Below are 56890 nucleotides of genomic sequence, written 5' to 3' on the forward strand. Positions count from 1 at the left end.
AGTTCTCACCGACCGACTCAGCGAACTCGGCGCGGATGGTGCCCGGTGCCGCATCGGCGGGGTTGGTTGCGCCCATGACTTCGCGGTTCTTGGCGATGGCGTTTTCGCCTTCCAAAACCTGAACGACAACCGGTGCAGACGACATGAACTCGCACAGTTCGTCATAGAACGGACGCTCGGCATGAACTTCGTAGAACTTGCCGGCCTGTTCCTTGGTCATGTGGATGCGCTTCTGCGCGACGATGCGCAGGCCGGCTTCCTCGAACTTGGCGTTGATCTTGCCGGTCAGGTTGCGGCGGGTTGCATCGGGCTTGATGATCGAAAAAGTGCGTTCCAGTGCCATATCGGGCCTCTCCTTGGTCTGACGGCGCGGGCTGGGCCGCGCGAAATTCATCGCGCGCCGCCTAACACGGTATTTCGCCCGTGAAAAGTGGAATGATGGCGCGATCTCGCCTTTGGGCGTCAGATTGCGTCGGGAAGCGGGTCCCGTGCATCCACCCAACGGACATACAGAACGGCCAAAAGGCCCAGAAAGCTACTGCCTGCCATCATCGACAGCACCAGATACGGCCCGTTTTCAGGGCTGACCGCAGCTCCGGTGATCGAAGTAATGACCGCACCGAGCGCGACGATCAGAGCCCCGGAAAGGCCCGCCGCGCTGCCGGCCAGCTGGGGGCGAACCGACATGACCCCTGCAGACGCGTTGGCGTTCGTCAAACCGTTTCCAAAACCAACAAAGATAGCTGATCCGAAAAACACCCAGACCGACCCCATTCCCACTAAAAACAGCAGCAGCCCGCAGAACGGCCCGACTGAGGCGATGATGCGTCCGGCCAGAATCATCGTCGTCAGCCGAGTACGCGCGGCGATCCGACCCGTCACGAAATTGCCGACCATGAAACCTCCGGTGATGATGCCGATCCCCAGGCCCAGCTTCGCGGGGCTCAGATCGAACCAGGCGGCGGCCACCAGGGGCGCTCCGGTGATGAAACTGTAGAACCCCCCGATCGAGAATGCCGCGCACAACGCGTAGCCCCAGAACCGCCGGGCACGGAACAGGTGCGGGTATTCGCGCATCTGCGCGCCGAAAGTGGCGGACCAGTTGTGGTTGGTCTCGCCCATATCCGCCCAGAGCAGCGTCAGCAGCGCCGCCCCAGCAACCGTATAAAAGACGAACCCGGCCCGCCACCCGAACATCATGTCCAAAGTGCCGCCCAGCATCGGACCCAGCATCGGCGCCAAAGCCATTGCCATGGCGACATATCCCAGCTTGCTTGCGGCCTCGTTGGGCGGAAACTGGTCGCGGATCGACGCGGCAGACAGCACCGAGCCCCCAACCACGGCGGCCTGCATCAGACGGAACCCCAGAAAGGTCCAGATCGACTCGGCCAGAACACAGCCCAGTGACGCCGCCACAAAAACCGTCATGCAGGTCAAAAGAACCGGCCGGCGCCCGAACCGGTCGGACATTGGCCCAAGGATCAGTTGCAGTACGGCGGACACGGCCAGATAGGCCGCGATTGACAGGTTCACCAGCGCATAATCCGCCCGAAAATCGACCGCCATGTTCGCAAGGGACGGAAGGAACATGTTCAGCGACAGCACGGACAGACCGGTCGCTAGGACAAGGGTCACCAAAGAGGGTGGAGTTTGTGCCGCCCGCATCTCAACATCCGAATTTCGTTCATCTGCAAAAGCGCTAGCACAGCACATGTGGTTTGCACATGGCTTGCGTCTGGCGGTGCCAGTATCGCTCTGCTAAGAGCGGCCTATGCTACGGATCGAGAACATCACCTATTCGGTTGAGGGCCGCCCCCTGTTCGAGGGCGCCAGCGCCACCATTCCCGAAGGCCACAAGGTGGGTCTGGTCGGCCGCAACGGCACCGGCAAGACTACTCTGTTTCGCCTGATCCGGGGCGAGCTGGCGCTGGAATCGGGCGGCATCACCCTGCCCCGCCGCGCGCGGATCGGCGGTGTGTCGCAAGAGGTGCCCTCATCCAACGTGTCGCTGATCGACACGGTACTGGCCGCCGACACCGAGCGCAGCGCCCTGATGGCCGAGGCGCAGCAGGCCACCGACCCCGACCGGATTGCCGAGATTCAGACCCGGCTGGCTGATATCGACGCCTGGTCGGCCGAAGCCCGCGCGGCCACGATCCTCAAGGGGCTGGGCTTTGACGATGCCGATCAGCAGCGGCCCTGTTCCGATTTCTCGGGCGGCTGGCGGATGCGGGTCGCTTTGGCGGCGGTTCTTTTCTCGCAGCCCGACCTGCTTCTGCTGGACGAACCGACCAACTATCTAGACCTTGAAGGCGCGCTGTGGCTAGAAAGCTATCTGGCCAAATATCCGCATACGGTCATCGTCATCAGCCACGACCGGGGCCTGCTGAACCGGGCGGTGGGCTCGATCCTGCATCTGGAAGACCGCCAGCTGACCTATTACGCGGTGCCCTACGACAAGTTCGCCGAACGCCGCGCCGAACGTCTGGCGCAGGCCGAGGCCGAAAACGCCAAGGCCAAGGCCCGCATCGCCCATTTGCAGAGCTTCGTTGACCGGTTCCGCTACAAGGCGTCCAAGGCCGTTCAGGCGCAATCGCGGCTGAAGATGATCGAACGGATCCAGCTGATCTCGACCCCGCAAGAGGCCGCCTTGCGCGCCTTCTCGTTCCCCGAACCCGAGGAACTGTCGCCGCCGATCATCCAGATCGAGGGCGGCGTGACCGGCTATGGCGACACCGAGGTGCTGCGCCGTCTGAACCTGCGCATCGATCAGGACGACCGGATCGCGCTGTTGGGGAAGAATGGTCAGGGCAAATCGACCCTGTCCAAGCTGCTGTCGGACCGGCTGCCACTGATGGCGGGCAAGATGGCTCGCAGCAGCAAGCTGCGCATCGGGTATTTCGCCCAGCATCAGGTGGACGAGCTGCATGTGGACGAGACACCGCTGGATCACCTGCGGCGCCTGCGCCCGACCGAGACCCCGGCCCAGCTGCGCGCGCGGCTGGCGGGGTTCGGGCTGGGCGCGGATCAGGCCGAAACCGAGGTGGGCCGGCTTTCAGGCGGCCAGAAAGCGCGCCTGTCGCTGCTGATCGCGACGATCGACGCGCCGCACATGCTGATCCTCGACGAGCCGACCAATCATCTGGACATCGAAAGCCGCGAGGCCCTGGTCGAGGCGCTGACCGCCTATTCCGGTGCTGTGGTTCTGGTCAGCCACGACATGCACCTGCTGGGGCTGGTGGCCGATCGGCTGTGGTTGGTCTCGGACGGCACGGTCAAACCCTTTGACGGCGACCTGGAAGCCTATCGCCAGATGCTGCTGGCGCGCGACAAACCACCGGCCCGGGAAAAACCGGCCGCCAAACCCAAACGCGCCTCTCGCGATACCATTCTCGCGCTACGGGCCGACCTGCGGAAATGCGAGGAACGGCTGGAGAAATTGACGGACATGCACGAAAAGCTCTCGGCCAAATTGTCCGACCCGGCCTTGTACGAAGATGACCGGATCGCTGATCTGGAAACCTGGAACCGAAAATTCGCCGAGGTGGTCGAGGCCATGTCCCGCGCCGAGGCGCTGTGGGTCGCCGCCGCCGAGCGGCTGGAAAGCGCAGAGGCCGCCGCATGATCGAAATGGCATTCTTCATAACCGCGTTCACAACCCTGTTCGTTGTGATCGATCCCTTTGGCACCGCACCGATCTTCGTCGCGCTGACACAAGGAATGGACCCGGCCACCCGTCGCCGCGTCGTCTACCGCACGTGCCTGACCGCTTCGGGCATCCTTATCGCCTTCGCCGCTTTCGGAGAGGCGGTTCTCGGCTTTGTCGGCATCTCGATGGAGGCTTTCAAGGTCGCTGGCGGCGCATTGCTGTTTCTGACCGCGCTCGACATGCTGTTCGAGCGGCGCAACAAGCGGCGCGAGGACCGAGCGGAAGAAGAAGAGCACCCTGACCCCTCGGTCTTTCCGCTGGCCATTCCGCTGGTGGCCGGGCCCGGATCGATCGCAACGATCATCCTTCTGGCCGGTGAGCACCCCGGCATTCAGGGCATCGCTGCCGCTGTCGGCGTGATGCTTGCCGTGATGGCGGTTGTATTGCTGTTCTTCTTGTCCAGCGGCCTGATCGCGCGCATTCTGGGCAAGACCGGCCTGACCGTGCTGACCCGCCTTCTGGGCATGTTGCTGGCCGCGCTGTCGGTTCAGTTCATTCTTGACGGGCTCAAGGCCTTTGGGTTCGCGTCCTGAAACCCCATATTGACCTTATGAAAGAAGGTTTCGGGTGCCCGCATGGATGGTAACGATTTTGGACGGTTGGCCTATCTGGTTCTGCTGGGAGCCGCACTGCTGATGTGGTTCTTCACTCACAATCGGCAGTCGTTGGGGAAGACCCTGCAGATGGCCATGGCCTGGGTCTTCATCTTCATCGGGATCATTGCCGTTGTCGGCCTTTGGGGCGATATCCGCTCGACCGTTGGCGTATCTCCGCAGATGTCCGTGACCGGAGATGTGATCGAAGTGCCCCGTTCGTTCGACGGACATTATTACTTGCCGATGCTGGTGAATGGCAAACCGGTGACTTTCCTGGTTGATACCGGAGCCAGTCAGATCGTGCTGAGTCCGCAGGACGCGGAGCGCGTTGGGTTCGATACCGATCAGCTGACCTTTCACGGGCGTGCATCGACCGCAAATGGGGTGGTCCAGACTGCGCCTGTGCGCCTCGACAGTCTGGCGTTGGGGCCCATCACAGACCGAAATGTTCCGGCATGGATCAACGGAGGAGATCTTGACCAGTCCCTGCTGGGCATGGATTACCTGCACCGTTTTTCCAACATCCAGTTTTCTGACGGCCGGATGATCCTGTCGCGCTGAACGGCGGCTTTCGGGATTGAGAACAAAATGGGAACATGCTAGCATTCGGCCATGTCCACGCATCTTCTTGGCCGCAAACCGGCGCGCGCGGCGCCGGGGCTGACCCTGCATGATGAGATTTCGCTGCAACTGGCCCGCGTGCACGAGGCCTGCGGCCCCGCGCGGCGCAGCTTTGCCATGTGGCTGGCCGGTCAGGCGCAGGGGCCGGTCCTGTGGATCTCGCCCGCGTGGGAGGCCGATCAGCTGAACCCCGACGGCATGATGCCCTTTGCCGATCCCGCCCGGTTCCTGTTCGTCCGCCCCACCCGGGCCGAGGACCTGCTGTGGTGCATCGAAGAGGCGCTGCGCAGCGGGGCGGTGCCGCTGGTGATCGGCGACCTGCCGGGGGCACCGGGCCTGACGCCGGTGCGCCGGATGCATCTGGCCGCCGAACAGGGGGGCACGATGGGTCAGGCCCCGCTGGGCCTGCTGCTGACCCCCGGCGACGGCGGCGCGCAGGGCATCGAGACGCGCTGGCACATGGCCCCGGCGCACACGGGCCAGACCCGCCGCTGGACCCTGACCCGCCGCCGCGCCCGCGCCCTGCCCCCGGTCAGCTGGCACGCCACCCAGACCGCGCCGCGCGCCGGGCTGCACCTGCAACGGATCGGCGCCGAGGAAACCTGCGCCTGACCGACCGGCCCCGGGTCACGCAAGTTGTGACTGGTCAAACCGCATCCCGCCCCCTAGCGTGCCGGAATGACCCACCCGATCCACGACAGCCGCTATTCCTGGCTTCGCCTTCTGGTCACGCTGGCCATCGCGGCGGTGGCCAATGTGGGCATGTGGGCGGTGATCGTGGTGATGCCCGCAATCGAGACTCAGTTCGGCGCCAGCCGGGCCGAGGCCTCGATGCCCTACACGCTGGCCATGATCGGATTTGCGCTTGGCAACATGTGGCTGGGTCAGGTGGTGGACCGGCTGGGCGTGACCAAGGCGCTGATCGGTGCCGCAGGCCTCAGCGCGCTCAGCTATCTGCTGGCGACATGGGCGCCGACGATCACGATGCTGTCGGTGGCGCATCTGATGCTGGGTTTGGGCACCGCCGTCGGGTTCGGCCCGCTGATCGCCGACATCTCGCACTGGTTCCTGCGCCGACGCGGAATCGCCGTCGCGCTGGTGGCCAGCGGAAACTATCTATCCGGCGCGATCTGGCCCACGCTCCTGTCCGGTATCCTTGCCCGCGACGGGTGGCAGCAGGTCTATCTGACATTGGCGGTCATCACTCTGATCGTTGTCATCCCGCTGTCGCTGCTGCTGCGCCGGCAGGTCCCGGTCGAGGCGCATGGCACCGCCGCAGCTGCCGCGCAGATCAACGCGCGCAGCGTCGGCCTGTCGCCGCGGACCCTGCAGTATGTGCTGGGCCTCGCCGGAATCGGCTGCTGCGTCGCCATGTCGATGCCGCAGGTCCACATCGTCTCCTACTGCGTCGGGTTGGGCTATGGCCCGGCGGTCGGGGCCGAGATGCTGTCGCTCATGCTGATGGGCGGTGTCGTCAGCCGGATCATCTCGGGGCTGGTCGCGGACAAGCTGGGCGGCGTTCACACGTTGCTGATCGGGTCGATCCTGCAATGCATCGCCCTGTTCCTGTTCCTACCTTATGACGGATTGGTGTCGCTCTATGTCATCAGCCTGTTGTTCGGACTGGCGCAGGGCGGCATCGTGCCCAGCTATGCGCTGGTCGTCCGCGAATACATGCCCCCGCAAGAAGCCGGGGCACGGGTCGGTTTCGTGATGATGATGACGATCATGGGCATGGCACTGGGTGGCTGGATGTCCGGCTGGATCTATGACGTGACCGGGAAGTATGAACTGGCCTTCGTGAACGGAATCCTGTGGAACGGGCTGAACATCGCCATTATTGCAACATTGCTTATGCGCTCGCGGCCGCGCCACGGGCGGGTTCCGGCATGAGTCGCCTGACCCGCCGAACTCTGGTACTGGCGGGGCTGGCATCGCTGCCCTTGGTGCGGCACGCCGTGGCCGCCCCGGTTCCGTATATACTTGAAACACAAGGAACATTGATCGAATTCACATTCGGTCTGGCTGGCTCGGCTCAGACCGGCACCATGCCAATCCAGACCGCTGATGTTCTGGTGGACACGAAAAACCTGCGCAACAGCATGGTCGACGTCGTCCTGAACGTCGCCGAGGCACGCACGAGACTGCCGTTTGCACGCGGCCCGATGCTAAGCCGATCCGTGTTGGATGCCGCGCGGTTTCCATCAATCCACTTCGTCTCGACCGCTGTCAGCCTTAGCCCCGGCGGACGCATTTCCGACGGAGCGACCGTCACCGGCGAATTGACGGTGCGCGACGAGACCCGCCCGATCACCCTTGATGCCACCCTCTATCGCCCGCCGGGATCCGCAAAGGACGACCTGGACCGGTTGTTCATCCATTTGACCGGCGCGTTGAACCGGAACGATTTCGGCGCCACCGGCTATGCGGACCTGGTCGACGAAACTGTGGGATTGAACATACGAACCGAAATTCGCAGAAAACCCTGAAACTGGCGGAAAACGACACCACAAAGTCGAATAGCCGCGCGCATCGTCATACGCCATTCGGACATCTACTGGACCCATGCGTACCATCATCTCATTCGCCGCCCTTTTTCTTTCGGTCATTCTTTTGCAGCTTTCCACGGGCGGCGTGGGTCCGCTGGACGCGATATCCGGCCTGACGCTGGGGTTTTCAACAGAACAGATCGGCCTTTTGGGTTCGGCTCACTTTTTGGGCTTTTTCGCGGGATGCTGGTGGGCGCCAAGGCTGATGGGATCCATCGGGCACTCGCGCGCCTTTGCGGTCTGTACGGCTCTGGGCGCGATGGGTCTGATTGGCCACACCCTGACCGAAAACCCCTATGCCTGGGCAGCGCTGCGCATTGCCTCGGGGACCTGCGTGGCGGGTTGTTATACGGTTATCGAGGCCTGGCTGAACGCAAAAGTCACCAACGAAACCCGCGGCCGCGCAATGGGCACATACCGGCTGGCCGATATGGGAGCATCGCTGAGCGCGCAGTTGATCATCGCCGTTCTGCCACCTGCCTCATATGTCTCTTACAACCTGCTGGCCATCCTTTGCTGTGCCTCGTTGCTGCCGCTGACCCTGACGCGCGCCAGCCAGCCCGAAACCCCGGAGGCACCGCGTTTGCGGCCCAAGCTGGCCTGGCGTTGCTCGCCCTTGGCGGTGGCTGGTGTGATCGTCTCGGCCATCAGCTCTGCTTCGTTCCGGATGGTTGGTCCGGTCTACGGACAAGAGGTTGGGCTGGGCGTCGATCAGATCGCGTTCTTTCTGGCCGCTTTTGTTCTGGGCGGCGCGCTGGCGCAGTATCCGGTCGGGTGGCTGGCCGACAAATACGACCGGCGCTGGGTGCTGATCTGGATGTCGATTGCCGCCGTTGTCAGTTGCAGCATCACCATGGCGGCCAGCGGCACAGGCACCGTGGGCGTCATGCTGGCCGCCGGATTGTTCGGCATGACGACCTTTCCGATTTTCTCGATCTCTTCGGCGCATGCCAACGACTTCGCCACCACCGAGCAGCGGGTGGAACTGTCGGCGGCGCTGATGTTCTGGTACGCGCTGGGGGCTATCGCCTCGCCCTATGTTTCCTCGACGCTGATCGAGCAATTCGGCCCCGGCGCGCTGTTTGCCTTCGTGGCATTGGGTCACGCGGTCCTGATCGTCTTTGGACTGGCCCGGATGCGCTCGCGCCCGACACCCGAGGAACGCACGAACTATGTCTACGCACCGCGCACCTCCTTCACAATCGGCCGCCTGCTGAAACGCTCGCGCGAAGGGCGATAGCATTCTGGGGCTGGGATTTCCCGATCCGGTTTGATAGAGCGCGCGCAGACAGTTAGGCGGAAACCAAACATGGCTCGGATTCTCATTACCTCGGCAATTCCCTACATCAACGGGATCAAGCACCTTGGCAACCTGATCGGCTCGCAGCTGCCGGCGGATCTGTTCGCGCGCTACCAGCGCGGCCGCGGCAACGAGGTCATGTTCCTGTGCGCCACCGACGAACACGGCACCCCGGCCGAACTGGCAGCGGCCAAGGCCGGCAAACCGGTGGCCGAATACTGCGCCGAGATGCACGAGGTACAGGCCGACATCGCCAAGCGCTTTGGCCTCAGCTTCGATCACTTCGGCCGGTCGTCCAGCCCGCAGAACCACAAGCTGACACAGCATTTCGCCGGCAAGCTGGCCGAGGCCGGGCTAATCCGCGAAGTAACCGAGAAGCAGGTCTATTCCAACGCCGACGGGCGGTTTCTGCCCGACCGCTATATCGAGGGCACCTGCCCCAACTGCGGCTACGAAAAGGCCCGCGGCGACCAGTGCGAAAACTGCACCAAGCAGCTGGACCCGACCGATCTGATCGACCCGCGCAGCGCGATTTCCGGCTCGACCGACCTTGAGGTGCGCGAGACCAAGCACCTGTATCTGCGCCAGTCGGCGATGAAGGATCAGCTGGACGCCTGGATCGACAGCAAGACCGACTGGCCGGTGCTGACCACCTCGATCGCCAAGAAATGGCTGCATGACGGCGACGGGCTGCAGGACCGCGGCATCACCCGCGACCTGTACTGGGGCATCCCGGTCAAGAAGGGCGACGAAGACTGGCCCGGCATGGAAGGCAAGGTCTTCTACGTCTGGTTCGACGCGCCGATCGAATACATCGCCTGCGCCAAGGAATGGGCTGACGCGCACGGCAAGCCGGATGCGGAATGGGAACGCTGGTGGCGCACCGACAAAGGCGCCGACGACGTGCGCTATGTGCAGTTCATGGGCAAGGACAACGTGCCCTTCCACACCCTCTCCTTCCCGGCTACGATCCTGGGCTCGGGCGAGCCATGGAAGCTGGTCGATCACCTGAAGTCGTTCAACTATCTGAACTATGACGGCGGACAGTTCTCGACCAGCCAGGGCCGTGGCGTCTTCATGGACCAGGCGCTGGATATCCTGCCCGCCGACTACTGGCGCTGGTGGCTGCTGAGCCACGCGCCCGAAAGCAGCGATAGCGAATTCACCTGGGAGAACTTCCAGCAATCGGTCAATAAGGACCTGGCCGACGTGCTGGGCAATTTCGTGAGCCGGATCACCAAGTTCTGCCGCTCGAAATTCGGCGAAGAGGTTCCGGTCGGTGGCGCATACGGCGAACGCGAACAGGCACTGATCGAGGAGCTGACCAAACGCATCCGCGCCTACGAGGCGCATATGGAGGCGATGGAGGTGCGCAAATCGGCGCAGGAACTGCGCGCGATCTGGGTTGCGGGCAACGAATACCTGCAGGCCGCGGCACCGTGGTCGACCTTCAAGGAAGACCCGGAACAGGCCGCCGCGCAGGTGCGGCTGGGCCTGAACCTCATCCGGCTTTACGCGGTGCTGAGCGCGCCGTTCATTCCCGAGACTTCGGCCAGGATGCTGAGCGCGATGAACACGCTCGACACCAGCTGGCCCGAGGACGTGGACGCCGCGCTGAGCGCCCTGCCCGCCGGGCACGCGTTCACGGTGCCCGACGTCCTGTTCGCCAAGATCACCGACGAACAGCGGGAAGACTGGCAAACACGTTTTGCCGGGGTGCGAAGCTGAGTACATCAAGGGGGCCAGCGGCCCCCTTTTTCACAACCAATTGACCCGACCGATCAAATTAAATCGTCGGACGATATTGGTTCGATGACCGAGACATCCCCGGACAGGGTTCGAGCGTTTAAAATTCAAATACTTGAGAATTTTCAACAATACCTCCATCCTGACTTGGAGTTTAGTCGACTCGGGCTTCAGGAACGGTCCGGTTCGACCCAAATCCCGGTTCGAATGAGGCACTCGCAATGACCGTTGAAAAGACGCTTACCCACACGACCAGCAATCGAACGCTCTCGCGCCTCGGCCTTTGCGCGACTTTCCTGGCAAGCCTTGCGTTTACTCCGGTCGTATTTGCCCAGGATCAGTCCGATGCACCGCCGCCCAAGGTTTCGATTGCGGCCGCATACACTCAGGAAATCACCGAGGAGGCTGTTTTCATCGGGCGGGCCGAAGCCACGGACAACGTGGACATCATCGCACGGGTCAGCGGTTTCCTGGAAAGCCGGAATGTGGAAGAAGGCTCGTTGGTCAACGAGGGCGATCTGCTGTTTACCATTGAACCCGACCTGTACCAGGCCACGCTTGACGCCCGAAAAGCGGATCTTGATCGGGCCGAAGCCAATCTGGAACTGGCCAAGGTCGACCTGGCCCGCAAGGAAGAACTGTACAGGCGCGACGCAACGCCGGAATCCGAGCGCGACATTGCCCGCGCGAACGAGCTGGTGGCCGAAGCCGAAGTCAAAGCGGCCAACGCAGCCATTCAACAGGCGCAGCTTGATCTGGACTACACACAGATACACGCCCCGTTTTCCGGTCGGATAGGTCGGATCAGCACCAGCGTCGGCGACGTGGTCGGCCCCAACACCGAACCGCTGGTCAACCTGATCAGCGAAGCGCCGATCTACGTGAATTTCTCGTTGAATGAAAAGCAGTTCACCTCCGTTCTTCAGACGGTTGGTGAGACGGCCTCCACCCTCGCTGAAAGCAACAAGAGCCCGATTGTCCGGCTTACGCTGCCCAATGGTACCGAGCTGGAAGAAACCGGCAAGATCGTGTTCGTGGACAACCGGATCGATCCGTTGACCGGCGCGATCACCTTGCGCGCCGAGTTTGCAAACGACAAACGTCTGATCGTGGATGGCGCCTTTCTTAACGTTCACATCGAGGCGCTTGAACCCACGCTTGAAGTGCTGATCCCTCAAGCTGCCCTGCAGCGGGATCAACGCGGAGAGTTCGTCCTGGTGGTCAACGACAAGCAGATGGTCGAACAGCGCTACATCACGACCGGCGAAACGGTCGGCTCTGCCGTGATCGTCAAGGAAGGTCTGCGTGATGGCGAAAGCGTCATCGTGGAAGGGCTGCAAAGGGTGCGCCCGGGTGTTGCCGTTGACGCCGTTGTCGCCTCTGAACAGCCGGGAGAATAATTGATGTTTTCCGCCCTGTTCATCAGCCGGCCCAAGCTGGCACTCGTGATCTCGCTTGTGCTGACAATCATGGGTGCGATTGGCTACATGGTCCTGCCGGTTGCCCAATTCCCAGACATTACGCCGCCGGTGGTCAGCGTCACGACGACCTACACCGGCGCCAACGCCGAAACCGTTGAAAACACGGTTGCCGCGCCGATCGAAGCGCAAGTCAACGGCGTGGATGACATGATCTACATGACGTCCACATCCTCGGACAACGGCTCGTATTCGCTGAACATCACCTTCGAGGTGGGCACCGACCCCGACATCGCGTCGGTCAACGTGCAGAACCGTGTGGCACAGGCCATGTCCTCGCTCCCGACCGAAGTTACCTCGTCGGGGGTGGTGACGCAGAAAGCGTCGACGAACATGCTGTTGCTGGTCACGCTGACCTCGCCCAACGGCACCTATGACAGCGTGTTTCTGTCGAACTACGCGTCGATCAACCTCAAGGATGCGTTGGCGCGGGTGCAGGGCGTTGGCAAGGCCGACGTTCTGACCAACCTGGAATACGCGATGCGGATCTGGATGGACCCCGACAAGATGGCCGCCCTGTCCATCACGCCGGGTGACGTGATCTCGGCCATTCGCGAACAGAACATCGAGGTTTCCGCTGGCTCGATCGGTGCCCCGCCGGTGCCCGAAGGCCAGACGTTCCAATACACGATCAAGACCAAGGGACGCCTCACGTCTGCCAAGGAATTCGGCGATATCGTGATCCGCACCGGCGACGCCGGCTCTATCGTACGGGTCCGCGACATCGCGCGGGTCGAACTGGGCGCTCAGTACTATGCCGCCTCCGGGTTATATCAAGCCGTGCCTGCCACCGTCATCGGCATCTATCAAGCGCCGGGCGCCAATGCGCTGGCGGTGTCCGATCGGGTTCAGACAGAACTGGAGCGCCTGTCGCGCGCCTTTCCGACGGATGTCGAATACGACGTTCCGTTCAACACCACCGATTTCGTCGAACAATCCCTCAACGACGTGGTATCGACGCTGGTTCTGACCTTCATCCTGGTGATTTCGGTCGTGTTCATCTTCTTGGGCAGTTGGCGGGCGACCATCATTCCGGCGGTGGCGATTCCGGTCTCATTGATCGGGACATTTGCGTTCCTGCTGCTGTTCGGGATGTCGCTCAACACAATCTCGCTTTTCGCACTCGTGCTGGCCATCGGGATCGTGGTAGACGACGCTATTGTGGTCGTCGAAAACGTGGAGCGGATCATCGCCGAGGAAGGCCTGCCGCCGGCCGAAGCGACCCGCAAGGCCATGGGTCAGATTACTGGACCGGTCATCGCGACAACTCTGGTTCTTCTGGCCGTGTTCGTGCCCGTGACCTTCATGCCCGGTATCTCGGGGCGGCTGTACTCACAGTTCGCGGTTACGATCTCGACCGCCGTCGTCATCTCGTCCATCAATGCGCTGACCTTGTCGCCGGCGCTGTGCGGTTTGGTCCTTCAGGCGCGCTCGGGTCCGCCCAAAGGTCTGCTGGCGGTGTTCGAGAATTTCATCGGGACGATGCGAGCAGGCTATGTGTCCATCGTGCGCAAGCTGCTGATCATCCCCGTGGTCTCGCTTGGGATCATCGCGGGGTTTGCCTTTGGCGGCGTGACGATCATGTCGAATACCTCCAGCGGGTTCCTGCCGCTTGAGGACAACGGCTATCTGTTCGTCGACATCCAATTGCCCGACGCGGCGACACTGGAGAGAACCGAGGCGGTTTCCAAACGTGTCGATGACCAGATCCGCGAGATTCCGGGCGTGGCGAATACAGTTCTGATCAACGGTTTCTCACTGCTGAACGGAACCATCACCAACGGCGCGGCTGTGTTCGTCAACCTCGACAACTGGGATGAACGGCAAGACGAGGATCTGACGGCGGACGCCATCCTGCAGAAGGTACTGGCCATCGCCAACGGCGAATCCGCCGCCTCGATCGTCGCGTTCAACCCGCCGCCGATCCAAGGTCTTGGCATGTCGGCGGGCGTGGAAATGGAGGTTCAGCAAACCGGCGGCGGCTCGCCGCAGGATCTGGCCTCGGCCGTGGGGTCCTTTGTCTACGCGGCCAACCAGCGGCCTGAAATCGGCCAAGCCTACACGACCTTCCGTGCCAACGTCCCGCAGCTGTTCGTGGATCTGGATCGGGAAAAGGCAAAAACGCTGAACGTATCGGTCGCCGAAATCTTCCAGACGATGCAGGCTCAGCTTGGCTCGTACTATGTGAACGACTTCAACCTGTTCGGCCGCGTCTATCGCGTGATGATCCAGGCCGAAGGGTCGTATCGCGACAACGTCGAGGACATCTCGAACCTGTATGTCCGCTCGAACACTGGTGAGATGGTCCCGCTGGGAACGCTGATCGACGTCGAAAACGTGCTTGGCCCGGTTCTGCTGAAGCGCCACAACCTGTTCCGTTCCGCGACGGTGACGGCAGTTCCGGCAGAAGGTCTGTCAACGGGTGATGCGATCACCGTGATGACCGAAGAGTCGGCGACCGCCCTACCCCCGGGGTATGCCTTTGAATGGACCGGTACCGCCCAGCAACAGCTGGCATCCGGCGGGCTGGTCGTGGTGATCTTGGGGCTGGCGATCATGTTCGGGTATTTGTTCCTGGTCGGACAATACGAAAGCTGGACGATGCCGGTCTCAATCCTGCTGTCGGTGATCGTGGCCCTGTTCGGCGCGGTTGCGGCGGTGGCGATCGTGGGCAGTGACATCAACCTGTACACGCAGATCGGGATGATCATGCTGGTGGGGCTTGCGTCAAAGAATGGCATCCTGATCGTGGAGTTCGCGATGGAGCAGCGGGCCAAAGGCCTGTCTGTCAAAGACGCCGCCGCCGAGGCTGCTCATCAGCGTTTCCGGGCCGTCATGATGACCGCGCTGTCTTTCCTGTTGGGCGTTGTGCCCCTGCTGGCAGCCAGCGGCGCTGGTGCCGCCAGCCAGAAGGCAATTGGTGTGGCCGTGTTTGGCGGGATGCTCGCCGCGACCCTGTTCGGGGTGATCCTGGTGCCGGTCCTATATGCGGTGATGCAGAGCATGCGAGAGTGGATCAAGGGCACGAACAAGGATCCCGACCCTTCGGAAAAGGCGGCCTGACCGACAGAAAAAAGATACGCCCCGCGAAAACTGCGGGGCGTTTTTCTTTGGTGGGTTATTAAGCGGTTTTCAGTTGTTCCTGACGACGCTTCTGCATCCAGGTCTCGATCTGCTCAACCTGCTCAGGATTCAGACGCAGTCCCAGTTTGTTTCGACGCCAGATCACATCCTGCGCTGTACGGGCATACTCCTTGTCCATCAGCCATTCGAGCTCACGCTCGGTCAGGGTCGCGCCAAAATCGACGCCCAAATCATCGGCCTGGACCGCGTCCCCGAGAATGATGCGTGCTTCGGTTCCGTACGCATGTACCAGACGGTGCGCCCATTTGTCGGTGAGGAATCCGTAGTTGGCCTTCAACCCGGCAACCAGTGCCTCGACCCCGTCGACCGGGAAATCCCCGCCCGGCAGAGCAACTCCCGCAGTCCAAGGGCCAGACAGGTCTGGGAAGTGCTCGGCCACCTTCTCCATCGCGCTTTCGGCAAGGCGGCGATAGGTTGTGATCTTGCCACCAAACACGTTGAGGACCGGCGCGCCGCCCTCGGCGTCCACTTTCAATGTGTAGTCCCGCGTGGCTGCCGTGGCGCTTTGCGCGCCGTCATCATACAGCGGGCGAACACCGGAATAGGTCCAGACAATGTCGTCACGCGAGACCGGCTTTTTGAAGTATTTGGACGCGAAGGCGCACAGATAGTCCTGCTCGGCCTCGGTGCAGACGGGCGGCTCGGACGGATCGGGGTGGTCCTGATCAGTGGTCCCGATCAGAGTGAAGTCCTGCTCATAGGGAATGGCGAAGATGATGCGCCCGTCCTCACCTTGGAAGAAGTAGCATTTGTCATGGTCGTAGAGACGCGGCGTCACGATATGGCTGCCGCGCACCAGCCGCACGCCCTCGCGTGAGTTCGAACGGATCTTGGTCCGGATGATGTCTCCAACCCACGGCCCGCCCGCATTGATCAGCATCCGCGCGCGCAGTTCACGGGTTTCACCGCCTTCGCAATCCTGCACGGTGATCCGCCAGACATCTTCGCTGCGTTCGGCCGACAGAACTTTGGTGCCCACCAAGATCCGCGCGCCGTGTGCCTCTGCATCGCGTGCGTTCAAGATCACCAGCCTTGAATCCTCGACCCAGCAATCGGAATACTCATACGCGGTGTCGAACTTGTCCTGCAGCGGCGCACCCTCGGGCGCCGAGCGCAGGTTCAATGAACTTGTTCCCGGCAGGATCTTCCGTCCGCCCAGGTTGTCATACATGAACAGCCCCAAACGGATCAGCCAGGCAGGCCGCCGCCCCTTCATCCACGGCATGACCGTCCCCAACAGGCGCGACGTGGGCGTTTCAGAGTCAAACCGCATGTCCGGGTGATACGGCAGAACGAACCGCATCGGCCAACTGATATGCGGCATGGCACGCAAAAGCGTTTCACGTTCGATCAGCGCCTCGCGGACCAGGCGGAACTCGAAATACTCCAGATAGCGCAGCCCTCCGTGAAACAGCTTGGTCGAGGCTGACGAGGTGGCCGAGGCCAGATCGTTCATCTCGGCGAGCGTGACGCTCAACCCGCGCCCTGCCGCATCGCGCGCGATGCCGCAGCCATTGATGCCGCCACCGATGATGAAAAGATCGGTGATCTGGGTGTCCGGCTGTTCCATGTCTGATGATTCCATTTGCAAAAGGGTCGCGCGCATTAACGCGACCGGCACTCGTTTAGTCAATTTCGATTTTCGTTTTTGTTCGCTTTGTCGCATCTCGCCCAACTTGATCGTCATTCACTTCTATATTTTTAGCACACATTCAAGAAAACATCAGGCTTGCGCCCGATGCTAAAAAAGAACAAAAACGAACAGAATCACACCCGCGGAGCCGAATATGTCCCTGTCCTTTCGCCAATCCGACATCCTGAGCCTTGCCAAGCAAAACGGGCGCGTCGCGGTCGAGGATCTGGCCGAGCGGTTCAATGTCACTGTCCAGACCATTCGTCGGGACCTGTCGGAACTGTCCGATGCCGGGATGCTGGACCGCGTTCACGGCGGCGCGGTTCTGAGGTCGGGCGTTTCGAATATCGGTTACGAAGACCGCCGCGGATTGAACGACGAAGCCAAGACCCGCATTGCCAAACGGTGTGCCGCCGACATACCGGACGGAGCATCAGTGTTCATGAACATCGGCACCTCGACTGAGGCCGTGGCGCGGCAACTTCTGACCCACAAGAACCTGATGGTCGTGACCAACAATATGAACGTGGCCAACATTCTGGTCGAAAACCCCGAATGCGAGATCGTGGTCGCTGGTGGTGTTCTGCGCCGCTCCGATGGGGGCCTGATCGGAAACCTGACCGTTTCGACCATTCGCCAGTTCAAGTTTGACTACGCGGTCATAGGGTGTTCTGCGTTGGATGACGAAGGCGATCTGCTGGATTTCGATTTTCAGGAAGTGAACGTCAGCCAGACAATCATCGCGCAGGCGCGGCATACCAGCCTTGTTGCAGACCACTCGAAATTCCAGCGCTCGGCCCCGGCCCGCATCACGTCATTGTCCGAAATCGACACGTTCTACACAGACGCTCCCGTCACATCCGAACTGGCGGCGCGCTGCCAAGAATGGCAGACCCAATTGGTGGTGTGCGGCTAGGGTTCGCTCGCACATAAGGCGAACGGCCGACACCGAAACTTGCCAGATGGCAGCGGGCCTGACAGTATCACCACCATTGCAATCGTTGCACGGGAGGGGAGGACCGAGCCATGATCGCGCTTTTATTTGCGTTACTTACAGCCGTTATGGCGCTGAATTACTTTGGACGGACAAAGGCCGGGAACGTGGTTTTCTTTCTCACGCTGGCGTTGAGCGTCTATTGGCTCAAGTTTCACGCCACCAGCCAGCTGACAATACAGTTGTAGAAAGGGGCGATCATGACACCTGAACTGTCCCGTACTCTGAATGCCCTAGGAATGCTGGCCGTCAGCCTTGTTCTGCTGCTTGCCTATGTCTACCAGCTCCGGTTGTACGAACTACCCTGCCCGCTCTGCCTGTTGCAGCGAGTTGGCTTCGTTGCGGTTGGTGTCGGTCTGGGCTTGAACCTGCTTTATGGCCCGCGGCCCCAACACTATGCGATCATGCTGATTGCAGCCCTCTACGGCGGCAGCGTGTCGGTGCGGCAGATCCTTCTGCACATCGTACCGGGAACCGGGCACTATGGCTCTCCGGTGTTGGGCCTGCACTACTATACCTGGGCGGCCATCTGCTTTTTCCTGATCCTGTTGGGCACCGCGATCATGCTGATGTTCGAGAAACAGTATGCCTCGGACACGCGTGCGGAACCACGCTTTGGCGGCAGCACATTGGCAAAGGTCGCGTTCTTCATCATGCTGGGTCTTGCGGTGCTGAACGCTGGTTCGACGCTGTTGGAATGCGGTCCGGGCATCTGCGCCGACCCGCCGACCAGCTACAAATTGATTGACGAACTGGACACCAACAACTGAGGATGGGGCAACCGTCCAGACAGGAGGCGCGACGATGGGACTACTGGGGCAGCCGCTGGGCTATTATGACTACCTGACATTCGTCGCGCTGATCCTGCTGCTGGCGGCGGTCATGGCCTTGTTTCTGTTCATCATGGGCCTGCCCGGCCGCATCGCAATCAAACGGAACCACCCCCATGCCGAAGCCGTCAAACTGATGGGATGGATGGGGTTTCTGGCGATCATCCCCTGGGTGCACGCCTTTATCTGGGCCTATCATGATGGCATGACCGTGGACATCCGCCGCTTGCCCGAGGGCGAGCGCGAAGCGATCCGCAAGGAGATCGAGCGCCTTGGCGGACAGGTCAAGGACGAATACCGGGCCCCTGCTGCCGACGACCCACAGAAAACCTGACGCCGAAGGAAATCCACCACAATGTTCGTCGCCCTCGGCATCACGCTTTTCTACATCATTTTTGTCTGGTTCATTTTCTTCAAAGCACAATGGCTCAAGTTCAACATTGTCTGGGGGATCGTGTCGTTCTGGGTTGGCGCCCATCTGCTGCTGATCTTCCTGGTCGCGCTGCGGTTCTTCCAACCCTTCTCAATCGACAGCCACGTGGTGCGGTCCACCATCCAGATCGTCCCGAAACTGACCCAACCGACCATCCTGACCGAGGTCTTGGTCGAACCCAACACGCCCATCACCAAGGGCGATCCGCTGTACCGGTTCGATGACACGGTGTTCAAGCTGGCGGTCGAGAACGCGCAGGCCCAACTGGTGGCTGCCGAGCAAAACGCCAAGATCCTCGAACAGGACGTGATCGCCTCGACCGAGGCGGTGGAGCGCGCCAATGCCCAGCTGGCCTATGCGATGACGCAGAAGGCGCGCTATGAAAACCTGGTGCCTGCCGGGGGCGCGCGTCAAGACGAGCTGGATCGTTGGAATGAGCAGGTGACCGAAGATCAGGCTGCGGTCAAACAGGCTGAGGCCAATCTTAGAAAAGCGCAACTTGCGCAGGAATCACAGATCGACGGAGTGAACACCGGTATGCTTCAGGCCAAGGCGCAGCTGGCCGAAGCGCAGTATTTCCTCGACAATACAACGATCTACGCTCCTGAAAACGGTATGATCGTCTCGCAACAGGCCCGTCCCGGCCTTGTGGTCGGTGATATCCGACTTGGGGCCATCGCCAGCTTCGTGACCGAGGATTCGCCCTATATCCTGGCCACATACCGTCAGCAGAACCTGAAATTCGTCGAACCCGGTCAGCCCGTCGAAGTCGCGCTGGACCTCTATCCGGGTGAAATTCTGCCCGGCAAGGTCGAGGCCATCTGGTGGGCCACCCGGCAGGGGCAATACCTGCCCTCTGGCCGCCTGCCGGGGTTCGAGCTGCCCAAAATTCCCGGGCGCATCGCGGTGCAGATTTCGGTCGACGTCCCTGAAGGGCATACCTTCCCCGCTGGCGGGCACGCGGCAGTGGCCATCTACACGGGACAAGGCAAAAGCTTTGAGTTTTTGCGCCGCATCAACATCCGCCTCTATTCCTTCGCCAACTTCATCCGACCGTTGGATATCTGAGCATGACACACATGAACCCGGACCGTCCGCGCAGGCCACGAAACCGCCGCCGCATGTTGATCGGCACCGCGCTGAGCGCCGCATTGCTGTTTGCCTGCACCCCGGTTGGGCCGGATTTCGTGCGCCCCAACTCGCCGGTCGTGAAACATTGGATGGAGGCCAACAGCCCCAGCGCCAGCCAGGCCAGCGGGCTAACATCACGCAGCGCCCCCGTGGTCAAATGGTGGCAGAGCTTCAATGATCCGACCCTGAACAAACTGGTGGCCGAGGCCTACGCCCAGAATCTGACCCTTCAGGTCGCAGGCGCGCGTGTGTTGCAGGCCCGCGCGCAGCTGGGAATCGCCTTTGGTGAGCTCTATCCGCAATCTCAGGCCGTGGGCGGCGCGTTGGAGCGGCGCCGGATCAGCGACAATCTCGGTCCCATTGCCGATATCAACCGGATCATTCCGCTGGATACCGAGTTCTCGACGTCGCAGGTGGGATTTGACGCCCAGTGGGAACTGGACGTCTGGGGGGCGCAGCGGCGCGGAGTGCAGGCGGCGCGGTCGAACCTGGCGCTGCAGGTTGCCAACTATGACGACGCGCTGGTGACGCTGACGGGCGATGTGGCCGCGCTGTACATCAACATCCGCGCGCTGCAGGAGTCGCTGGCCGTCGCACGCGAGAACATCAAGCTGCAGCAGGAAGCCAACGATCTGACGCAGTTGCGGTTCACCAATGGCGTGACGACGGAATTGGATGTGCAGGAGTCCACCGCCCTGCTGAACAACACCAAGGCGCTGGTGCCGACGTTGGAAAGCGATTTGCAGCAGGCCAAGAACGCGCTGGCGGTTCTGCTGGGCACGACACCGTCGCGCATGACCGGTTTGCTGGGAACGTCTGGACGGATTCCGTCGGCAAGATCGAACGTCGCCGTCGGCGTTCCGGCCGAATTGCTGCGCCGCCGCCCCGACGTTCGCGCTGCAGAACTGGCCGCAGCCACGCAATCGGCACAAGTGGGCATTGCCATGGCGGACCTGTATCCGCAGTTCATCCTGTCGGGCTCGATCGGCCTGCAGGCGTCGGGCGGGCGCGACCTGTTCAGCTCGAACAGCACCACGGGTCTGGCCAGCGCCGGCGTGGTCTGGAACGTTCTGAACTATGGGCGGATCAAGAACAACGTGCGCGCGCAGGACGCCGCCTATCAGGCGCTGATCGCCAACTATCAGAACACCGTTCTGACCGCCTATTCCGAGGTCGAAAGCGCCATGGTCGCCCACGCCCAGGCGCGCAAGCAGGTTACGTTTTACCAACGCAGCGTGGACGCAGCGCGCAAGGCCGCCGACATTGCCGTCAGCCAGTATCGCGACGGTATCGCAGACTATTCCCGCGTGCTGAACACGCAGACCGCGCTTCTGCGCTCTCAAGCCAACCTAATCGAGGCGCGCCAGCAGGTGTCGTCGAACCTGGTCGCGGTCTACAAGGGGCTGGGCGGGGGCTGGCAGATTCGTCAAAACCAGGAGTTCCTGCCGGAAACCGTACTGGCCGAGATGTCCTATCGCACCGATTGGGGTGACCTGCTGCAGCAGGATCCGACACGGGCCAGTCTGAACTAGGCGCTATTTCGTCAGGCCCGTCAGGCCGCCAGAGATCAGGATGTTCACCTCGTACAAGATGCGCGGCGCGGCCACACCGCCTGGGCTGGCCAGATAGTTGGGGCTCCATTCCGGGTCGAACTTCTGCTTGAAGGCGCGCAGACCCTCGAAGTGGTAGAACTGCTCGCCGTGCTCGTAGACGAAACCGCCGATCCGGTTCCAGAGCGAGGCGAGCTGCCGGTTTTCGATCCCGGAAAACGGCGCGGCCCCCAATGAGAACCAATGGAACCCTTGGCCGGCGCCCCAGTTCATCATCTCGGCGAACAGAGCGTCCATGACAAAGCTGGGGCAGTCGGGCTCGTACCGCATTAGGTCCAGCGACAATTCCGACTTGTTGCCGCCCTGAAACAGGTTGGCAAAAGCCACGATCTTGCCTGTCTCGCCGTTCTTCAGAACCGCATGATCGAAATAGGACAGGTACTGTTCGTCGAACCCGCCCAGGGCAAAGCCCTTTTCCGCGCCCGCCTTGCCTTCCAGCCAGTGATCCGAGATCTGGCGCAGTTCGGGCAGGACAGGTCCCAGCTGTTCTTTGGGAATGATCTCGAAGACATACCCTTCACGCTCGGCCCGGTTCCGGGCCTGACGGAACCGCTTGCGGGATTTGCCGTCCAGCGTGAAGTCCTTCAGCGGAACACGGGCGACTTCACCGATCTTGAGGATCGACAGCCCGAGGTCCAGAAACGTAGGCAGATACTTGGTGGACACACTGTAGAAAGCGCAGAGCTTGCCTTCGGCGTCGGCCATTTCGCGCAACTGCCAAATCAGTTGCTGGCCGGCGGCCTCATCGCCGACAGGCTCGCCCTTGCTGATCAACGCGTTGCCGGAATCGGCATAGGCCAGAAAGGCGCTTTCATCTGGCGCGATCAGAAACTGCTTGTCGCCGGTCAGGCTGATCTGCGCTTCGGTGTCTTCGCTGGCCAACGCCAGACGTTCGACCGCCGCGGGGATCTCGGTGCGTTGACGTGCGGGGATCGTGCGTCCGAACAGCGAGTTCACGGCCACCACCCCGACGATCACCGCCACCACCATGCTGGAGCGCAGGAACCGCGAGGCATCGCCATTCCATGCAAACTCCCACCACAACGCGTTTTCGTATTCGACATGGGAATAGGCGAACAACCCGATCCAGAAGATCACCGCCAGCAACGTGAGCAGGCTGACCAGCCAGGGAATGTTCAGTCGGAAGATGGATGCCCCGCTGACCCGGTAGAACGCCCCGCGAAACAGGGCCAACAAACCGATGGCTGCAAGCATTCCGACGGCCTCATGCGTATCCAGCCCCTTGGCCAGTGATGCGAAGAACCCGGCCAGCATCAGGATCATGGCAACGATCCATGCCCGGTACAGCTTGCGGTACAGCCCCCTCGCCACAAGCAGCAGCAGAACGCCAATGGCGCTTCCGGCCAGATGCGATGCCTCGACGAAGGACAAGGGCAGAAACTCGCGCAGGATCCCCAGTTTCGTCGAGCTGGCAGGCAAGGTGCCGGACACCAGAAGAACCACACCGGCCACTGCTGCAATACCGGCAGCCACCATCGGCACGATTGGCCGGACGGCCCGATAAAACCAGGTGGCCGCGCCGCTGATGTGATGCCGGTGTGCCAGCGCCGAAGCGATAGCGATCGACAGGCTTGCGATGGCAAATGGCAAAAACGTGTAGACAACCCGGTAGAGCAGCAAGGCGGCAATCACGTCCGAGCGGCCCGAGGCCCCCAGCCCTGCGATCAACGTGGCCTCGAACACACCGATTCCGCCCGGCGCATGGCTGAGAATCCCAACTGCGATTGCGCAGATATAGATGGTGAAGAAATAGGGATAACCGACGCCCAGATCGTCGGGCATCAGAACATAAAGAGCCATCGACGCGCCGAACAGATCCCCGATTGCGGCCAGTGTCAAAAAGCTGGCCAACTTGCCTCCGGGCAGGTCAAATCCCACCCCGCCAAAGGACAGCCGACGCCCGCCTTTGGCCAGCCATACAAACAGCACCAGCAGACCGGCCAGCAGGGCGACCCCGATGACCGTTTCAAGCGTTCCGCTGATCGGCAACGCTTGGGCGATCCCGTCCGGATGAAGCGTCATCATTCCGCCGAGGATCAGGATGAGGCCCATCCAGAAGGCCACCCATGATGTGGCGATCACGCCCGCGACCCGTCCCAGATCCAACCCCAGCGACGCATAGATCCGATAGCGGATCGCCGTACCCGTGATGTACGAAAATCCTAGGCAATTCGACACCGCATAGCCGCTGGCCCCGGCCATGGCCGCAATGCGAAGGGGGACCGTTCCCCCCGCCACGCTCTGCACGGCGAAGACGTCATAGAAGGACAGAGACAGAAAACTGAAAGCCGTCCAGAACACGGCAAGGAACATCACCCGCCAGGATGTTCCGGCAATGTCAGACTGAACGTCCGACCATTTCACATGGCTCGACAGGTCGTGCAGCACCGTCAACGCGATCAGCGTTATCACCACAGGTATCGCCAACCTGACGACCGGCTGCTCCAACAGACCGGTCACCCGGGCAATCAGGATCTCCGCCCGCGAGTTTTCGCCTGGGTCTGCTGTGCTCATATTGATTTCCCTGCCCATGGGCTTGATCAAGCCTGCGGGAAAACTCTTGCACAAATCGTTTGGTATTCAAAGCTATGCCGCGCTGGTGAATGGCGGGCGGTTCAAAAGCGGCCTTTTCGAGTGGACAGAAGCAGATTGGTCTCGGAGCGGGTCACGCCTTCGATGCGGCGTATCTGGAACAGAACCTCGTCCAGTTCGGCTAGCGTTTCGGTCCCGATCTCGGCGATCAGGTCCCATCCGCCGTTGGTGGAATGCACCGCCCGCACCTGCCGCATGGCTGCGATCCGGGCCATGATGCGCTCGGTTCCGCGCCCTTCGATTTCCAGCATCATCAACCCGCGCACCGGGCTTTGCGCGACGTCCCGACGGGTCAGGACAGTAAAGCCCACAATCTCACCCGATTGCTTGAGCCGCTGCAGCCGGCTGCGCACGGTCGTCCGCGTTACACCCAGCACTTCTGCAAGCTCTGACAGGGACGCGCGAGCGTCTCGGTGAAGGGCGCTGAGCAAGCGGCTGTCCAGATCGTCCATTTCGTGTTTCCAATTTGGATTTTCAGATTTCATTTTGAGCATTTTGCCTCCTTCACGCAACCCGCATTGCACCGCTAAATGAACGTATGGATACCAAATCAGTCATTCTCGTTGGTGCCGGCATGGACGTCGGCAAGCGGCGACAGGGTTGCCGGATGGGGCCCGACACGTACCGGGTGGCCGGAATTGCCGAGGCTCTGTCCGACCTCGGGCACACCGTCACAGACTTTGGCGACATCCGCCCGGACACTGTCGACATGCCGCAACATGATCACCTCTTTGCCCTACCCGAATGCGTAGGGTGGACGCGGGCTTTGAAACGGGTCGCGCAACAGGCGGCCCAACAAGGTCTGCCGATCTTTATGGGGGGCGATCATGCCCTGTCGATGGGCACGGTCTCTGGCATGGCCGCCCATGCGCAGCAGATCGGGCGCCCGCTGTTCGTGCTTTGGCTGGACGCTCACAGCGATTTCCACACACCCAACAGCACCGGCAGCGGCAACCTGCATGGCACGCCGGTCGCCTATTTCACCGGCCAGCCCGGGTTCGACGCCTTCCCCGCGCTGGCGGCCCCCGTTCCGACCGACCGCGTCGGCATGATCGGCCTGCGCTCGGTCGATCCGGCCGAGCGCGCCGCACTTGAAAAAGACCGCGCCATGCTGGCCGACATGCGCAGCATCGACGAACACGGTATCAAAGCTCCGCTGATGGCCTTTCTGGACCGCGTCCGCGCCGCGAACGGCATTCTGCATGTCTCGCTGGACGTGGATTTCCTGGACCCCGCCATCGCGCCGGCCGTCGGCACCACCGTTCCCGGCGGCGCCACCGAACGCGAGGCGCATCTGGCCATGGAACTGCTGCACGAAAGCGGACTGGTCTGCTCGCTGGACCTGGTCGAGCTGAACCCCTTTCTCGATGAACGCGGCCGCACCGCCAAACTGATGGTCGACCTGGCCGCCTCGTTGCTTGGGCGCCGCATCTTCGACCGCATTACCCGGAGCTTCTGATGCATTCCCTTCAGGCCCCTTCGGCTGTGGTCATGATCCGGCCACACGCCTTTGCCTCGAACCCCGAAACCCGCGACGACAACGCGTTCCAGACCTTGGCCAACCGCTCGGCCGAGGCGACCTCGGTCGCGGCCCGCGACGAGCATGACCGCGCGGTCGCGCAACTGCGCAACGCCGGCGTCACCGTGCTTGTGTTCGACGATTTCGGCGACAACGACACGCCCGACAGCGTGTTTCCGAACAACTGGTTCTCGACCCATCCAGGCGGGCACGTGGCGATCTATCCGATGTTCGTTCCCTCGCGCCGGCGCGAACGGCGGATGGATGTGATCGAGATGCTGAAACGCGACTATCGCGTGCAGGACGTGATCGACTATTCCGGCCTCGAGCAGGACAACCTCGCGCTGGAGGGCACCGGTGCGATGGTGCTCGATCACGTCGGGCGTATTGCCTATACTGTCAAATCCAACCGTGCCGCCCCGGTGCTTCTGGAACGGTTCTGCACCCATTTCAACTATGAGCCCATCGCCTTCGAGGCCCGCGACGCGCAAGGCCGCGATGTCTATCACACCAATGTTCTGATGGGGATCGGCACGCATTACGCCCTGATCTGTCTGGATATGATCACCGACCCCGAGCGGCGCGCGACCGTGAAGGCGCGGCTCGAGGAATCCGGCCGCACGGTGATCGACCTGACCCACGGCCAGATCGCTGAATTTGCCGGAAACGCCATCGAACTGACGGGCCGCGACGGGCTGGTTCTGGCGCTGTCCAGCCGGGCTTTGGCCTCGCTGCGCCCTGATCAGATCGACATCATCCAGGACAGCGCGACGCCCCTGCCGCTGTCCGTTCCCACCATCGAAACCGCCGGCGGGTCGGTGCGCTGCATGATCGCAGGCATCCACCTGTCACGCCGCTAGGAGAGACCCCATGCAACCTTCCGACAAGGCGCTTGTTCCCTTCGTATCCGTCGACAACATGATGCGGCTGATCCACCACATCGGTGTCGAAAGAATGATCACCGAGATCGCCGCCCAGATCGAGGACGACTTCAAACGGTGGGAGAGCTTCGACAAGACCCCACGCATCCCGGCCCACTCCCCGCATGGTGTGATCGAACTGATGCCGACCTCGGACGGTGAGGCCTATGGGTTCAAATATGTGAACGGCCACCCCAAGAACACGTCCGAAGGCCTGCAGACCGTCACCGCATTCGGCCTGCTTGCGGACGTGTACACCGGGTATCCGACCCTGTTGACCGAGATGACGATGCTGACAGCGCTGCGCACCGCGGCAACCTCGGCGCTGGTCGGTAAATACCTGGCTCCCAAGAACGCCACCACCATGGCAATGATCGGCAATGGCGCACAGTCCGAGTTCCAGTGCCTGGCCTTCAAGGCCATGTGTGAAATTGATACCGTTCGCCTTTATGACATCGATCCCGCCGCCACCGCGAAATGCGCGGCCAACCTGCAAGGGACCGGATTGAAGGTGGTTTCGTGCCGCTCGGCCGAAGAGGCGATCGAGGGCGCGCAGATCATCACCACCTGCACCGCCGACAAGAAATATGCCACCATCCTGACCGACAACATGGTCGGCCCGGGCGTGCACATCAACGCGATCGGAGGCGACTGCCCCGGCAAGACCGAATTGCATCGCGACATTCTTCTGCGGTCCGACATTTTCGTGGAATACCCAGAGCAGACCCGGATCGAAGGTGAAATTCAAGCTCTGGACCCTGACCACCCGGTCACAGAGATGTGGCAGGTCATCACCGGCCAGGCCGAAGGTCGCCGTTACGACCGGCAGATCACTCTGTTTGACAGCGTCGGTTTCGCGATCGAGGACTTCTCGGCCCTGCGCTACGTCAAGCGCGCGATCGAGGGAACCGAGTTCTTCGAGCCACTGGACATGCTGGCCGACCCGGACGATCCGCGCGACCTGTTTGGCATGCTCATGCGGGCCAAGTGAGCCGCATCGCCCAGTTTTGCCGTTAAGCCGGATGGGGGCGCTGCCCCCGTTCAGTCTTTGCGACACTGAGGTATTGGGTCCACTGCGGCACCGAAGCTTTATGCAGCCCGAAATCTCTATGCGCGCAGCAGAGCCATGCATCACAGTCCGTGCCTGGATTGCCTAAGTCCTCAGCCGGCAAGCGATGGCAGATACAGAACGATCGCCGGGAACGCGACCAGCAGCGCAATCGTCACCGCATCAGCGACGAAGAACGGAGCCACGCCCTTGAACACATCCTGAACGCTCAGGTCCGGGCGCACGCCAGCGACCACAAAACAGTTCAATCCGATTGGCGGGGTGATCAAGCAGAACTCGGCCATCTTGACCACCAGAATACCAAACCAGATCGCGCACATGGGTCCGGACATACCGAATGCGCTGTCGGCCGCGCTCACCGCCTCGCCCCCGTTCAGGGCCATGACGGCAGGATAGACCACCGGCAGAGTCAGCAGCAGCATCCCGATTGCATCCATGAACATGCCAAGCACGGCATAGGCCAACAGGATACAGATCAGGATCAGCATGGGTGACATATGTAGGGAAGTGATCCAATCCGAGAACGCTCCGGGCAGGTCGGCAAATCCCAGAAAGCGCACGTAGATCAAGACACCCCAGATGATCGAGAAGATCATCGCCGTCAGCTTGGCGGTTTCCAACAGCGCCGACTTCAGCTCGGTCCAGCGCATGCCGTGAAACAGCGCAAAACAGAACACGATGAATGCACCGATTGCGCCGCCCTCGGTCGGCGTTCCCCACGCCTTGTCACCGAATGGGTTGTAGACAAAACAGATGATGATCAGGATTACCGCGAAGATCGGCAGCGCGCCGGGCAAGGCGGCAAAGCGCTGTTTCCAGGTAAAGCCTCGCACCGGCGGACCCACGTTTTTGAAGAAAACCGCGATACCGATGATCAGCAATCCGTAGATCACCGCTGAAAACGCACCGGGGATGAACCCGGCGAGCAGCAGTTTGCCCACGTCCTGCTCGACGATGATCGCATAGATCACGAGGATCGCGGAAGGTGGGATCAGCGATGCCAAAGTACCGCCTGCGGCCACGACGCCTGCGGCAAACCTTTTGTTGTAGCCGACGTCCAGCATCTCGGGGATTGCAATGCGGGCAAAGACGGCCGACGTCGCCACCGACGCGCCTGAAACGGCTGCAAAGCCGGCCGTCGCGAAAACCGTGGACACTGCCAAACCGCCCGGCACCCAGGCGACCCAGCGCTTGGCCGCTTCGAACAAAGCCCGGGTCAAACCCGCGTAATAGGCCAAGTATCCGATCAGGATGAAAGTTGGGATCAGGCTGAGCGTGTGCGAGGCCACTTTGGAATGCGGCACCTGCCCCGCCGTCTTGACGGCAACGGTCAAAGCCTTGCCAAACCGATCCGGGTCGTATCCGAATTTGGCCCAGAATATCCAGACCAGCCCTACCAGCCCTGCGAGGCCTGCGGCAAACGCAACGCGCATGCCCGCGACGACAAGAACCAGCAGGCCGCCCGTGACCCACAGGCCGATTTCAATCGTGTCCATTTGTCAGTCCTGCCTCTCAAACTGCTCGGCTTCGGCCGCGGCCTGCGCGGCGGCGTCCTGGATCAGCGGCACCGCAACCGGAGTTTCCAGCCCCAACAGGAACGCCCGACCATACCCCCAGATCTGGAGACACAACCGCAGACACAAAACGGAGAAGGCAACTGGCGCCAACAGCTTGGCGGGCCAGATCGGAATACCGATGTCGATCGAGCTGTCACGGCTCCACATCGGTGCGCCGAAATCAAACGATCGATCGAAATGGGACCAGCTGCCCCAGACCAACGCCAACATCAGGACAAGGATCAACACGACCGAAATCAGCTCGAACAACCACATTGCGCGCCCGTGCAGCCGTGCGATCACGATGTCCATGCGGATGTGCCCGCCGTCCCGCTGCACGTAGGAAATGCCAAGAAACGCGATCAGAGGCATGGCCTGCTCGATCCAGTCGACATAGCCCGGCAATGGGGCGTTGATCGCGTTGCGGCCGCTGACGGACACAACAGCCAACACCATCAAACCGAAAACGGCGATGCCACTGAGAAGGGCCAGAAATCTTTCAAGTCGCAGCAATTGCCGGTCGAGACGGCTCAGGAGGCTGCCGTCCTCCAGTACCGTGGCGTGTCCTGCCATCCGGTTGTCCCCTGTTCCAGATGATTCCGGGGGCATTTCAGCCCCCGGCTGTTTTTTATCAGTTGCCGCCGCGCTGCTGCTTCAGCGTTGCCTGCACTAGGTCATAAAGATCCTGCGCCGGTAGGCCTTGGGCGGACATGTCGGCAATCCACTGGTCGCGGATCGGGTCGGCCGCCTTGGCACGGAACTCGTCCAGAACAGAGTCATCGATCATGACTTTCTGAACGCCCTTTTCTTCGAGCACGCCATCCCACTTTTTCAGTAGCTCACCGTAGTTGGTCAGGTAGTGGTCAATCGCCTCGTCGATCGAGCTGTCCAGCGCCTCACGGTGCTCCGGCGGCAATGCTTCATAGGCGTCGATGTTCACGACCACCGGGCAATTCACCGTGCCGGGGTTCAGGTTCGCGGTCCACCAGTCGGCCTCATTGATGGTGCCGAACGACAGGTGTGCGTGCTGGGCAAATGCGACGGTGTCCACGACACCTGACTGCATCGCATTATAGGCTTCGGTCGCCGGAACCGATGTCGGAACGGCACCAACGGCCTCGAACGCCTGACCAAGGCCCCCGGTCGCACGAACGCGCATACCTTCAAACTCTGCCAGTTCGTCACGCGGCTCGCCTGTCCCGACCAGATTGTACTGCGGCATCGGCGAGGTCATGAGGATCCGAGCGTTCCACTGAGCCATCTCTTCCTTGACCGCAGGGTGATCGTAGACCGCGTGGCTGACGGCCACTTCCTCATCCAGCGTGTTCACGCCCAGAAACGGCAATTCCAGAACGGTGATCGCGCGGTTCTTGTCGCGATGGTAACCAGCGCAGAACTGGGCCATCTCGAAGGCGCCGATTTCGATGCCGTCCAGGTTTTCCTTGGGCTTGGAAAGGCCGCCATAGCTGACGTTGATGGTGAACGCGCCATCGGTTTTCTCGCTGACCAATTCGGCCAGTTTCTCAACATGTTCGGTGAAGGCGCGGCGCTTGCCCCAGACCGAGGCATTCCACTCGGTCGCAGCCGCCTCGGTGACAAAAGCAACGCCAAGGGCGGCGATGGCCGCTCCGCTCAACATCTTGTTCATAATGATCTCTCCCATTGGTGCACCCCCTCCCGGGGCGCTTGCGAGTCAAGCTAGCGCCAACATCGACACGTGCCAAGCCCCGCTGCCCGAATGGTACACCCGCGCAAGCGGTGATTTCTGCACGGCCCAGAAAGCCGGGCCGACACGTTCGACCCACAGGAGAAAAGACGTCGTCCTGGACCGTTAACAGTTCTCAGATCTTTAAATTATTGTTTTTTATCATGTTATCGCAAACTCAACTCTGTCGAATTTACAAAATTCCCCCTGAAACGGAAAGTTGTTTACAAACAAATCCAAGTATTACGGCAATTTATTTCTTTCTTTTCTCGAAGGCGTATTATCCCGACCGGGGAGGAAACGGATCGACAATGCCAATCAATTGGGCAAACTCGGTCCACCTGAAGTCCAGTCAGAGGGAGGAGCCTCAGAATGACCACCGCTGCCCAGGCAGAAGCCAAGGTATTTCCGCCATCCGCAGAAACCGTCGCTCGCGCTCATGTCGATGCCGAAAAATACACCCAGATGTACGGGGCATCTGTCAACGACCCCGTGAAATTCTGGGGTGAGCATGGCAAGCGGATCGACTGGATCAAGCCCTACACCCAGGTCAAGGACGTCAACTACGATTTCGGCTCGGTCAAGATCAACTGGTATGCAGACGGCACGCTGAACGTCTCGGCCAACTGCCTGGACCGTCACCTGAAGACCCGCGGCGATCAGACCGCGATCATCTGGGAACCGGATGATCCGAACGACGAAGCCCAGCACATCACCTATGCCGAGCTGCACCGCCGCACCTGCCGTATGGCCAACATCCTCGAATCGATGGGCGTGCGCAAAGGCGACCGGGTCGTCATCTATCTGCCGATGATCCCCGAGGCCGCCTATGCCATGCTGGCCTGTGCCCGCATCGGCGCGATCCACTCGATCGTGTTTGCCGGCTTCTCGCCTGACGCTCTGGCCGCTCGGGTCAACGGTTGTGACGCCAAGGTCATCATCACCGCCGACGAAGCCCCGCGCGGCGGCCGCAAGACTCCGCTGAAATCGAACGCCGACGCCGCGCTGCTGCATTGCAAGGACACGGTAAAGTGTCTGGTGGTCAAGCGCACCGGTGGCCAGACCACCTGGATCGACGGGCGCGACTACGACTACAACGAAATGGCGCTGGAGGCCGACGACTATTGCGCCCCGGCCGAGATGAACGCCGAAGACCCGCTGTTCATCCTCTACACCTCGGGCTCGACCGGACAGCCGAAAGGTGTGGTGCACACCACGGGTGGGTATCTGGTTTACGCCGCGATGACCCACGAAATCACCTTCGACTATCATGACGGCGACATCTACTGGTGCACCGCCGATGTGGGCTGGGTCACTGGCCACAGCTATATCGTCTATGGCCCGTTGGCCAATGGCGGCACCACACTGATGTTCGAAGGCGTGCCGACCTATCCCGACGCCTCGCGGTTCTGGCAGGTTTGCGAGAAGCACAAGGTCAACCAGTTCTACACGGCACCGACCGCGATCCGCGCGCTTATGGGTCAGGGCAACGAGTTCGTAGAAAAATGCGACCTGAGTTCCCTGAAAACACTCGGCACGGTGGGCGAACCCATCAACCCCGAAGCCTGGAACTGGTACAATGACGTGGTCGGCAAGGGCAAATGCCCGATCGTTGACACCTGGTGGCAGACCGAGACCGGTGGCCACATGATGACCCCCCTGCCCGGCGCGCATGCGACCAAGCCCGGCGCGGCGATGAAGCCCTTCTTTGGCGTTCAACCCGTCGTGCTGGATCCGCAGTCGGGTGTCGAAATCACCGGAAACGGAGTCGAAGGCGTGCTGTGCATCAAGGACAGCTGGCCGGGCCAAATGCGTACCGTCTGGGGCGACCATGAGCGGTTCGAGAAGACCTATTTCTCGGACTACAAGGGGTATTACTTCACCGGTGACGGCTGCCGCCGCGACGAAGATGGCGATTACTGGATCACGGGCCGCGTCGATGACGTGATCAACGTTTCGGGCCACCGCATGGGCACCGCAGAAGTCGAAAGCGCGCTGGTGGCTCACGCCGCTGTCGCCGAAGCGGCCGTCGTTGGTTATCCCCATGAAATCAAGGGCCAAGGCATCTATTGCTACGTCACCCTGATGAATGACCGAGAGCCCTCGGATGAATTGCTGAAAGAGCTCCGCACATGGGTCCGGACAGAAATCGGCCCGATCGCCAGCCCCGACGTGATCCAATGGGCCCCGGGCCTGCCCAAGACGCGCTCGGGCAAGATCATGCGCCGCATTCTGCGCAAGATCGCCGAGAACGACTTCGGCTCGCTGGGCGACACCTCGACCCTGGCCGACCCGTCCGTCGTCGAAGATCTGATCGCCAACCGGGCCAACAAGTGAGGGCGTGATGCAGGTTGAAACAATCACAAAGCCCGCTGTCCTGATCCTTCTCGGCCCTCCGGGCGCCGGGAAGGGCACACAGGCGCGAATGCTGGAACAGAAATTTGGCCTAGTGCAGCTTAGCACCGGCGACCTGCTGCGCGCCGCGGTTGCTGCCGGGACCGAGGCCGGAAAGGCCGCAGAAGCGGTGATGGAAGCCGGCGACCTAGTCAGCGATGATATCGTCATCGCGATCCTGCGCGATCGCATTGCCGAGCCCGATTGCGCGCGCGGTGTCATCCTGGATGGGTTTCCCCGCACCACGGTTCAGGCCGAAGCGTTGGACAAGCTGCTGGCCGAAAACGGACAGAAGGTTAATGCGGCCATCAGCCTCGAGGTCGAGGACGCCGAGATGGTCACCCGGATCGCCGGACGCTACACCTGTGCAATGTGCGGTGAAGGCTATCACGATCAGTACAAGCAGCCGAAGTTAGACGGTGTTTGTGACAAGTGCGGCAGCACCGAATTCAGCCGCCGCGCCGATGACAATGCCGAAACTGTGGCGTCCCGGCTGGAGGCCTATCACGAACAAACCGCTCCACTGATCGACTACTACAAGGATCGCGGCGTACTCAGAAAACTGGATGCCATGGGGCAGATCGATCAGATCGCCCATGGCCTGGAAAGCATCGTGGGCGACGCGATGCGGTAAGGGGAAGAGGACTCCCCAAAGCGGGCACTGACCCCGACACGAGTTTCTTCAACGGAACCGCTCTGGCGGACCTGAGAAGCTTTGCCTGGCGCCATCGCGGCGCTCGGCGCAATCGAATGGCGGCCCTTCGCCGGAGGACAAATGCACCGGGCCGCCTTGGAGGAACCAAGGAGGAAACCGCAATGGCGGATAATTCAACAAACTCCGCGCAGACTGCCGAGTCCGACAAGGGCTATTGGCAGGCAAACCTGCGTCTCATCTACATCAGCCTCATCATCTGGGCGCTGGTATCTTTCGGGTTCGGCATTCTGCTGCGCCCGTTGCTGTCGGGCATCGCCGTCGGCGGCACCGACCTGGGCTTCTGGTTCGCGCAGCAAGGCTCGATCCTGGTCTTTCTGGCGCTGATCTTCTTCTACGCCTGGCGCATGAACAAGCTGGATGCCGAATACGGCGTCGAAGAAGAATAAGGGAGCGACGGAACAATGGATCAGTTTACCATCAACCTGCTGTTCGTGGGCGCGTCGTTCGCGCTCTACATCGGCATCGCGATCTGGGCCCGCGCGGGATCCACATCGGAATTCTACGCCGCCGGGCGCGGCATTCACCCGGTCACCAACGGTATGGCCACGGCAGCAGACTGGATGTCGGCGGCCTCGTTCATCTCGATGGCGGGCCTGATTGCCTTTACCGGCTATGACAACAGCTCGTTTCTGATGGGCTGGACCGGCGGCTACGTGCTGCTGGCGCTGCTGCTGGCGCCCTATCTGCGCAAATTCGGCAAGTACACGGTTTCGGAATTCATCGGAGACCGTTTCTACAGCCAAACCGCGCGTGTCGTGGCCGTGATCTGTCTGATCGTGGCCTCGGTCACCTATGTGATCGGACAGATGACCGGCGTCGGCGTGGCCTTTGGCCGCTTTCTGGAAGTGTCGAACACCACCGGTCTGCTGATCGGCGCAGGCGTCGTGTTCGCCTACGCGGTGTTCGGCGGCATGAAGGGCGTGACCTATACTCAGGTCGCGCAGTACTGTGTGCTGATCACCGCCTACACGATCCCGGCGATCTTCATCTCGCTGCAGCTGACCGGCAACCCGATCCCGGCCTTGGGCCTGTTCGGCGACACCGCCGGTGGCGAGCCGCTGCTGACCAAGCTGGATGCCATCGTGGCCGAGCTGGGCTTTGCGGAATACACCGCTCATCATTCGAACACGCTGAACATGGTTCTGTTCACCTTGTCGCTGATGATCGGCACCGCCGGTCTGCCCCACGTCATCATGCGGTTCTTCACCGTTCCCAAAGTGTCTGACGCACGTTGGTCGGCCGGTTGGGCGCTGGTGTTCATCGCGCTGCTGTACCTGACCGCCCCCGCGGTTGGCGCCATGGCCCGCCTGAACATCACCGACATGATGTGGCCCAATGGCGGTATCGAAGGTGGCGCGGTTTCGGTCGAGCAGATCGACAACGATGCCCGCTATGACTGGATGGCCACCTGGCAGAAAACCGGCCTTCTGGACTGGGAAGACAAGAACGGCGACGGCAAGATCCAGTACTACAACGATCAGAACGCCGACATGCAGGCGCTTGCCGAAGAAAAGGGCTGGGTCGGCAACGAGTTGACCAAGTTCAACCGCGACATCCTGGTTCTGGCCAACCCCGAAATCGCCAACCTGCCGGGTTGGGTGATTGGTCTGGTCGCGGCCGGTGGTCTTGCGGCTGCGCTTTCGACCGCTGCGGGCCTGCTGCTGGCAATCTCGTCGGCGGTGTCGCACGACCTGATCAAGGGCTCGATCAACCCGAGCATCTCGGAAAAGGGCGAGCTTCTGGCGGCGCGGATCGCAATGGCCGTGGCCATCGTGGTTGCCACCTATCTGGGCCTCAACCCTCCGGGCTTTGCGGCGCAAACCGTGGCGTTGGCCTTCGGTCTGGCGGCGGCCTCGATCTTCCCGGCGCTGATGATGGGGATCTTCTCAACCCGCATCAACAACACCGGCGCGGTCGCGGGCATGCTGGCTGGTCTGACCGTGACCCTAGTCTACATCTTCCTGCACAAGGGCTGGCTGTTCATTCCGGGCACCAACTCGTTCACCGATGCAGACCCGCTGCTGGGTCCGATCAAATCGACCTCGTTCGGTGCGATCGGTGCCATGGTCAACTTCGGCGTCGCCTATGTGGTGGCCGGCATGACCAAGGAAACCCCGCAGGAGATCAAGGATCTGGTCGAAAGCGTGCGCATTCCCCGTGGTGCGGGCGCGGCTCAGGACCACTGAGCCGGATGCGGTCCGCGATGATCCATCACGGGCCGTTTCCCTCGACCAACTTTTCCCGCCCGGCTAACCCCCGGGCGGGGCTTTTCATTCAAGCGGACGGGCGACCCCATGGCGCTTTCACCTGATAAGATCACCCGGTTTCTGAAATCCGTACACCCCTATGACGCGCTGCCTGTCGAGGAACTGGCCGACATCGCCGCCCGGATCGAAGCGCGCGAAATCCCAAAGGGCACCGTCATCTATCGCCGCGGCGCGCAGTTGCCCGGCCTGTTCATCATCTACGAAGGCCAGGTCGAGATCACCGACGAAAACGGCGCGGTCGTATCCCATCTGGGCCTGCGCAACTCGTTTGGCGAGCGTGGGCTGATGCGCGACGGGCGCGCGGTGACCACGGCAACGGCTGACGCGCGCTCGGTTCTGCTGATCATTCCCACCGACCTGTTTTCCGATCTGCTCAAGCGCCACGTCGTCATCGCCAAATTCTTCAACCGGGCCCGCCCTGCCCGACCCGAACAGCAATCGCTGGCCACCACCCGGGTCGAAACCCTGATGGCGCGCAAGCCGGCCACCTGCACCCCGGAAACGACCGTTCAGGAAGCCGCGCGCCTGATGCGCGACCGGGGTATTTCGTCGGTCTGCATCACCGAGCGCGGCGCGTTGCGCGGCATTGCCACGGTTCGCGATCTCTCCGGCAAGGTCGTGGCGGGCGCCCTGCCCCCGACGACCCCGGTGTCACAGATCATGACCCCGGACCCGCTGACCCTGTCGCCCGGTGACATCGGCTCGGACGTGCTGCACGCGATGCTGGAACGCGGCATCGGCCATATCCCCATCACCGAGGGCGGTCGTCTGGTCGGAATGGTTACCCAGACCGACCTGACCCGGTTCCAGGCCGTCAGCTCGGCCGAACTGGTCAGCCGCATCGCGCAGGCCGGGTCGGCGACCGAGATGGCCGCGGTCACGACCGAGATCCCGAACCTGCTGGTGCAACTGGTGGCGGGCGGCAACCGGCACGAGATCGTCACCCGCCTGATCACCGACATCGCCGACGCCGCGACGCGCCGGCTGCTGGCGCTGGCCGAGCAGAAACTCGGCCCGGCGCCCGTCCCCTATCTGTGGCTGGCCTGCGGATCGCAAGGCCGGCAAGAGCAGACAGGCGTGTCCGACCAGGACAATTGCCTGATGCTGGATGACAGCGTCACCGATGCCGACCTGCCCTATTTCGAGGCGCTGGCCAAATTCGTGTCCGACGGGCTGGATGCTTGCGGGTACTTCTATTGCCCCGGCGACATGATGGCGACCAACCCGCGCTGGCGGCAGCCGGTCCGGGTCTGGCGCGACTATTTCAACGGCTGGATCGCCAAACCCAACCCCGAGGCGCAGATGCTGGCCTCGGTCATGTTCGACCTGCGCCCCATCGGTGGCCGGTTCGAGCTGTTTTCTGACCTGCAGGCCGAAACCCTGCGCGCGGCCCGGGCGAACTCGATTTTCGTGGCGCACATGATCTCGAATTCTCTGAAACACACGCCGCCGCTGGGCCTGCTGCGCGGGATCGCCACGATCCGCTCGGGCGAGCATCGCAACACGCTGGACCTCAAACACAACGGCGTGGTCCCGGTGGTCGATCTGGGCCGCGTCTACAGCCTGCAGGGTGAATTGACCGAGGTGAACACCCGCGCGCGCCTCAAGGCCGCCGAGGCCGCAGGGGTGCTCAGCCCGTCGGGCGCGCGGGACCTGCTGGATGCCTATGACCTGATCGCGGAAACCCGGTTGAACCATCAGGTCAAACAGATCAGGAATGGCGACAAGCCCGACAACTATCTTGCGCCGTCTGAATTGTCGGACTTTGAGCGAAGTCATCTTCGGGACGCGTTTGTCGTGGTAAAGACGATGCAATCCGCGGTCGGGCACGGCAAGGGGATGCTGGGGTAAAGACCCCGGCAGTAAGAACGGAGGAGGAAGATGTTTCTTGAGCTGATCGGCACGATCTTTGCGGGCTTTGCCATCGCGGGCCTCGTGATGGGTTTGAACCGGCTGACTGGTGGCCGCCTGCCGAAATGGTCGGCTCCGGTTGCGGCCGGTTTGGGCATGATCGCGGTCACGATCATCAGCGAGTATTCCTGGTACGACCGCACCCGGGACGCCCTGCCCGACGGCCTGACCGTCGTGCAAGAGGTCGAAAGCCGCGCGCTCTATCGCCCCTGGACCTATGCGGTGCCCTATGTCGACCGTTTCGCGGCCGTCGATACGGCTTCGTTGCGGACCAATGCGCAGGTGCCGGATCAGCGCCTGATCGACCTGTACTTCTTTGGCCGCTGGGCGCCGGTGTCCAAGATGCCGATCGCGGTGAACTGCGCCGAGCACAGCCGGGCAAGTCTGGCGGATGGGGCCGAGTTCTCGGATGACGGGCGTCTGGTCGGTGCCGATTGGGTACCGGTTGGCGAGGATGATCCGGTGGTCTCAGCTACTTGTGAGGCCTGACCATGCTGACCCGCCTGAGCCTGCGCCTGAGAATTTTTCTGTTCTTCTGCTTGCTTGCGGCGGGTGGCATCGCCATCACCGTGATCGCCCTTTGGCTTGGCCTGCAACGCGCGGATCCGAATGATCTAACCAGCGCCTTCGTGTTCAGCGGCCTGCTGATCTCGTTTGGCTTGCTGGGGCTGGTTGTCGGTGTCTGGCTGCTGTTCGACGACAACGTGGCCAAACCGATCGAACGCCTGTCGGCGCAGTTGCGTGCGCGTGCACATGCGGGGGTGGATACTGATCTCGACCTGCAAGCGGCACGCTATCTGGGTGACCTCGCCCCCGCCGCCGCCAGCCTGGCCGAACGACTGGCCACCACCGCCCTGTCCACGGCCGAGGCTGTCGCTGCCGAAACCGCGCATCTGGCGTCAGAGAAGGAACGCCTGACCGCACTTCTGTCCGAGATCCCGGTCGCGATGCTGCTGGCGGGGCCAAACCACCAGATCGTTCTGTACGACGCTCAGGCCGCCGAGGTTCTGGCGCAGATCGCCCATCCTCGTCTGAACGCCTCGCTGTTCGACTATCTCGAACGCAAACCCTTGCTGGACGCTTACGAGAAGCTGGCGAAAACCGGCATGGATGTCTATTGCACCCTGGCCAGCGTGGACGGGCGGCAGACCTACACGGCACGCATGAAGCCGCTGGGCGATGCGCCGGGCTATATGCTGATCTTCGAAGACAGCGTCGCCCGTATTCCGCCCGAGGCCGCGCGCCCTCTGGTCTATGATTTCGATCTTCTGGACACCCCCGGCGACGAAGCGTTCGAGAACCGCCCCCTGTCGCAGCTGTGTTTCGTGGTTTTCGACACAGAAACCACCGGTTTGCTGCCGCACAAGGACGAGATCGTGCAGATCGGCGCCGTCCGTGTCGTCAAGGGGCGCATCGTCGAGGGCGAGCGGCTGGACACGCTGGTCAATCCGGGCATTCCGATTCCACCCGCTTCGACCAAGGTTCACAAGGTCAGTGACCGTATGGTGCAGGACGCACCCGACATCGCGCAAGCCGGGCGCATGTTCCACCATTTCGCCCGTGATGCCGTGATCGTGGCGCACAATGCACCTTTCGACATGGCGTTTCTACGCCGTCATGCCAAGCGCATGGAAGTGACGTGGGATCATCCCATCCTGGACACGGTTCTGCTGTCGGCCGTTCTGTTCGGAGCCAGCGAAACCCATACGCTGGACGCTTTGTGCGAAAGACTGGGCGTGGAAATTCCCGAGACCCTCCGCCATACAGCTTTGGGGGATGCGGTTGCGACGGCTGAAGCGTTGGTGCGGATGCTGCCGATGCTGGCGGCACGCGGAATGCAGACCTTCGGCGACGTAATCGTAGAAACCCGCAAGCACGGTCGGCTGCTGGAAGACCTGAACTGACTCAGCCTTTTGATCGCGATACAGCTTTTCGTGGACAATTCTGCTGCGGCATGGCACCCCGTGCCCGTCCACCACACGAGCGCGCGATGACCGAAAGAACATTCAAACCCGGACACGATCAAAGCATGGCCTTCCGCGAGGCCTTGGGGTGCTTTGGCACTGGTGTAACGGTCGTGACGACCAGCACCTCGGATGGGCCGTCGGCCATCACCGTCAACTCGTTTGCATCGGTGTCGCTGGATCCACCATTGGTCCTATGGTGTCTGGCAAAAGAGTCGAACCGTTACGGGGCCTTTCAAGCGGCGCAGCATTACTCGATCCATGTCGTGGCCGAGGATCAGCAGGATCTGGCCCTTCGTTTTGCACGCAATGGCCTCGATTTCTCGCATGCAGACTGGTCCCCGGATCACAAAGGTCGGCCGCAGCTGAGCCAGTGTCTGGCCCGATTTGACTGCACATTGTCTGCCCGCCACGAGGCCGGGGATCATCTGATTCTCGTGGGAGAGGTCGAACAGGTCATGTACCGCACCGGCAAGGGCTTGATCTTCAAGCGCGGACAGTTCGGCGGTTTTGCCGACCTTTTGTAATCACTCGTCCAATGACCCGTGCACGGCAAAGGCCTCCAACTCGGCCTCTTGCGGCGTGATCACCCGAAAAGCCTCGTGAACGCCGGACTCGGTCAGGCTGCGGGCAACGGTCAGCAGGGTGTTGGGGGCATGATCGTCACACAACTCGGACATGTGGGCCAGCTCGGCCCGGGCCACGTCCAGCGCCGCCTCGACCGACGGCGCGCCGTAAAGGCGCACGAAATGCTCGGCCAGGTTGGTGGCCAGCCGCTCCATCTCGGCCGGCTCGATCTGCGTCACCGCTACGAAGGTCACGCGCCCGAAGGTCTCGAGCCCCAGCCACCCATTGGCAAAGGCTTGGCGCGCCTTGCCGGCCAGGTCGGCCTCGCCCCAGTTCGAAAACTCGAACCCGCCCGAGATGCACCACTCGCCCGTTCGGGCGGGTGAGTGAAAGACGTTCAGGTCGCTTTCGTCGAAATGAATGGCGCGGGCCAGGTTCAATGGGCGTCCTCCAACAGATGGGTCAAGGGAACAATCTGCGTATCCGCCCCGTTCCGCAACAGCATGCCGAACCGCTCATCGGCCCCGAGAAACACGCCGCGATCACCATACGGCTCTCCGACGCCCTGCAGCAAGCCCATCCATTCCCCGTGCAATGGTGCGTTGCCATCCTCGGACCAGCGGTTCAGCCAGGTCAGCATGTGACGCGACCAGCTTTCGACCAGCTGCACCGGGGACACATCCGCGCAGCCTTCGTCATACAGGGCCGTCACATCGGGCGACTTGCCGGGCTCGTCCCCGGTTTGCAGCAAGGCCAGTTCCCAGCCGACGACCAGCCAGTCGGGCACGGCTTCCGGATCCGAGGTCGACGCGGTCACACGAAACCGGCCACACCGGGCCCCGTTGACGAAAATCGGCCCGTCCCAGCCCAGATGCACCGCCACCTCGGGCGGAGCCAGCGCGCCCAGCGCGTTCTGGAACCCGACGGCGCACAGCGGCAGCATGGCCATTGCGTCCTGCAAGGGCATCTCGGGTGCAAAGACGATGGCCGCGCGCAGGCGATCCGCCTGGATGTTGTAGACGACGCTGCCCGCGTCGCAGCCCAGCGCCGCCATGGCCTGTGCGTGGTCGAACGGGTCTTCCCCACCCTGTACCCGGTGCCCGGACAGCAACGGGGGAAAGACCGGCTGTGTCATGCCTTGCCCGCGGCGATCAGGTCGCGGGCGATCTTGCGGAAGGCCTCGGCCTGCGGGCTGTCAGGTTTGCTGACCACGATCGGTGCCCCGCCATCAGCGGCCACCCGGATATCCAGATGCAGCGGGATTTCCCCCAGCAACGGCACACCCAGTTCGGCGGCTTCGGCGGCGACGCCTCCATGACCGAACACATGTTCCTCGTGCCCGCAGTTCGAGCAAATATGCGTGGACATGTTCTCGATCATGCCGACGATCGGCGTTTTCAGCTGGCGGAACATGTCGATGCCCTTGCGCGCGTCGATCAGGGCCACGTCCTGCGGGGTCGAGACGACGATGGCACCATCCACCTTGAATTTCTGGCTCAGCGTCAGCTGCACGTCACCGGTGCCGGGCGGCAGGTCGACGATCAGCACGTCCAGCGCGCCCCACTGCACCTGGCTCATCATCTGCTGCAGCGCGCCCATCAGCATCGGACCGCGCCAGACCACCGCCTGACCTTCGTTGGTCATCAACCCCATCGACATCATGGTGACCCCGTGGTTGCGCAGCGGCAGGATGGTCTTTCCGTCGGGGCTCGCCGGCCGTCCAGACACGCCCAGCATGCGCGGCTGCGAAGGGCCGTACACATCGGCATCCAGCAGACCGACCCGCCGCCCTTCGGCTGCGAGCGCACAGGCCAGATTGGCCGAAACGGTGGACTTCCCGACCCCGCCCTTGCCCGAGGCCACGGCGATGATCCGCTCAACCCCCGGCACCGCCTGCGGCCCGGTCTGCGAGGGTTTGGGCTTGGGTTTCAAATCCGGCGGCGCCTTGTCGGAATGCGCGGTCAGCATGGCCGAGACCTTGGAAACCCCGTCGACCATCTGCGCCGCCTTTTCGGCGGTGGCGCGCACCGGTTCCATCTTGTCGGCATTCTTGGGGTCGATTTCGAGAACGAAGCGCACGGTATCGCCCTCGACATTCAGCGCGCGGACCACGCCCGCGCTGACGATGTCCTGCCCCGAAACCGGGTCGGTGATCTTCTTCAGGTTCGCCAGAACAGCGTCGCGGATGCTCATGCGTCGCCGTCCTTGATCTGGCCGGTCACGACATGTTCGACGTCTAGGCCGTCAATCGTCAGGACCATCTTGGCCTCAAAGCTTTTGCCTGCCGGATCGCCCGCCTTGCGCAGCGCGTCTTCGATGGCCTGCTGGCTGGTCACGCCAACCTGTTTGAGGAATTTGCGCATCGACATGTTGTAATCGCCGCTCATCGCCGTTGTCTCCGTCTTGTTCGTTCATTTGACGCATTCGCCCTGTCACCGTTAGGCTGGGCCATGCGCTTTGTTCTTTTGTGCCTGAGCCTGACGCTCTTCGCCAGCCCCTCTTGGTCGCAGGAGGAGATTGGTCTGGCCGCGCCGGAAGATGTCGCACGCTCGGGTCTTTTGAAACATATTCTTCCGCGCTTCTCGCTCAAGACCGGAATCCGCATTGTCGCGGATGATGCGGGCGCGATGGTTCTCACGGTCGGGCCACCGGGGCAGCCGGTGTTTCAGCGCGGCGGCGACATCTATCACCTGCGCATTCAGGACGAGACGCGGCAGGCCCGTTTTCAGGATTGGCTGATGTCCGACGTGGGCAAGCGCACCGTCGAAAGCTTTGCACCGACCGAGGGCGGCCCGTTCTCGGCCAGTTTCGAAACGGTCGCTGCGCCTGTGTCCGACGCAATCGAAGGCGACGCCTTGCTGGGCGAAAAGCTGTCGCTGACCCATTGCGGGCGCTGTCACGTGATTGGTCCGCAGAACCGAATGAACGGGTTGGGCTCTACTCCGTCCTTCGCCGTACTGCGCGCGATGCCGGACTGGTCGAACCGGTTCCAGGCGTTCTTCGCCTTGAACCCACATCCGTCCTTTACCCAGATCGAAGGGATCACTGCGCCTTTCGACCCCGAACGCCCCCCGCCCATTCACCCGCTGATGCTGACGCAAGACGAGCTTGAGGCGATCCTGGCGTATGTCTCGGTCATCCGCGCGGCCGATCTGGGGGCGCCGCTCAAGATTCAGTGATCTTTGCGCTTGCTGAAGTAGTCATCGGTGGTAACGACCTTGGGCTTGGGCTTTGAGGTAAACGGATTATCCTCGCTGTGGAACTGCGCCTGCACACGGCAATCGTCACACATCTGGATCATCTTCGCCTGCTCGGACGTGGCAAACATCGGGTGGCTGCCGGCCAGCTTCTCCATGATCCGCTCGACCGTCGATTTCACCCCGAACAGAGCACCGCATTCGATGCAGGCAAAGGGCTCTTCTTCGTTCAGGACGCGCGGCGACAGCGCGCGGTCGCTCAGGTCCAGTTCGGGCACTAGGGTGATCGCGCTTTCGGGACAGATGGTCTTGCACAGCCCACATTGCAGGCAGGCATCCTGCTGAAAGTTCAGCTGTGGCATGTCGGGGTTGTCGATCAATGCGCCTGACGGGCACAGCGACACGCAGCTCAGGCACAGGGTGCAGGCCTCGGTGTCCACCACAACCGCGCCATAGGGCGCGTGTTCCGGCAAAGGCAGCGGCTGAGACGCATCGGGGCGCAGCGCCTGCGCCGCCAGCCGCGTAATCTGGCGCCGGTTGCCCAGCGGCAGAACCGGCTGGGTCAGTGGCTGCGGAACGTCCTGCGCATAGAGCAGATCGGCCAGCGCATCGGGATCGACTTTGTCGATCACTCCAACAACGTCCGCTCCGGCGATGGCCAGCGCCAACGGCAGTTCGCGCTCCAACGCATCCCGCTCGGTCGTCGGGGCCAGCAGGATGTCGACCCGGGCAAAGCCATGAGCCAAGGCAGCCAGCATCTCGGCATGTCCAAAGCCGGACACCACACCCAGTTCCAGCGGAATCACATCGGCAGGCAGCCCGCGCCCGAACCGCGCGGCCAGCCGGATCATCTCGGCCCCGTGGGAATCATGCACCAACAGGCGCGGAGCACGCCCTCCGGCCCGACGGTAGGTCGCCGCCAGGGTCTGCGTCCGCGCCAGCAGGGCCGCCACCGGCGGATCCTCGTAGCTGATCGCGGTCGAGGGGCACAGGGCCGCGCATTCACCGCAGCCCGCGCAGACCATCGGGTCGATGGCCACGTGATCTCCGGCCGGGGTGATGGCCCCGGTGGGGCAGATGTCCAGACAGTTGGAACAGCCCACCTGCCCGGCCCGCGAATGGGCGCACAGTGTTTCTTCGAGCCGGACATACAGCGGCTTTTCAAATGTCCCGACCAGCTGCGCCGCGTCAAAGGCCAACCGGGCAACCGCCACAGCATCGCGGGGATCGGCGCGCAGATAGCCTTCGCGCTTGTCGGGGGCCGTCACGAAAGGCGTACCCCCCGCCAGGTCGATCAGCACATCGCAGGCCGACGCCGCACCGTCGCGCGGCGGGGTCCAGACAAATGCACCGCGCCCCGCCGGATCAATCTGCTGCAACGCATCCAACCGCAGGGTGAACCCGCCCAGCGCACCCGAGACCGACCGGACCCGCGCGCGCACCACGTCATAGGCTCGGCTGTCAGGCTGCGCATCATCGGTGACGACCACCGTCACCGCCATCGTGTCCGACAGTCGCTGGGCCAGGTCAAAGGCAACCTCGCCCGGCCCGATGATGCAGGCGGTGCCTTCGCTGATGACATCCACGCTGGGCGTGATCGGCTGCTGCAACAACGCCTCGGCGGCCAGGGCGGCCATCTTGGGCATCGCCGCGCGCGCCTGATCGGACCAGCCGGCCCGGTCGCGCAGATCGACAAAGCCGGGGTGATCCACGCCCAGTTCCTCGGCCAGCTCTTGAAACACTTGGGCCTCTTGCCCGCAGGCGATGACAATCTGGTCATCCGACTGCATCAGCTTGGCCGCAGCGGTCAGTTCGGTGGTGCACAGCGCCGTGTGGACCTTGCTGCATTCAGCACCGCAGGCAGCCGATATCCCCTGCCCGTCCAGGGCCTGACTTCCGGCGCAATCGCACAAGACCAATTTGGTGACCATGTTCCCCCCGCATCTCTCCCTTGCCCCTAACCTTAGACCCAAACGCCGCCCATGCAACGCGTGGCGGCCGGTTCTGGTCAGAAACTCTGTGTCGCCCGCCAAAGACCGTTGATCGCCGCCGCGACCCATTTGCGACGACTTTTTTCCAAATCACGACCATTTCAGGCCGCTGCGGACTTGGCACGTGGCCCATTTGTGTACCATAGTGAACCTAAGGGAAAGCAGGGGAGAGCTTTTCCGGGGAGGATCAAAGTGGCCGAGGCCGCAAAACAGATCGAAATGCCGGTTGGCGTCGTCGTGCGCAAGACACCGGGGGTCACGCGCTGGGCCCGGTGGAATTGGCGCGCGGTTGCGGTGCTGCCCGGCGCCCCGCCCGCTGACTGGGTCGAACTGCGCCGCGAGGGCGATGCGGTCGAATACCACGCCGCCACCCTGCCCTTGAAACTCTGGTCCGATGAAACCGAGGCCTATATGGCCAATCTCTCGGACAGCCAGCCATCACTGTATCTTGTCCTGCGTGACGATGCAGAAGGCGATCGCCCACTGAACGCGTTTCTGATCACCGCGTCACCTTATGAAGGTCAGGACTATGCCGATACCGGTGAAGAGATCGTGGAAAAGATCCCGATGACCGAAGGCCTGATTGCCTGGGTGCGCGATTTCACTCTGGCCCATCACCACGATGAGGTGTTCGTCAAACGCCGCCGCGACAAGAAACGGGTGGATCTTATGGAAGACGGCAAGGGCGATGCGCGCATCCGGCAGGCCTCGGATGTCTACCGCGCCCCGCGGAGGGCCGTGCAATGAGCGCTCGTCAGGATTTCTGGTCTCGCCGCAAGGCCGCCGTGCAGGCCGAAGCGTATTCCGAACAAGAGGCCCTGACCGCGCAGGAGATCGCCGCGCGGCAGGCCGAACTGGAAGAAAAGACCGACGCCGAGATCTTGGCCGAGCTTGACCTGCCCGACCCTGACCTTCTGCAGGCGGGCGACGATGTTTCGGGCTTCATGGCCAAGGCCGTGCCGGACCGTCTGCGCCGTCGCGCCTTGCGGCGCTTGTGGCGGTTGAACCCTGTGCTGGCGAATGTGGACGGGCTGGTCGATTACGGCGAGGATTACACCGACGCCGCCTGCGTGGTCGAAAACCTGCAGACGGCTTACCAGGTGGGCAAAGGCATGTTGCGCCATATCGAGGCGCTAGCCGAGCAGACGGAAGCCGAAGAACAACCGGTCGAGGCCGAAGCCGAGCCAGCAACCGAAACGCCCGAGCCTGAAGCCGAGCCCGCGCCCCCTGTCGAAGTGGCAGACGCCATCCAACCGGATGAGGACGAACGCCCCCCGGCCCCGCGGCGCATGAAATTCGAATTCGAAGGATGACCCGATGAACATTCGCGACCCGCAGACGTTCGAGATTTCCACCGAGGACCGTATGCGCGCGGATTTCTACAACTTTCTCGGCCTGCTGCTGGCCACGCCACCCGACCAGACCCTTCTGAGCCAGATCGCTGCGCTGTCGGGGGACGAGACCGATCTGGGTCAGGCCATTCAGGCCATGGCCCGCGTGGCCAAGGTGACCAAGCCCGAAGCTGCCGAGCGCGAGTTCAACGCATTGTTCATCGGGCTGGGGCGCGGAGAACTGCTGCCCTATGCCAGCTTCTACCTGACCGGATTCCTGAATGAGAAACCGCTGGCGCAGCTGCGCAACGACATGGCGGCGCGGGGCATCACCCGGGCGGCAAACGTGTTCGAACCCGAAGACAACATCGCCTCGCTGATGGAGATGATGGGCGGCATGATCGTCGGCCGTTTCGGCGGCCCGGCCGCGTTGGAAGATCAAAAGACGTTCTGGAACAAGCATATCGGCCCCTGGGCCGAGCACTTTTTCTCGGACTTGGAAGCAGCCGAACATTCGGTTCTCTATGCCTCGGTCGGCACCGCCGGCCGGGTTTTCATGGAGATCGAACGCGAAGCCTTCCGCATGACGACGCACTAGGCGGCCGTCATTCGCTGGCGCCCCGGCGGGCGCTGAACCGCAAATGGGAAAGGAGGATCCCATGAGCAAGACCAAGGAGACCGGCGCCAGCCGCCGCGACTTCCTGAAACTGGCGGGCACCGCGGCCCCGGCAGCCGTTGCAGCGGCCAGCCTGGGAACCGAGGCCGAAGCGGCCGAGCAACCCTCGGACGAGACCCGCATTCAGGACACGGCGCATACCCGCGCCTATTTCGACAGCGCGCGCTTCTAGGCCGCCCCGGCGACGCCCGGCGCAGGTCCGGACGTGGTCACACTCGGCTGACGGTTGCGATTGGCCCTGACGTCGATTTCGAAACACCAAGCCAGCCATGGTCAACATGGCCAGCAAGGGAGGAAGGAAATGCTTAGGAAAAAGACCAACGGGGTTGCGAGACGCCCCCAGCGGACAAGTATCCTGTCCCAAATCGGCGAAAAGAGCGTCGATCGCCGCGCGTTCCTGCGTGGCTCGGGCCTGACGATCGGCGGCCTGGCCGCGATCAGCGCCACGGGTGGAACCGTGTCGCCCGCCAGCGCCCAGACCGCTGCCAACACGGCTGTCGAGAACATCAAATCCGTCTGCACGCATTGCTCGGTCGGCTGTACCGTGGTTGCCGAGGTGCAGAACGGCGTCTGGATCGGGCAGGAACCCGGTTGGGACAGCCCGTTCAACCTGGGCGCCCATTGCGCCAAGGGGGCTTCGGTCCGTGAACACGCCCATGGCGAACGCCGCCTGAAATACCCGATGAAAAAGGAAGGCGGAGAGTGGAAGCGCATCAGCTGGGAGCAGGCGATCGACGAGATCGGCGACGGCATGATGAGCATCCGCGAGGAAAGCGGGCCTGACAGCGTCTATTGGCTGGGTTCGGCCAAGCACAACAACGAACAGGCCTATCTGTTCCGCAAGTTCGCGGCCTACTGGGGCACCAACAACGTGGACCACCAGGCGCGGATCTGCCACTCGACCACCGTTGCGGGTGTTGCGAATACATGGGGCTACGGCGCCATGACCAACAGCTACAACGACATCCACAATTCCAAGGCGATCTTCATCATCGGCGGCAACCCGGCCGAGGCGCACCCCGTCTCGCTGCTGCACGTCCTGCGGGCGAAGGAACAAAACAACGCCCCGCTGATCGTCTGCGATCCGCGCTTTACGCGCACCGCGGCCCATGCCGACGAATATGTCCGCTTCCGCCCCGGCACCGACGTGGCGCTGATCTGGGGCATCCTGTGGCACATCTTCGACAACAGCTGGGAAGACAAAGAGTTCATCCGCACCCGTGTTTGGGGCATGGACCAGATCCGCGAAGAGGTCGCAAACTGGACACCCGAAGAGACCGAGCGCGTCACCGGCGTGCCGGGATCGCAGCTCAAGCGCGTGGCGCGGACGCTGGCTAACAACCGTCCCGGCACCGTGATCTGGTGCATGGGCGGCACCCAGCACACCAACGGCAACAACAACACGCGCGCCTATTGCGTGCTGCAGCTGGCGTTGGGCAACATGGGCACCTCTGGCGGCGGCACCAACATCTTCCGCGGCCATGACAACGTGCAGGGCGCAACCGATCTGGGCGTTCTGTCCCACACCCTGCCCGGCTATTACGGCCTGTCCGCAGGCGCATGGGGTCACTGGGCCCGCGTCTGGGGCGAGGAACCGGAGTGGCTGGCTGGCCAGTTCGCAATGGTCAAGGACAAGGACGGCAAGGACAAGTCGCTGCAGAACGAACGGGGCATCCCGGTTTCGCGCTGGATCGACGGTGTTCTGGAAGATCCCGAGAACATGGATCAGCCCAACAACGTCCGCGCCATGGTTCTGTGGGGCCACGCGCCCAACTCGCAGACCCGGATGGTCGAAATGAAGACGGCGATGGAAAAGCTGGACATGCTGGTCGTGATCGACCCGTATCCCACCGTTTCCGCCGTCCTGCATGACCGGACCGATGGCGTCTATCTGCTGCCGGCCTGTACGCAGTTCGAAACCCGTGGCTCGGTCACGGCCTCGAACCGCTCGCTTCAGTGGCGCGACAAGGTGGTCGATCCGCTGTTCGAAAGCCTGCCGGACGAGGTCATCATGGCCAAGTTCGCCAACAAGTTCGGCTGGGCCGACCGGCTCTTCCGCAATATCGAGATGGAGGACCCCGAAACCCCGAATGTCGAAAGCATCACGCGCGAGTTCAACGCGGGGCTGTGGACGATCGGCTATACCGGTCAGTCGCCAGAGCGGATCAAAAGCCATATGGCCAACCAGCACACGTTCGACAGAACGACGCTGCAGGCCGTGGGCGGTCCGAATGACGGCGAATACTACGGTTTGCCGTGGCCCTGCTGGGGCACCGCCGAGATGGGCCATCCGGGGACGCCAAACCTCTATGACATGTCCAAACCGGTGGCCGAGGGCGGCCTGACCTTCCGCGCGCGTTTCGGCGTGGAACGCGACGGTGATAACCTGCTGGCCGAAGGGGTCTACAGCGTGGGTTCGGAAATCCAGGACGGATACCCCGAGTTCACGATGCAGATGCTGATGGATCTGGGCTGGGATGGCGACCTGACGGCCGAGGAACGCGCGGCCATCGACGCCGTGGCCGGGCCCAAGACCAACTGGAAGACCGACCTGTCAGGCGGCATCCAGCGGGTGGCCATCAAGCATGGCTGTGCGCCCTTCGGCAACGCCAAGGCCCGCACCGTGGTCTGGACCTTCCCGGATCCGATCCCGTTGCACCGCGAGCCGCTCTACACGCCGCGGCGCGATCTGGTGGCCGACTATCCCACCTACGAGGATCGTCAGGCCTATCGCCTTCCGACCTTGTATGCTTCGATCCAGAAGAACGACTTTTCAAAGGATTACCCGATAATCCTCACGTCTGGTCGTCTGGTCGAATATGAAGGTGGCGGCGACGAGACACGGTCGAACCCGTGGCTGGCCGAGCTGCAGCAGGACATGTTCGTCGAGATCAATCCGCGTGACGCCAACAACCTTGGCATTCGCGACGGATCGCAGGTCTGGGTCGAAGGTCCCGAGGGCGGCAAGGTCAAGGTGATGGCGATGCTGACCGAAAGGGTCGGTGCCGGCGTGGCCTTCATGCCCTTCCACTTTGGCGGCCATTTCCAGGGCGCGGACCTGAGGGAGAAATACCCGAAAGGCGCCGACCCGTACGTACTGGGTGAAAGCACCAACACCGCTCAGACCTATGGCTATGATTCAGTGACCCAGATGCAGGAGACCAAAGCGACTCTCTGCAAGATCTGGGCAGCGTAAGGAGGACGACAATGGCTAGAGCAAAGTTTCTCTGCGACGCTGAACGCTGCATCGAGTGCAACGCCTGCGTGACCGCGTGCAAGAACGAACACGAGGTCCCGTGGGGCATCAACCGCCGCCGGGTGGTGACGATCAATGACGGCAAACCGGGTGAACGCTCGATCTCGGTCGCCTGTATGCATTGTTCGGATGCGCCGTGCATGGCGGTGTGCCCGGTCGACTGCTTCTATCAGAACGAAGAAGGCGTCGTCCTGCATTCCAAGGACCTGTGCATCGGTTGCGGCTACTGCTTCTATGCGTGCCCGTTCGGCGCGCCTCAATACCCGCAGGCCGGCAACTTCGGATCGCGCGGCAAGATGGACAAATGCACCTTCTGCGCCGGCGGCCCCGAGGAAACGCACTCGACCGCAGAGTTCGCCAAATACGGCCGCAACCGGATCGCCGAGGGCAAACTGCCCATCTGCGCCGAGATGTGTTCGACCAAGGCCCTGCTCGCCGGTGACGGTGACGTGGTCTCGGCCATCTACCGCGAACGCGTCGTGGCGCGCGGGTTCGGCTCGGGCGCCTGGGGTTGGGGCACGGCCTACGACCAGAAGGACGGCTGAGACCTCAGCCTGACAACACGGGTGACCCGCCCCGGTGGGTCACCCGATTTTGGATTGATACCGAGGTTCCGATGCTGCGCATTTTTCTGGCTTTGACGTTGACACTTGGGATCGCGCACGGCGCGCTTGCACAGGACACGACCGGCACAGACGAACCAACCGCTGCACCGCGCGCGCAGACCGGTGGCGCCACGACGCTCGAGGATATTCTGGCCCGGCAACGCGGCGAGAAGGTCGACAACAGCTACCGCGCACAGAATACCGGGCAAGGCAATGCCGAAGGGTTGCTGGGTCAGTTGGGTACGCGCGGTGTGGCTTCGGACAGTGATGTGTATCGCGCCATCCGCTATGGCTCAGCCGATGTGACCGTGTCGACCAAGGGGCCGGCTGCCGGCGTGCTGATCCAGGACGGCGGCATGTGGTGGTGGACTTTTCGAACCGGTCCGCTGCGGGAATACGGAACCTATATTCTGGGCGGGATGCTGGTCGTTCTGCTTCTGTTTTTCCTGATCCGCGGCCGCATACGCATCGACGGCGAGAAAACGGGCCGCACGGTCACACGGTTTTCAGGATTTGAAAGGTTCGGGCACTGGCTGTTTGCCGGCTCGTTCCTGATACTTGGATTGACCGGCCTGCTGACTCTCTACGGCCGAGATTTCCTGATCCCATTGTTCGGCAAGGAAGGGTTCGCCACCATCGCGCAAGGCTGCAAGTGGCTGCACAACAATCTGGCCTGGGCCTTCATGCTGGGATTGATCATCATCACCGTGAACTGGATCGCCCACAACATCCCCAACCGGACTGACCTGAAATGGCTGGCGGCGGGCGGCGGATTGTTCACCAAAGGCAGCCACCCCCCGGCCAAGAAATTCAACGCCGGTCAAAAGATCATTTTCTGGCTATGCATCCTGCTGGGCGTCTCGATCAGCTTGTCGGGTCTGTCGCTGCTGTTCCCATTCGAGCTTCCGATGTTCGCCAAGACGTTTTCGATCGCCAACGCGACCGGGTTGCCGCAGCTGCTGGGGCTGGACCTGCCCACACAGATGTCTCCGCAGGAAGAGATGCAATATGCCCAGATCTGGCACGTCATGGTCGCCTATGCCTTCATCGCCATCATCCTGGCGCATATCTACCTCGGTTCGGTCGGCATGGAGGGCGCGTTTGACGCCATGGGCACCGGCGAGGTCGAAGAGCAATGGGCACGCGAGCACCATTCGCTGTGGCTGGAAGAGGTAAAGGCACAGGAGGCCAGCGACGGCGCGGCCTCGCCTGCCGAATAGATGCGCGGGCTGGCTTTGGCGCTGGCCCTGCTGCCGCTGCCGCTGGCGGCGGATTTCTACACGCTCAAGGGCCATGGCGGACCGATCATGGACATCGCCACAGCCCCGGACGGGCGCATTGCTACCGCCAGTTTCGACAATTCCGTGGGACTGTGGTCCGGACAGCAGCCGGACTGGCTGGAAGGTCACGAAGCTGCCGTGAACGCGGTGGCTTTTAACGGCACCGCGATCTATTCGGCCGGCGACGACTTTACCCTGCGCCGTTGGCCCGGTGGACAGGTCGTTGGCCAGCACAAGGGCAAGGTTGTCGGGATTGCCGCCTCAAAGACCCTAGTGGCGACTGCCAGCTGGGACGGGACCATCGGCCTTTGGCCCACCGAGGGCGGTGCGCGCAAGTTGCTGGGCCCAACGGGCAGCGGCGTCAATGCGGTGGCCTTCGCGCCGGATGGGCGGACGCTGTATTCCGCCGGGGTCGACGGCAGCCTGCGGGTCTGGGACGTGACGACCGGGGCGGAAACCGCGCGGCTGGTCGAGCACGGATTCGGCATCAACGAACTGGTCCTGAACGCCCAAGACGGATGGATCGCCTATGGCGCGGTCGATGGCGTGACCCGCATTCTGGACCTGACCACCGGGGCCGAGCACGATTTCACGCTGGACCGACGCCCGATCCTTGCGCTCGCCCTCAGCCCGGATCGGTCGCTGCTGGCGGTGGGCGATGGCGAGGGCTACATCATGATCATCGACACACGGGACTGGCGGATCGCGCAGGATTTCCGGGCAACGCTGCGCGGCCCGGTCTGGGCACTGGCCTTTTCCCCCGATGGAGAAAACCTGCACGCAGGCGGGTTGGATCAGGCCATGTACAGCTGGCCGGTGGCCGCGCTGGGATCACAGGAACGGATGGCCAGCCAAGAGCCGAGTTTCCTGAAGGACCCCGAAGAAATGCAAAACGGAGAACGGCAGTTCGCCCGGAAATGCTCGATCTGCCACAGCCTGACGCCGGACGATCAGCGCCGGGCCGGACCGACCCTGCATGGCGTATTCGGGCGTCAGGCCGGGACACTGCCCGGCTACATCTACTCGGAAACGCTGCAAGGGTCTGATATCGTTTGGAACGAACAGACGATAAACGCTCTTTTCGATCAGGGACCGGACCACTACATTCCGGGGTCGAAGATGCCGACGCAGCGGATCGCGCAGGCGCAGGACCGCACCGACCTGATTGAATTCCTGCGCAGCGCAACAGCGCCCGCAGACTAAGCCGGAGGATAAGATGAAAGCCTTTCTTGCAGCTGCCGCCGCAATGGTCGTCATTACTGCCGGCGCACCGCTGGTTTTGAAGCAACTCGGGCACTCAGCCGCCGAGACACAGACCGGCTCCTCGGTGCGACTAGACTGAATGTCCGAATTCCTGACCACACGAGAGTTGGCGGACCTGCTGCGCATTGGCGAACGCAAGGCCTATGATCTGGCGTCTTCAGGCGAAGTGCCCTGCGTGAAAGCGATGGGCAAACTTCTTTTTCCCCGGGCCGAGGTACTGGCCTGGCTCAATGCGTCGCGTACCGGTCCGGACACCGTCAAACCGCCCCTGCCCGACATCGTGGCTGGCAGCCATGATCCGCTTTTGGATTGGGCGCTTCGCGAAAGCGGCTCAGGATTGGCCACTTATTACGACGGTTCATTTGACGGGCTGAACCGCCTTGCGCGACGTGACGCACAAGCCGCTGTACTGCACATCCATGAACCGGGCGGGTTCAATATCAATTCCGTCCGCGATGCGCTGGGTGAAGCGCCCTTGGTTCTGTACGAGGTCGCAAGCCGCCAGCGCGGCCTGTTGCTGGCCCCTGGGGTTCAGGGAATTTCCGATTTTGGTGACCTGAAGGGCCGCCGTGTCGTGCTGCGCCAGGACAGTGCAGCCAGTCAGCACTTGTTCGATGCCCAGTTGGAAAGCTGCGGTCTGAGCCGCGCCGATCTTGACGCCCTGCCGACTTGTGCCCGCACCGAAGAGGAACTGGCAATCGCTCTGCATGACCACAAGGCCGAGGCGGGGTTCGGCATCGGAGCCCTGGCGCGACTCTACGGGTTGGGCTTCGTTCCGACCCATTCCGAACGTCTCGACCTCGCCATCTGGCGGCGGTCCTGTTTCGATCCGCCGATGCAGAAACTGCTGACTTTTCTGGGTACGGACAAATTCAGGCGTCGCGCCGATGAATTGGGCGGATACGATCTGTCCGGCTTGGGACAGATCCATCACAACGGCGCAAGTGACTGACTGGCCCTATTGCTGCGCGTTCGGAAAGAAGAGTTGCTCACCGTTCAATTTGTACGCCGCGATTGCTTCCTGACCGTCCGGGCCAGTGAGCCAGTCGATGAACCTTTTGCCCGCGGCCGCCCGGACCCGCGGATGCTTTTCGGGGTTCACGAGGATCACTCCGTATTGATTGAACAGCCGAGGATCGCCTTCGACCAGGATCTCGAGGTTTCCCTTGTTGCCGAACGACAGCCATGTGGCCCTATCGGTCAGGGCATAGGCATCCATGCCCGCAGCAAGGTTGAGCGTTGCGCCCATGCCCGATCCGGTCTCGCGGTACCACTCGCCCGAAGACAAGGTCGGGTCCGTTCCGGACAGGCTCCAAAGAGCCTTCTCCGCCTTGTGGGTCCCGCTGTCATCCGCGCGCGACGCGAACGGAGCTTTGGCCTGCGCGATCGCTGCCAACGCGGCCACCGCGTCGTCGCCGCCTTTGATCTTGGCCGGGTCCGATTTCGGCCCCACCAAGACGAAATCGTTGTACATCACGTCCCGCCGCTCGACACCCCAGCCGTCGGCCACGAATTGCTTTTCCGCCGGCTTGGCATGCACCAGCAGAACGTCACCGTCGCCGTTGATCGCATTTCGGATCGCCTGCCCCGTCCCCACGGCGACAACACGGACATCGATCCCGCTTTCCGCCTCGAACCCTGGAAGGATAAAGTCCAGAAGGCCGGAATTCTGCGTCGATGTCGTGGACTGCACGACAATGAATGGTTCTTCGGCCGCCGCCGGACCGGCGAACAGCCCGAACAGGATCATTGCGCTTTTGATTGCTGCGCGAAACATGGATTGCCTCCGGTTGTTGTTATGTGACCAGCCAGCCCGCCAGATACTGGCGCGAGGCCTGACATTGTGGCGCTTCCAGCACCTGTTTTGCGGCGCCATGCTCGACCACGCGTCCGCCCTGCATCATCACGATATCCGCCGCCAGCCGACGGGCTTGCCCGACGTCGTGGGTAACCATCACGATCCGCACGCCCCGGGCCGAGGCGCGCAGGATCATCGCCTCGATCATTTGGGTCGCCGCGGGATCAAGGGCGCTGGTGGGTTCGTCCAGGAACAGGGTCTCGGGGCCAAGCGCAAGCGCGCGAAGGATGGCTAGACGCTGTGCCTCGCCACCCGACAGCGAGCGCGCCGACTGCCGGGCCTTGGTCTCAAGCCCTCCTTCGGCCAGAAGCTCCTGGATCCGGTTTTTCCGAGCAGCCCTGCCGAGCCCCAGCCGTTTCAAAACAAAGTCCAGATTGGCAGACACCGATCGGCGCAGCAGAACCGGTTGCTGGAACACCATCGCCTGCCGGGCCTTGTGGGCCGCATTCAGAATTCCGC

The 56890-nt window shown here is 62.3% G+C and carries 53 protein-coding genes (2 of these 53 cut by a window edge); 38 read left to right on the forward strand and 15 right to left on the reverse strand.

Translation table 11 applies throughout. From position 1 onward, the window contains the following. Together ndk and AC2FNL_RS08305 are read right to left on the reverse strand one after the other, a co-directional pair. On the reverse strand, positions 1-343 hold the 5' portion of the coding sequence (ndk, locus tag AC2FNL_RS08300) for a nucleoside-diphosphate kinase (RefSeq protein WP_027237357.1). It extends 80 nt beyond the left edge of the window; the window shows 343 of its 423 coding nt (coding positions 1-343); it begins with the start codon at positions 341-343; the stop codon falls past the left edge of the window. Positions 344-462: 119 nt separating this feature from the next. After that, positions 463-1665 (reverse strand): multidrug effflux MFS transporter, encoded by a 1203-nt coding sequence (locus AC2FNL_RS08305; RefSeq protein WP_496833091.1) that lies wholly within the window; start codon positions 1663-1665, stop codon positions 463-465. A gap of 106 nt (positions 1666-1771) precedes the next feature. Between AC2FNL_RS08305 and AC2FNL_RS08310 the strand changes: the two genes are divergently transcribed. The 10 genes from AC2FNL_RS08310 (at position 1772) to AC2FNL_RS08355 (ending at position 15062) form a co-directional block, all read left to right on the forward strand. Continuing rightward, entirely contained in the window at positions 1772-3625 is a 1854-nt protein-coding gene (locus tag AC2FNL_RS08310; RefSeq protein WP_496833092.1) for an ABC-F family ATP-binding cassette domain-containing protein, read from the forward strand. After that, the gene (locus tag AC2FNL_RS08315) at positions 3622-4242 is read left to right on the forward strand and encodes a MarC family protein (RefSeq protein ID WP_496833093.1); all 621 of its coding nucleotides are present in this window, start codon (positions 3622-3624) and stop codon (positions 4240-4242) included. Before AC2FNL_RS08310 ends, AC2FNL_RS08315 begins: the two co-directional genes overlap by 4 nt. A 42-nt stretch (positions 4243-4284) precedes the next feature. After that, a complete protein-coding gene (locus AC2FNL_RS08320; RefSeq protein ID WP_093961849.1) occupies positions 4285-4866 on the forward strand; it encodes a retropepsin-like aspartic protease family protein in 582 nt (193 codons plus the stop codon). 51 nt (positions 4867-4917) lie between these two features. After that, entirely contained in the window at positions 4918-5538 is a 621-nt protein-coding gene (locus AC2FNL_RS08325) for an ImuA family protein (protein ID WP_093961848.1), read from the forward strand. A 66-nt stretch (positions 5539-5604) separates the two neighbouring features. Continuing rightward, positions 5605-6819 (forward strand): MFS transporter, encoded by a 1215-nt coding sequence (locus AC2FNL_RS08330; protein WP_093961847.1) that lies wholly within the window; start codon positions 5605-5607, stop codon positions 6817-6819. Further along, on the forward strand, positions 6816-7415 hold the full coding sequence (locus AC2FNL_RS08335) for a YceI family protein (RefSeq protein ID WP_093961846.1): 600 nt from the start codon (positions 6816-6818) through the stop codon (positions 7413-7415). The genes AC2FNL_RS08330 and AC2FNL_RS08335 overlap by 4 nt, the downstream gene beginning before the upstream one ends. Positions 7416-7491: 76 nt before the next feature. Beyond that, positions 7492-8715 (forward strand): MFS transporter, encoded by a 1224-nt coding sequence (locus AC2FNL_RS08340; protein ID WP_496833094.1) that lies wholly within the window; start codon positions 7492-7494, stop codon positions 8713-8715. Positions 8716-8784: 69 nt separating this feature from the next. Then, complete coding sequence (metG, locus tag AC2FNL_RS08345; protein ID WP_496833095.1) at positions 8785-10503, forward strand: methionine--tRNA ligase; 1719 nt, start codon at positions 8785-8787, stop codon at positions 10501-10503. Positions 10504-10742: 239 nt separating this feature from the next. Continuing rightward, positions 10743-11921 carry an efflux RND transporter periplasmic adaptor subunit gene (locus tag AC2FNL_RS08350; RefSeq protein ID WP_496833096.1) on the forward strand — a complete coding sequence of 393 codons (1179 nt, stop codon included), beginning with the start codon at positions 10743-10745 and terminating at the stop codon, positions 11919-11921. 3 nt (positions 11922-11924) lie between these two features. Further along, a complete protein-coding gene (locus AC2FNL_RS08355; protein ID WP_496833097.1) occupies positions 11925-15062 on the forward strand; it encodes an efflux RND transporter permease subunit in 3138 nt (1045 codons plus the stop codon). 58 nt (positions 15063-15120) lie between these two features. On the opposite strand, the gene glpD is transcribed toward AC2FNL_RS08355, so the two are convergent. Then, a complete protein-coding gene (gene glpD / locus AC2FNL_RS08360) occupies positions 15121-16713 on the reverse strand; it encodes a glycerol-3-phosphate dehydrogenase (protein WP_496833098.1) in 1593 nt (530 codons plus the stop codon). Between the two features lie 217 nt (positions 16714-16930). Between glpD and AC2FNL_RS08365 the strand changes: the two genes are divergently transcribed. The 6 genes from AC2FNL_RS08365 (at position 16931) to AC2FNL_RS08390 (ending at position 21696) form a co-directional block, all read left to right on the forward strand. After that, positions 16931-17692, forward strand: coding sequence for a DeoR/GlpR family DNA-binding transcription regulator (locus AC2FNL_RS08365; RefSeq protein WP_093962933.1), 762 nt, complete (start codon positions 16931-16933; stop codon positions 17690-17692). A gap of 110 nt (positions 17693-17802) precedes the next feature. Beyond that, positions 17803-17958 carry a DUF5993 family protein gene (locus AC2FNL_RS08370; RefSeq protein WP_170339565.1) on the forward strand — a complete coding sequence of 52 codons (156 nt, stop codon included), beginning with the start codon at positions 17803-17805 and terminating at the stop codon, positions 17956-17958. Between the two features lie 12 nt (positions 17959-17970). Beyond that, positions 17971-18540: a disulfide bond formation protein B gene (locus AC2FNL_RS08375; RefSeq protein WP_170439523.1), complete on the forward strand. Its 570-nt coding sequence runs from the start codon at positions 17971-17973 to the stop codon at positions 18538-18540. Between the two features lie 34 nt (positions 18541-18574). Further along, a complete protein-coding gene (locus AC2FNL_RS08380; protein ID WP_093961840.1) occupies positions 18575-18934 on the forward strand; it encodes a DUF3302 domain-containing protein in 360 nt (119 codons plus the stop codon). Positions 18935-18955: 21 nt separating this feature from the next. Continuing rightward, entirely contained in the window at positions 18956-20101 is a 1146-nt protein-coding gene (locus AC2FNL_RS08385; RefSeq protein WP_496833099.1) for an HlyD family secretion protein, read from the forward strand. A gap of 2 nt (positions 20102-20103) precedes the next feature. Next, a complete protein-coding gene (locus tag AC2FNL_RS08390; protein ID WP_496833100.1) occupies positions 20104-21696 on the forward strand; it encodes an efflux transporter outer membrane subunit in 1593 nt (530 codons plus the stop codon). A 3-nt stretch (positions 21697-21699) separates the two neighbouring features. On the opposite strand, the gene mprF is transcribed toward AC2FNL_RS08390, so the two are convergent. Together mprF and AC2FNL_RS08400 are read right to left on the reverse strand one after the other, a co-directional pair. Next, complete coding sequence (mprF, locus tag AC2FNL_RS08395; protein ID WP_496833101.1) at positions 21700-24309, reverse strand: bifunctional lysylphosphatidylglycerol flippase/synthetase MprF; 2610 nt, start codon at positions 24307-24309, stop codon at positions 21700-21702. A 101-nt stretch (positions 24310-24410) separates the two neighbouring features. Continuing rightward, positions 24411-24839 (reverse strand): Lrp/AsnC family transcriptional regulator, encoded by a 429-nt coding sequence (locus AC2FNL_RS08400; RefSeq protein WP_093961837.1) that lies wholly within the window; start codon positions 24837-24839, stop codon positions 24411-24413. Between the two features lie 86 nt (positions 24840-24925). On the opposite strand from AC2FNL_RS08400, the gene rocF reads away from it, so the two are divergent. The 3 genes from rocF to ocd are packed head-to-tail and all read left to right on the forward strand — an operon-like array spanning position 24926 to position 27817. Further along, complete coding sequence (gene rocF / locus AC2FNL_RS08405; protein ID WP_093961836.1) at positions 24926-25846, forward strand: arginase; 921 nt, start codon at positions 24926-24928, stop codon at positions 25844-25846. Further along, positions 25846-26766, forward strand: coding sequence for a citrulline utilization hydrolase CtlX (gene ctlX / locus AC2FNL_RS08410; protein WP_496833102.1), 921 nt, complete (start codon positions 25846-25848; stop codon positions 26764-26766). The genes rocF and ctlX overlap by 1 nt, the downstream gene beginning before the upstream one ends. A gap of 10 nt (positions 26767-26776) precedes the next feature. Next, positions 26777-27817: an ornithine cyclodeaminase gene (gene ocd / locus AC2FNL_RS08415; protein ID WP_496833103.1), complete on the forward strand. Its 1041-nt coding sequence runs from the start codon at positions 26777-26779 to the stop codon at positions 27815-27817. 170 nt (positions 27818-27987) lie between these two features. Here ocd and AC2FNL_RS08420 read toward each other — a convergent pair whose 3' ends face one another. The 3 genes from AC2FNL_RS08420 to AC2FNL_RS08430 are packed head-to-tail and all read right to left on the reverse strand — an operon-like array spanning position 27988 to position 31099. Then, a complete protein-coding gene (locus AC2FNL_RS08420) occupies positions 27988-29391 on the reverse strand; it encodes a TRAP transporter large permease (RefSeq protein WP_093961833.1) in 1404 nt (467 codons plus the stop codon). 3 nt (positions 29392-29394) lie between these two features. Next, entirely contained in the window at positions 29395-30024 is a 630-nt protein-coding gene (locus AC2FNL_RS08425) for a TRAP transporter small permease subunit (RefSeq protein WP_170363648.1), read from the reverse strand. 58 nt (positions 30025-30082) lie between these two features. Further along, on the reverse strand, positions 30083-31099 hold the full coding sequence (locus AC2FNL_RS08430) for a C4-dicarboxylate TRAP transporter substrate-binding protein (protein WP_170340073.1): 1017 nt from the start codon (positions 31097-31099) through the stop codon (positions 30083-30085). Between the two features lie 429 nt (positions 31100-31528). On the opposite strand from AC2FNL_RS08430, the gene acs reads away from it, so the two are divergent. The 8 genes from acs to AC2FNL_RS08470 all read left to right on the forward strand — a co-directional run bounded on the left by acs (position 31529) and on the right by AC2FNL_RS08470 (position 40934). Continuing rightward, on the forward strand, positions 31529-33493 hold the full coding sequence (acs, locus tag AC2FNL_RS08435; RefSeq protein WP_496833104.1) for an acetate--CoA ligase: 1965 nt from the start codon (positions 31529-31531) through the stop codon (positions 33491-33493). Positions 33494-33500: 7 nt separating this feature from the next. Next, positions 33501-34184 carry an adenylate kinase gene (locus tag AC2FNL_RS08440; protein ID WP_496833105.1) on the forward strand — a complete coding sequence of 228 codons (684 nt, stop codon included), beginning with the start codon at positions 33501-33503 and terminating at the stop codon, positions 34182-34184. A gap of 182 nt (positions 34185-34366) precedes the next feature. Continuing rightward, positions 34367-34651 carry a DUF4212 domain-containing protein gene (locus AC2FNL_RS08445; RefSeq protein WP_093962930.1) on the forward strand — a complete coding sequence of 95 codons (285 nt, stop codon included), beginning with the start codon at positions 34367-34369 and terminating at the stop codon, positions 34649-34651. Between the two features lie 15 nt (positions 34652-34666). Beyond that, positions 34667-36451: a sodium:solute symporter family protein gene (locus tag AC2FNL_RS08450; RefSeq protein WP_170339025.1), complete on the forward strand. Its 1785-nt coding sequence runs from the start codon at positions 34667-34669 to the stop codon at positions 36449-36451. 108 nt (positions 36452-36559) lie between these two features. Continuing rightward, a complete protein-coding gene (locus AC2FNL_RS08455) occupies positions 36560-38383 on the forward strand; it encodes a DUF294 nucleotidyltransferase-like domain-containing protein (protein ID WP_496833107.1) in 1824 nt (607 codons plus the stop codon). 30 nt (positions 38384-38413) lie between these two features. Beyond that, positions 38414-38932: a hypothetical protein gene (locus tag AC2FNL_RS08460; RefSeq protein ID WP_496833109.1), complete on the forward strand. Its 519-nt coding sequence runs from the start codon at positions 38414-38416 to the stop codon at positions 38930-38932. Between the two features lie 2 nt (positions 38933-38934). After that, positions 38935-40347 carry a 3'-5' exonuclease gene (locus AC2FNL_RS08465; protein WP_496833110.1) on the forward strand — a complete coding sequence of 471 codons (1413 nt, stop codon included), beginning with the start codon at positions 38935-38937 and terminating at the stop codon, positions 40345-40347. Positions 40348-40433: 86 nt separating this feature from the next. Next, positions 40434-40934: a flavin reductase family protein gene (locus tag AC2FNL_RS08470; protein ID WP_093961825.1), complete on the forward strand. Its 501-nt coding sequence runs from the start codon at positions 40434-40436 to the stop codon at positions 40932-40934. Here AC2FNL_RS08470 and AC2FNL_RS08475 read toward each other — a convergent pair whose 3' ends face one another. The 4 genes from AC2FNL_RS08475 to AC2FNL_RS08490 are packed head-to-tail and all read right to left on the reverse strand — an operon-like array spanning position 40935 to position 43361. Then, complete coding sequence (locus AC2FNL_RS08475) at positions 40935-41414, reverse strand: DUF6505 family protein (RefSeq protein ID WP_093961824.1); 480 nt, start codon at positions 41412-41414, stop codon at positions 40935-40937. Then, complete coding sequence (locus AC2FNL_RS08480) at positions 41411-42109, reverse strand: biotin/lipoate--protein ligase family protein (RefSeq protein WP_496833111.1); 699 nt, start codon at positions 42107-42109, stop codon at positions 41411-41413. Before AC2FNL_RS08480 ends, AC2FNL_RS08475 begins: the two co-directional genes overlap by 4 nt. Continuing rightward, positions 42106-43167: an Mrp/NBP35 family ATP-binding protein gene (locus AC2FNL_RS08485; protein ID WP_093961822.1), complete on the reverse strand. Its 1062-nt coding sequence runs from the start codon at positions 43165-43167 to the stop codon at positions 42106-42108. The genes AC2FNL_RS08480 and AC2FNL_RS08485 overlap by 4 nt, the downstream gene beginning before the upstream one ends. Then, on the reverse strand, positions 43164-43361 hold the full coding sequence (locus tag AC2FNL_RS08490) for a DUF6494 family protein (RefSeq protein WP_005983748.1): 198 nt from the start codon (positions 43359-43361) through the stop codon (positions 43164-43166). The genes AC2FNL_RS08485 and AC2FNL_RS08490 overlap by 4 nt, the downstream gene beginning before the upstream one ends. A gap of 63 nt (positions 43362-43424) precedes the next feature. Between AC2FNL_RS08490 and AC2FNL_RS08495 the strand changes: the two genes are divergently transcribed. Next, positions 43425-44153, forward strand: coding sequence for a c-type cytochrome (locus AC2FNL_RS08495; RefSeq protein WP_496833112.1), 729 nt, complete (start codon positions 43425-43427; stop codon positions 44151-44153). Here the strand turns inward: AC2FNL_RS08495 and AC2FNL_RS08500 are convergent. Continuing rightward, positions 44147-46102, reverse strand: coding sequence for a 4Fe-4S binding protein (locus tag AC2FNL_RS08500; RefSeq protein ID WP_496833114.1), 1956 nt, complete (start codon positions 46100-46102; stop codon positions 44147-44149). The two genes, AC2FNL_RS08495 and AC2FNL_RS08500, sit on opposite strands and share 7 nt — an antisense overlap. A 252-nt stretch (positions 46103-46354) precedes the next feature. On the opposite strand from AC2FNL_RS08500, the gene AC2FNL_RS08505 reads away from it, so the two are divergent. The 10 genes from AC2FNL_RS08505 (at position 46355) to AC2FNL_RS08550 (ending at position 55525) form a co-directional block, all read left to right on the forward strand. Next, the gene (locus tag AC2FNL_RS08505; protein WP_480726714.1) at positions 46355-46909 is read left to right on the forward strand and encodes a DUF3305 domain-containing protein; all 555 of its coding nucleotides are present in this window, start codon (positions 46355-46357) and stop codon (positions 46907-46909) included. Beyond that, positions 46906-47475, forward strand: a complete 570-nt coding sequence (locus AC2FNL_RS08510; protein ID WP_496833115.1) for a DUF3306 domain-containing protein — start codon at positions 46906-46908, stop codon at positions 47473-47475. Before AC2FNL_RS08505 ends, AC2FNL_RS08510 begins: the two co-directional genes overlap by 4 nt. 4 nt (positions 47476-47479) lie before the next feature. After that, a complete protein-coding gene (locus AC2FNL_RS08515) occupies positions 47480-48091 on the forward strand; it encodes a TorD/DmsD family molecular chaperone (protein WP_496833116.1) in 612 nt (203 codons plus the stop codon). Positions 48092-48152: 61 nt separating this feature from the next. Then, positions 48153-48341 carry a twin-arginine translocation signal domain-containing protein gene (locus tag AC2FNL_RS08520; protein ID WP_005983760.1) on the forward strand — a complete coding sequence of 63 codons (189 nt, stop codon included), beginning with the start codon at positions 48153-48155 and terminating at the stop codon, positions 48339-48341. Between the two features lie 129 nt (positions 48342-48470). Next, positions 48471-51365, forward strand: a complete 2895-nt coding sequence (locus AC2FNL_RS08525) for a formate dehydrogenase subunit alpha (RefSeq protein ID WP_093961816.1) — start codon at positions 48471-48473, stop codon at positions 51363-51365. An 11-nt stretch (positions 51366-51376) separates the two neighbouring features. After that, complete coding sequence (fdh3B, locus tag AC2FNL_RS08530) at positions 51377-51970, forward strand: formate dehydrogenase FDH3 subunit beta (protein WP_005983764.1); 594 nt, start codon at positions 51377-51379, stop codon at positions 51968-51970. 71 nt (positions 51971-52041) lie between these two features. Continuing rightward, a complete protein-coding gene (locus AC2FNL_RS08535; RefSeq protein ID WP_496833118.1) occupies positions 52042-53250 on the forward strand; it encodes a formate dehydrogenase subunit gamma in 1209 nt (402 codons plus the stop codon). Then, on the forward strand, positions 53251-54513 hold the full coding sequence (locus tag AC2FNL_RS08540) for a c-type cytochrome (protein ID WP_496833120.1): 1263 nt from the start codon (positions 53251-53253) through the stop codon (positions 54511-54513). A 13-nt stretch (positions 54514-54526) separates the two neighbouring features. Then, positions 54527-54652 (forward strand): hypothetical protein, encoded by a 126-nt coding sequence (locus tag AC2FNL_RS08545; RefSeq protein ID WP_254920111.1) that lies wholly within the window; start codon positions 54527-54529, stop codon positions 54650-54652. Next, positions 54653-55525 (forward strand): substrate-binding domain-containing protein, encoded by an 873-nt coding sequence (locus AC2FNL_RS08550; protein ID WP_496833122.1) that lies wholly within the window; start codon positions 54653-54655, stop codon positions 55523-55525. A 6-nt stretch (positions 55526-55531) separates the two neighbouring features. Here AC2FNL_RS08550 and AC2FNL_RS08555 read toward each other — a convergent pair whose 3' ends face one another. After that, positions 55532-56350, reverse strand: a complete 819-nt coding sequence (locus tag AC2FNL_RS08555) for an ABC transporter substrate-binding protein (protein ID WP_093961812.1) — start codon at positions 56348-56350, stop codon at positions 55532-55534. Between the two features lie 19 nt (positions 56351-56369). After that, positions 56370-56890: the 3' portion of an ATP-binding cassette domain-containing protein gene (locus AC2FNL_RS08560; RefSeq protein WP_496833124.1), read on the reverse strand. It continues 214 nt past the right edge of the window; 521 of the gene's 735 nt are visible here — the last part of the coding sequence; the start codon falls outside the window, past its right edge; its stop codon occupies positions 56370-56372.

It is taken from the genome of Ruegeria sp. CRTD044, from assembly GCF_059613485.1.

What these genes read in the sequence shown, in the direction of transcription:
- AC2FNL_RS08365 (WP_093962933.1), top strand. Translation starts at nt 16,931, where the DNA reads ATGTCCCTGTCCTTTCGCCAATCCGACATCCTGAGCCTTGCCAAGCAA.
- AC2FNL_RS08480 (WP_496833111.1), bottom strand. Translation starts at nt 42,109, where the DNA reads ATGACACAGCCGGTCTTTCCCCCGTTGCTGTCCGGGCACCGGGTACAG.
- AC2FNL_RS08330 (WP_093961847.1), top strand. Translation starts at nt 5,605, where the DNA reads ATGACCCACCCGATCCACGACAGCCGCTATTCCTGGCTTCGCCTTCTG.
- AC2FNL_RS08310 (WP_496833092.1), top strand. Translation starts at nt 1,772, where the DNA reads ATGCTACGGATCGAGAACATCACCTATTCGGTTGAGGGCCGCCCCCTG.
- AC2FNL_RS08535 (WP_496833118.1), top strand. Translation starts at nt 52,042, where the DNA reads ATGCTGCGCATTTTTCTGGCTTTGACGTTGACACTTGGGATCGCGCAC.
- glpD (WP_496833098.1), bottom strand. Translation starts at nt 16,713, where the DNA reads ATGGAACAGCCGGACACCCAGATCACCGATCTTTTCATCATCGGTGGC.
- AC2FNL_RS08335 (WP_093961846.1), top strand. Translation starts at nt 6,816, where the DNA reads ATGAGTCGCCTGACCCGCCGAACTCTGGTACTGGCGGGGCTGGCATCG.
- AC2FNL_RS08425 (WP_170363648.1), bottom strand. Translation starts at nt 30,024, where the DNA reads ATGGCAGGACACGCCACGGTACTGGAGGACGGCAGCCTCCTGAGCCGT.
- AC2FNL_RS08470 (WP_093961825.1), top strand. Translation starts at nt 40,434, where the DNA reads ATGACCGAAAGAACATTCAAACCCGGACACGATCAAAGCATGGCCTTC.
- AC2FNL_RS08545 (WP_254920111.1), top strand. Translation starts at nt 54,527, where the DNA reads ATGAAAGCCTTTCTTGCAGCTGCCGCCGCAATGGTCGTCATTACTGCC.
- AC2FNL_RS08340 (WP_496833094.1), top strand. Translation starts at nt 7,492, where the DNA reads ATGCGTACCATCATCTCATTCGCCGCCCTTTTTCTTTCGGTCATTCTT.
- metG (WP_496833095.1), top strand. Translation starts at nt 8,785, where the DNA reads ATGGCTCGGATTCTCATTACCTCGGCAATTCCCTACATCAACGGGATC.
- AC2FNL_RS08510 (WP_496833115.1), top strand. Translation starts at nt 46,906, where the DNA reads ATGAGCGCTCGTCAGGATTTCTGGTCTCGCCGCAAGGCCGCCGTGCAG.
- AC2FNL_RS08355 (WP_496833097.1), top strand. Translation starts at nt 11,925, where the DNA reads ATGTTTTCCGCCCTGTTCATCAGCCGGCCCAAGCTGGCACTCGTGATC.
- AC2FNL_RS08420 (WP_093961833.1), bottom strand. Translation starts at nt 29,391, where the DNA reads ATGGACACGATTGAAATCGGCCTGTGGGTCACGGGCGGCCTGCTGGTT.
- AC2FNL_RS08375 (WP_170439523.1), top strand. Translation starts at nt 17,971, where the DNA reads ATGACACCTGAACTGTCCCGTACTCTGAATGCCCTAGGAATGCTGGCC.
- AC2FNL_RS08320 (WP_093961849.1), top strand. Translation starts at nt 4,285, where the DNA reads ATGGATGGTAACGATTTTGGACGGTTGGCCTATCTGGTTCTGCTGGGA.
- AC2FNL_RS08390 (WP_496833100.1), top strand. Translation starts at nt 20,104, where the DNA reads ATGACACACATGAACCCGGACCGTCCGCGCAGGCCACGAAACCGCCGC.
- AC2FNL_RS08305 (WP_496833091.1), bottom strand. Translation starts at nt 1,665, where the DNA reads ATGCGGGCGGCACAAACTCCACCCTCTTTGGTGACCCTTGTCCTAGCG.
- mprF (WP_496833101.1), bottom strand. Translation starts at nt 24,309, where the DNA reads ATGAGCACAGCAGACCCAGGCGAAAACTCGCGGGCGGAGATCCTGATT.
- AC2FNL_RS08380 (WP_093961840.1), top strand. Translation starts at nt 18,575, where the DNA reads ATGGGACTACTGGGGCAGCCGCTGGGCTATTATGACTACCTGACATTC.
- AC2FNL_RS08430 (WP_170340073.1), bottom strand. Translation starts at nt 31,099, where the DNA reads ATGAACAAGATGTTGAGCGGAGCGGCCATCGCCGCCCTTGGCGTTGCT.
- acs (WP_496833104.1), top strand. Translation starts at nt 31,529, where the DNA reads ATGACCACCGCTGCCCAGGCAGAAGCCAAGGTATTTCCGCCATCCGCA.
- AC2FNL_RS08445 (WP_093962930.1), top strand. Translation starts at nt 34,367, where the DNA reads ATGGCGGATAATTCAACAAACTCCGCGCAGACTGCCGAGTCCGACAAG.
- ctlX (WP_496833102.1), top strand. Translation starts at nt 25,846, where the DNA reads ATGCATTCCCTTCAGGCCCCTTCGGCTGTGGTCATGATCCGGCCACAC.
- fdh3B (WP_005983764.1), top strand. Translation starts at nt 51,377, where the DNA reads ATGGCTAGAGCAAAGTTTCTCTGCGACGCTGAACGCTGCATCGAGTGC.
- AC2FNL_RS08515 (WP_496833116.1), top strand. Translation starts at nt 47,480, where the DNA reads ATGAACATTCGCGACCCGCAGACGTTCGAGATTTCCACCGAGGACCGT.
- AC2FNL_RS08350 (WP_496833096.1), top strand. Translation starts at nt 10,743, where the DNA reads ATGACCGTTGAAAAGACGCTTACCCACACGACCAGCAATCGAACGCTC.
- rocF (WP_093961836.1), top strand. Translation starts at nt 24,926, where the DNA reads ATGGATACCAAATCAGTCATTCTCGTTGGTGCCGGCATGGACGTCGGC.
- AC2FNL_RS08370 (WP_170339565.1), top strand. Translation starts at nt 17,803, where the DNA reads ATGATCGCGCTTTTATTTGCGTTACTTACAGCCGTTATGGCGCTGAAT.
- AC2FNL_RS08555 (WP_093961812.1), bottom strand. Translation starts at nt 56,350, where the DNA reads ATGTTTCGCGCAGCAATCAAAAGCGCAATGATCCTGTTCGGGCTGTTC.
- AC2FNL_RS08525 (WP_093961816.1), top strand. Translation starts at nt 48,471, where the DNA reads ATGCTTAGGAAAAAGACCAACGGGGTTGCGAGACGCCCCCAGCGGACA.
- AC2FNL_RS08520 (WP_005983760.1), top strand. Translation starts at nt 48,153, where the DNA reads ATGAGCAAGACCAAGGAGACCGGCGCCAGCCGCCGCGACTTCCTGAAA.
- ocd (WP_496833103.1), top strand. Translation starts at nt 26,777, where the DNA reads ATGCAACCTTCCGACAAGGCGCTTGTTCCCTTCGTATCCGTCGACAAC.
- AC2FNL_RS08440 (WP_496833105.1), top strand. Translation starts at nt 33,501, where the DNA reads ATGCAGGTTGAAACAATCACAAAGCCCGCTGTCCTGATCCTTCTCGGC.
- AC2FNL_RS08455 (WP_496833107.1), top strand. Translation starts at nt 36,560, where the DNA reads ATGGCGCTTTCACCTGATAAGATCACCCGGTTTCTGAAATCCGTACAC.
- AC2FNL_RS08550 (WP_496833122.1), top strand. Translation starts at nt 54,653, where the DNA reads ATGTCCGAATTCCTGACCACACGAGAGTTGGCGGACCTGCTGCGCATT.
- AC2FNL_RS08325 (WP_093961848.1), top strand. Translation starts at nt 4,918, where the DNA reads ATGTCCACGCATCTTCTTGGCCGCAAACCGGCGCGCGCGGCGCCGGGG.
- AC2FNL_RS08495 (WP_496833112.1), top strand. Translation starts at nt 43,425, where the DNA reads ATGCGCTTTGTTCTTTTGTGCCTGAGCCTGACGCTCTTCGCCAGCCCC.
- AC2FNL_RS08490 (WP_005983748.1), bottom strand. Translation starts at nt 43,361, where the DNA reads ATGAGCGGCGATTACAACATGTCGATGCGCAAATTCCTCAAACAGGTT.
- AC2FNL_RS08500 (WP_496833114.1), bottom strand. Translation starts at nt 46,102, where the DNA reads ATGGTCACCAAATTGGTCTTGTGCGATTGCGCCGGAAGTCAGGCCCTG.
- AC2FNL_RS08385 (WP_496833099.1), top strand. Translation starts at nt 18,956, where the DNA reads ATGTTCGTCGCCCTCGGCATCACGCTTTTCTACATCATTTTTGTCTGG.
- AC2FNL_RS08485 (WP_093961822.1), bottom strand. Translation starts at nt 43,167, where the DNA reads ATGAGCATCCGCGACGCTGTTCTGGCGAACCTGAAGAAGATCACCGAC.
- AC2FNL_RS08540 (WP_496833120.1), top strand. Translation starts at nt 53,251, where the DNA reads ATGCGCGGGCTGGCTTTGGCGCTGGCCCTGCTGCCGCTGCCGCTGGCG.
- AC2FNL_RS08400 (WP_093961837.1), bottom strand. Translation starts at nt 24,839, where the DNA reads ATGGACGATCTGGACAGCCGCTTGCTCAGCGCCCTTCACCGAGACGCT.
- AC2FNL_RS08465 (WP_496833110.1), top strand. Translation starts at nt 38,935, where the DNA reads ATGCTGACCCGCCTGAGCCTGCGCCTGAGAATTTTTCTGTTCTTCTGC.
- AC2FNL_RS08450 (WP_170339025.1), top strand. Translation starts at nt 34,667, where the DNA reads ATGGATCAGTTTACCATCAACCTGCTGTTCGTGGGCGCGTCGTTCGCG.
- AC2FNL_RS08315 (WP_496833093.1), top strand. Translation starts at nt 3,622, where the DNA reads ATGATCGAAATGGCATTCTTCATAACCGCGTTCACAACCCTGTTCGTT.
- AC2FNL_RS08460 (WP_496833109.1), top strand. Translation starts at nt 38,414, where the DNA reads ATGTTTCTTGAGCTGATCGGCACGATCTTTGCGGGCTTTGCCATCGCG.